Source organism: Arthrobacter sp. Soil761, from assembly GCF_001428325.1.
Classification (GTDB): Bacteria; Actinomycetota; Actinomycetes; order Actinomycetales; family Micrococcaceae; genus Arthrobacter.
In genome coordinates this window covers 56328-111619 of sequence record NZ_LMSF01000004.1, presented here as the reverse complement: position 1 = coordinate 111619, position 55292 = coordinate 56328, and the positions used below count along the sequence as shown (strand labels likewise).

General features: G+C 60.8%; 67 protein-coding genes (1 of these 67 only partly in view). 30 read left to right on the top strand and 37 right to left on the bottom strand.

Annotation, left to right across the window (positions count from 1 at the left end; translation table 11 throughout):
• Both glmM and ASG79_RS05195 read right to left on the bottom strand, forming a co-directional pair.
• Positions 1–516, bottom strand: the 5' portion of a protein-coding gene (gene glmM, locus ASG79_RS05200; RefSeq protein WP_026265751.1) for a phosphoglucosamine mutase. 846 nt of this gene lie to the left of the window's left edge; only the first 516 of its 1362 coding nucleotides appear in the window; it begins with the start codon at positions 514–516; its stop codon lies off the left edge, out of view.
• A gap of 134 nt (positions 517–650) precedes the next feature.
• Positions 651–1808, bottom strand: coding sequence for an acyltransferase family protein (locus ASG79_RS05195; RefSeq protein WP_056389020.1), 1158 nt, complete (start codon positions 1806–1808; stop codon positions 651–653).
• A gap of 294 nt (positions 1809–2102) precedes the next feature.
• Between ASG79_RS05195 and ASG79_RS05190 the strand changes: the two genes are divergently transcribed.
• The 3 genes from ASG79_RS05190 to ASG79_RS05180 are packed head-to-tail and all read left to right on the top strand — an operon-like array spanning position 2103 to position 7100.
• Positions 2103–3341 carry a bifunctional glycosyltransferase family 2/GtrA family protein gene (locus ASG79_RS05190; RefSeq protein ID WP_056389017.1) on the top strand — a complete coding sequence of 413 codons (1239 nt, stop codon included), beginning with the start codon at positions 2103–2105 and terminating at the stop codon, positions 3339–3341.
• Positions 3338–5227 carry an ArnT family glycosyltransferase gene (locus ASG79_RS05185; RefSeq protein ID WP_056389013.1) on the top strand — a complete coding sequence of 630 codons (1890 nt, stop codon included), beginning with the start codon at positions 3338–3340 and terminating at the stop codon, positions 5225–5227. The genes ASG79_RS05190 and ASG79_RS05185 overlap by 4 nt, the downstream gene beginning before the upstream one ends.
• Entirely contained in the window at positions 5193–7100 is a 1908-nt protein-coding gene (locus tag ASG79_RS05180; protein ID WP_082581684.1) for a glycosyltransferase family 39 protein, read from the top strand. Before ASG79_RS05185 ends, ASG79_RS05180 begins: the two co-directional genes overlap by 35 nt.
• 54 nt (positions 7101–7154) lie before the next feature.
• Here ASG79_RS05180 and rpsI read toward each other — a convergent pair whose 3' ends face one another.
• Together rpsI and rplM are read right to left on the bottom strand one after the other, a co-directional pair.
• The gene (rpsI, locus tag ASG79_RS05175) at positions 7155–7658 is read right to left on the bottom strand and encodes a 30S ribosomal protein S9 (protein WP_018769171.1); all 504 of its coding nucleotides are present in this window, start codon (positions 7656–7658) and stop codon (positions 7155–7157) included.
• Positions 7659–7696: 38 nt separating this feature from the next.
• Positions 7697–8140, bottom strand: a complete 444-nt coding sequence (gene rplM, locus ASG79_RS05170) for a 50S ribosomal protein L13 (RefSeq protein ID WP_015937805.1) — start codon at positions 8138–8140, stop codon at positions 7697–7699.
• Positions 8141–8474: 334 nt separating this feature from the next.
• Here rplM and ASG79_RS05165 point away from each other — a divergent pair, with 334 nt between their 5' ends.
• The 11 genes from ASG79_RS05165 to ASG79_RS05125 all read left to right on the top strand — a co-directional run bounded on the left by ASG79_RS05165 (position 8475) and on the right by ASG79_RS05125 (position 16767).
• The gene (locus ASG79_RS05165; RefSeq protein WP_056389008.1) at positions 8475–9101 is read left to right on the top strand and encodes a prepilin peptidase; all 627 of its coding nucleotides are present in this window, start codon (positions 8475–8477) and stop codon (positions 9099–9101) included.
• A 278-nt stretch (positions 9102–9379) separates the two neighbouring features.
• Positions 9380–9580, top strand: a complete 201-nt coding sequence (locus ASG79_RS05160) for a Flp family type IVb pilin (RefSeq protein WP_056389004.1) — start codon at positions 9380–9382, stop codon at positions 9578–9580.
• 31 nt (positions 9581–9611) lie between these two features.
• The gene (locus ASG79_RS23015) at positions 9612–9812 is read left to right on the top strand and encodes a Flp family type IVb pilin (RefSeq protein ID WP_082581683.1); all 201 of its coding nucleotides are present in this window, start codon (positions 9612–9614) and stop codon (positions 9810–9812) included.
• Positions 9813–9890: 78 nt separating this feature from the next.
• A complete protein-coding gene (locus tag ASG79_RS23010) occupies positions 9891–10289 on the top strand; it encodes a TadE family protein (RefSeq protein ID WP_082581682.1) in 399 nt (132 codons plus the stop codon).
• A complete protein-coding gene (locus ASG79_RS05155; RefSeq protein ID WP_056389001.1) occupies positions 10277–11281 on the top strand; it encodes a TadE/TadG family type IV pilus assembly protein in 1005 nt (334 codons plus the stop codon). The genes ASG79_RS23010 and ASG79_RS05155 overlap by 13 nt, the downstream gene beginning before the upstream one ends.
• A 20-nt stretch (positions 11282–11301) precedes the next feature.
• Positions 11302–12072, top strand: coding sequence for a Flp pilus assembly protein CpaB (locus tag ASG79_RS05150; RefSeq protein ID WP_056388998.1), 771 nt, complete (start codon positions 11302–11304; stop codon positions 12070–12072).
• Positions 12069–13268, top strand: a complete 1200-nt coding sequence (locus tag ASG79_RS05145) for an AAA family ATPase (RefSeq protein ID WP_056388994.1) — start codon at positions 12069–12071, stop codon at positions 13266–13268. Before ASG79_RS05150 ends, ASG79_RS05145 begins: the two co-directional genes overlap by 4 nt.
• Positions 13265–14710: a CpaF family protein gene (locus tag ASG79_RS05140; protein ID WP_056388991.1), complete on the top strand. Its 1446-nt coding sequence runs from the start codon at positions 13265–13267 to the stop codon at positions 14708–14710. The genes ASG79_RS05145 and ASG79_RS05140 overlap by 4 nt, the downstream gene beginning before the upstream one ends.
• On the top strand, positions 14711–15664 hold the full coding sequence (locus ASG79_RS05135) for a type II secretion system F family protein (protein WP_056388988.1): 954 nt from the start codon (positions 14711–14713) through the stop codon (positions 15662–15664).
• A gap of 9 nt (positions 15665–15673) precedes the next feature.
• A complete protein-coding gene (locus tag ASG79_RS05130) occupies positions 15674–16546 on the top strand; it encodes a type II secretion system F family protein (protein ID WP_056388985.1) in 873 nt (290 codons plus the stop codon).
• 8 nt (positions 16547–16554) lie between these two features.
• Complete coding sequence (locus tag ASG79_RS05125; RefSeq protein WP_056388982.1) at positions 16555–16767, top strand: Flp family type IVb pilin; 213 nt, start codon at positions 16555–16557, stop codon at positions 16765–16767.
• 185 nt (positions 16768–16952) lie between these two features.
• On the opposite strand, the gene ASG79_RS05120 is transcribed toward ASG79_RS05125, so the two are convergent.
• Positions 16953–18896 carry a DUF6541 family protein gene (locus tag ASG79_RS05120; protein ID WP_156400171.1) on the bottom strand — a complete coding sequence of 648 codons (1944 nt, stop codon included), beginning with the start codon at positions 18894–18896 and terminating at the stop codon, positions 16953–16955.
• 85 nt (positions 18897–18981) lie between these two features.
• Between ASG79_RS05120 and ASG79_RS05115 the strand changes: the two genes are divergently transcribed.
• From ASG79_RS05115 to ASG79_RS05060, 12 genes are all read left to right on the top strand, one after another.
• Positions 18982–20220 (top strand): bifunctional glycosyltransferase family 2/GtrA family protein, encoded by a 1239-nt coding sequence (locus ASG79_RS05115; protein WP_056388976.1) that lies wholly within the window; start codon positions 18982–18984, stop codon positions 20218–20220.
• A gap of 116 nt (positions 20221–20336) precedes the next feature.
• Complete coding sequence (locus ASG79_RS05110; RefSeq protein WP_056388973.1) at positions 20337–22142, top strand: glycosyltransferase family 39 protein; 1806 nt, start codon at positions 20337–20339, stop codon at positions 22140–22142.
• Positions 22143–22643: 501 nt separating this feature from the next.
• On the top strand, positions 22644–22835 hold the full coding sequence (locus ASG79_RS05105) for a Flp family type IVb pilin (protein ID WP_056388971.1): 192 nt from the start codon (positions 22644–22646) through the stop codon (positions 22833–22835).
• A gap of 205 nt (positions 22836–23040) precedes the next feature.
• On the top strand, positions 23041–23232 hold the full coding sequence (locus ASG79_RS05100; RefSeq protein ID WP_056388968.1) for a Flp family type IVb pilin: 192 nt from the start codon (positions 23041–23043) through the stop codon (positions 23230–23232).
• A 134-nt stretch (positions 23233–23366) separates the two neighbouring features.
• Entirely contained in the window at positions 23367–23756 is a 390-nt protein-coding gene (locus ASG79_RS05095; RefSeq protein WP_056388966.1) for a TadE/TadG family type IV pilus assembly protein, read from the top strand.
• The gene (locus tag ASG79_RS05090) at positions 23744–24715 is read left to right on the top strand and encodes a pilus assembly protein TadG-related protein (protein WP_082581681.1); all 972 of its coding nucleotides are present in this window, start codon (positions 23744–23746) and stop codon (positions 24713–24715) included. Before ASG79_RS05095 ends, ASG79_RS05090 begins: the two co-directional genes overlap by 13 nt.
• 22 nt (positions 24716–24737) lie before the next feature.
• Positions 24738–25487 (top strand): Flp pilus assembly protein CpaB, encoded by a 750-nt coding sequence (locus ASG79_RS05085; RefSeq protein WP_235509740.1) that lies wholly within the window; start codon positions 24738–24740, stop codon positions 25485–25487.
• Positions 25484–26677 (top strand): AAA family ATPase, encoded by a 1194-nt coding sequence (locus ASG79_RS05080; protein ID WP_056388961.1) that lies wholly within the window; start codon positions 25484–25486, stop codon positions 26675–26677. The genes ASG79_RS05085 and ASG79_RS05080 overlap by 4 nt, the downstream gene beginning before the upstream one ends.
• Positions 26677–28182, top strand: coding sequence for a CpaF family protein (locus ASG79_RS05075; RefSeq protein ID WP_056388956.1), 1506 nt, complete (start codon positions 26677–26679; stop codon positions 28180–28182). The genes ASG79_RS05080 and ASG79_RS05075 overlap by 1 nt, the downstream gene beginning before the upstream one ends.
• 10 nt (positions 28183–28192) lie before the next feature.
• Positions 28193–29125: a type II secretion system F family protein gene (locus ASG79_RS05070; protein WP_056388953.1), complete on the top strand. Its 933-nt coding sequence runs from the start codon at positions 28193–28195 to the stop codon at positions 29123–29125.
• A gap of 6 nt (positions 29126–29131) precedes the next feature.
• Positions 29132–30016, top strand: a complete 885-nt coding sequence (locus ASG79_RS05065; RefSeq protein WP_056388950.1) for a type II secretion system F family protein — start codon at positions 29132–29134, stop codon at positions 30014–30016.
• A gap of 93 nt (positions 30017–30109) precedes the next feature.
• Positions 30110–30589, top strand: a complete 480-nt coding sequence (locus ASG79_RS05060) for a hypothetical protein (RefSeq protein ID WP_056388947.1) — start codon at positions 30110–30112, stop codon at positions 30587–30589.
• Between the two features lie 3 nt (positions 30590–30592).
• Here the strand turns inward: ASG79_RS05060 and ASG79_RS05055 are convergent, their stop codons facing one another.
• Positions 30593–31378, bottom strand: coding sequence for a response regulator transcription factor (locus tag ASG79_RS05055; protein WP_056388945.1), 786 nt, complete (start codon positions 31376–31378; stop codon positions 30593–30595).
• 253 nt (positions 31379–31631) lie between these two features.
• Here ASG79_RS05055 and ASG79_RS05050 point away from each other — a divergent pair, with 253 nt between their 5' ends.
• Complete coding sequence (locus ASG79_RS05050; RefSeq protein ID WP_056388943.1) at positions 31632–33299, top strand: sensor histidine kinase; 1668 nt, start codon at positions 31632–31634, stop codon at positions 33297–33299.
• On the opposite strand, the gene ASG79_RS05045 is transcribed toward ASG79_RS05050, so the two are convergent.
• The 8 genes from ASG79_RS05045 to ASG79_RS05010 form a co-directional block, all read right to left on the bottom strand.
• Positions 33300–34193 carry a tRNA pseudouridine synthase A gene (locus ASG79_RS05045; protein WP_056388940.1) on the bottom strand — a complete coding sequence of 298 codons (894 nt, stop codon included), beginning with the start codon at positions 34191–34193 and terminating at the stop codon, positions 33300–33302.
• Between the two features lie 32 nt (positions 34194–34225).
• The gene (gene rplQ, locus ASG79_RS05040) at positions 34226–34807 is read right to left on the bottom strand and encodes a 50S ribosomal protein L17 (protein WP_056388937.1); all 582 of its coding nucleotides are present in this window, start codon (positions 34805–34807) and stop codon (positions 34226–34228) included.
• Between the two features lie 68 nt (positions 34808–34875).
• Positions 34876–35886: a DNA-directed RNA polymerase subunit alpha gene (locus ASG79_RS05035; protein ID WP_013601812.1), complete on the bottom strand. Its 1011-nt coding sequence runs from the start codon at positions 35884–35886 to the stop codon at positions 34876–34878.
• 130 nt (positions 35887–36016) lie between these two features.
• The gene (gene rpsK, locus ASG79_RS05030; RefSeq protein ID WP_018769149.1) at positions 36017–36418 is read right to left on the bottom strand and encodes a 30S ribosomal protein S11; all 402 of its coding nucleotides are present in this window, start codon (positions 36416–36418) and stop codon (positions 36017–36019) included.
• A gap of 54 nt (positions 36419–36472) precedes the next feature.
• Positions 36473–36847: a 30S ribosomal protein S13 gene (gene rpsM / locus ASG79_RS05025; protein ID WP_003803743.1), complete on the bottom strand. Its 375-nt coding sequence runs from the start codon at positions 36845–36847 to the stop codon at positions 36473–36475.
• A 184-nt stretch (positions 36848–37031) separates the two neighbouring features.
• Positions 37032–37145 carry a 50S ribosomal protein L36 gene (gene rpmJ, locus ASG79_RS05020; protein WP_009358722.1) on the bottom strand — a complete coding sequence of 38 codons (114 nt, stop codon included), beginning with the start codon at positions 37143–37145 and terminating at the stop codon, positions 37032–37034.
• A gap of 71 nt (positions 37146–37216) precedes the next feature.
• The gene (infA, locus tag ASG79_RS05015; protein WP_009358723.1) at positions 37217–37438 is read right to left on the bottom strand and encodes a translation initiation factor IF-1; all 222 of its coding nucleotides are present in this window, start codon (positions 37436–37438) and stop codon (positions 37217–37219) included.
• A 171-nt stretch (positions 37439–37609) separates the two neighbouring features.
• Positions 37610–38548, bottom strand: coding sequence for a P1 family peptidase (locus ASG79_RS05010; protein ID WP_056388935.1), 939 nt, complete (start codon positions 38546–38548; stop codon positions 37610–37612).
• 215 nt (positions 38549–38763) lie between these two features.
• Between ASG79_RS05010 and ASG79_RS05005 the strand changes: the two genes are divergently transcribed.
• From ASG79_RS05005 to ASG79_RS04995, 3 genes are read left to right on the top strand one after another with little or no spacing between them, the layout of a single operon-like run.
• The gene (locus ASG79_RS05005; RefSeq protein ID WP_026265743.1) at positions 38764–39723 is read left to right on the top strand and encodes a carbohydrate ABC transporter permease; all 960 of its coding nucleotides are present in this window, start codon (positions 38764–38766) and stop codon (positions 39721–39723) included.
• A complete protein-coding gene (locus ASG79_RS05000) occupies positions 39720–40640 on the top strand; it encodes a carbohydrate ABC transporter permease (protein ID WP_018769146.1) in 921 nt (306 codons plus the stop codon). Before ASG79_RS05005 ends, ASG79_RS05000 begins: the two co-directional genes overlap by 4 nt.
• A gap of 60 nt (positions 40641–40700) precedes the next feature.
• Positions 40701–42050 carry an ABC transporter substrate-binding protein gene (locus ASG79_RS04995; protein WP_018769145.1) on the top strand — a complete coding sequence of 450 codons (1350 nt, stop codon included), beginning with the start codon at positions 40701–40703 and terminating at the stop codon, positions 42048–42050.
• Between the two features lie 108 nt (positions 42051–42158).
• On the opposite strand, the gene map is transcribed toward ASG79_RS04995, so the two are convergent.
• From map to rpsJ, 23 genes are all read right to left on the bottom strand, one after another.
• Positions 42159–42986: a type I methionyl aminopeptidase gene (gene map / locus ASG79_RS04990; protein WP_056388933.1), complete on the bottom strand. Its 828-nt coding sequence runs from the start codon at positions 42984–42986 to the stop codon at positions 42159–42161.
• Between the two features lie 72 nt (positions 42987–43058).
• A complete protein-coding gene (locus tag ASG79_RS04985) occupies positions 43059–43628 on the bottom strand; it encodes an adenylate kinase (RefSeq protein WP_018760442.1) in 570 nt (189 codons plus the stop codon).
• Between the two features lie 5 nt (positions 43629–43633).
• Entirely contained in the window at positions 43634–44944 is a 1311-nt protein-coding gene (gene secY, locus ASG79_RS04980) for a preprotein translocase subunit SecY (RefSeq protein WP_026265742.1), read from the bottom strand.
• 210 nt (positions 44945–45154) lie between these two features.
• Positions 45155–45640, bottom strand: a complete 486-nt coding sequence (gene rplO / locus ASG79_RS04975) for a 50S ribosomal protein L15 (RefSeq protein WP_013601817.1) — start codon at positions 45638–45640, stop codon at positions 45155–45157.
• On the bottom strand, positions 45641–45847 hold the full coding sequence (gene rpmD, locus ASG79_RS04970; protein WP_009358731.1) for a 50S ribosomal protein L30: 207 nt from the start codon (positions 45845–45847) through the stop codon (positions 45641–45643).
• A 2-nt stretch (positions 45848–45849) separates the two neighbouring features.
• Entirely contained in the window at positions 45850–46566 is a 717-nt protein-coding gene (rpsE, locus tag ASG79_RS04965) for a 30S ribosomal protein S5 (RefSeq protein WP_018769142.1), read from the bottom strand.
• On the bottom strand, positions 46563–46946 hold the full coding sequence (rplR, locus tag ASG79_RS04960) for a 50S ribosomal protein L18 (protein WP_018769141.1): 384 nt from the start codon (positions 46944–46946) through the stop codon (positions 46563–46565). Before rplR ends, rpsE begins: the two co-directional genes overlap by 4 nt.
• A 2-nt stretch (positions 46947–46948) precedes the next feature.
• Positions 46949–47485, bottom strand: a complete 537-nt coding sequence (rplF, locus tag ASG79_RS04955; RefSeq protein ID WP_018769140.1) for a 50S ribosomal protein L6 — start codon at positions 47483–47485, stop codon at positions 46949–46951.
• Positions 47486–47503: 18 nt separating this feature from the next.
• On the bottom strand, positions 47504–47902 hold the full coding sequence (rpsH, locus tag ASG79_RS04950) for a 30S ribosomal protein S8 (RefSeq protein ID WP_018769139.1): 399 nt from the start codon (positions 47900–47902) through the stop codon (positions 47504–47506).
• Between the two features lie 82 nt (positions 47903–47984).
• Entirely contained in the window at positions 47985–48566 is a 582-nt protein-coding gene (rplE, locus tag ASG79_RS04945; RefSeq protein ID WP_018769138.1) for a 50S ribosomal protein L5, read from the bottom strand.
• Entirely contained in the window at positions 48566–48928 is a 363-nt protein-coding gene (rplX, locus tag ASG79_RS04940) for a 50S ribosomal protein L24 (protein WP_015937845.1), read from the bottom strand. Before rplX ends, rplE begins: the two co-directional genes overlap by 1 nt.
• Before the next feature lie 3 nt (positions 48929–48931).
• A complete protein-coding gene (gene rplN / locus ASG79_RS04935) occupies positions 48932–49300 on the bottom strand; it encodes a 50S ribosomal protein L14 (protein WP_003803789.1) in 369 nt (122 codons plus the stop codon).
• Positions 49301–49898: 598 nt separating this feature from the next.
• Entirely contained in the window at positions 49899–50204 is a 306-nt protein-coding gene (gene rpsQ, locus ASG79_RS04930; protein ID WP_018769137.1) for a 30S ribosomal protein S17, read from the bottom strand.
• Positions 50201–50530, bottom strand: coding sequence for a 50S ribosomal protein L29 (gene rpmC, locus ASG79_RS24380; protein WP_018769136.1), 330 nt, complete (start codon positions 50528–50530; stop codon positions 50201–50203). The genes rpsQ and rpmC overlap by 4 nt, the downstream gene beginning before the upstream one ends.
• 2 nt (positions 50531–50532) lie before the next feature.
• A complete protein-coding gene (gene rplP / locus ASG79_RS04920) occupies positions 50533–50949 on the bottom strand; it encodes a 50S ribosomal protein L16 (protein WP_015937848.1) in 417 nt (138 codons plus the stop codon).
• Positions 50950–51780, bottom strand: a complete 831-nt coding sequence (gene rpsC / locus ASG79_RS04915; protein ID WP_018769135.1) for a 30S ribosomal protein S3 — start codon at positions 51778–51780, stop codon at positions 50950–50952.
• Entirely contained in the window at positions 51781–52146 is a 366-nt protein-coding gene (gene rplV / locus ASG79_RS04910; protein WP_009358304.1) for a 50S ribosomal protein L22, read from the bottom strand.
• A 38-nt stretch (positions 52147–52184) separates the two neighbouring features.
• Positions 52185–52466, bottom strand: coding sequence for a 30S ribosomal protein S19 (rpsS, locus tag ASG79_RS04905; protein ID WP_003803803.1), 282 nt, complete (start codon positions 52464–52466; stop codon positions 52185–52187).
• A 12-nt stretch (positions 52467–52478) separates the two neighbouring features.
• A complete protein-coding gene (gene rplB, locus ASG79_RS04900; protein WP_026264302.1) occupies positions 52479–53318 on the bottom strand; it encodes a 50S ribosomal protein L2 in 840 nt (279 codons plus the stop codon).
• 29 nt (positions 53319–53347) lie between these two features.
• The gene (rplW, locus tag ASG79_RS04895) at positions 53348–53653 is read right to left on the bottom strand and encodes a 50S ribosomal protein L23 (protein ID WP_011692807.1); all 306 of its coding nucleotides are present in this window, start codon (positions 53651–53653) and stop codon (positions 53348–53350) included.
• Positions 53650–54270, bottom strand: coding sequence for a 50S ribosomal protein L4 (rplD, locus tag ASG79_RS04890; RefSeq protein WP_018769134.1), 621 nt, complete (start codon positions 54268–54270; stop codon positions 53650–53652). The genes rplW and rplD overlap by 4 nt, the downstream gene beginning before the upstream one ends.
• Before the next feature lie 4 nt (positions 54271–54274).
• The gene (gene rplC / locus ASG79_RS04885) at positions 54275–54925 is read right to left on the bottom strand and encodes a 50S ribosomal protein L3 (RefSeq protein WP_018769133.1); all 651 of its coding nucleotides are present in this window, start codon (positions 54923–54925) and stop codon (positions 54275–54277) included.
• A gap of 17 nt (positions 54926–54942) precedes the next feature.
• Positions 54943–55251, bottom strand: a complete 309-nt coding sequence (gene rpsJ / locus ASG79_RS04880; RefSeq protein ID WP_003803825.1) for a 30S ribosomal protein S10 — start codon at positions 55249–55251, stop codon at positions 54943–54945.
• Positions 55252–55292 lie beyond the last annotated feature (41 nt).

The window sequence follows — 55292 nt, the reverse complement described above, 5'->3', positions numbered from 1 at the left end:
GAGGCGGTGCGGGAGGGTGCGGAGCAGGTGGACGATGTAGCGGTCCTCTGCGTCGGAGAAGCGCTGTATGCGGCCTACGTCGGCGCCGGTGGGCCGGACGGCTTCCTTGCCCATCTGGGCTTCGATGGCGTCCTCCACCTCGTCGGGCAGCTTCTGGCCGCCGCGGGCGAAGAACTTGATGCCGTTATCCGGTGCCGGGTTGTGGGAGGCGGAGATCATGACGCCGAAATCCGCGTCCAGGTCCGCCACCAGGTAAGCGGCCGCGGGGGTGGGCAGGACCCCTGCGTCATAGACGTCGATGCCTGAGCTGGAGAGCCCGGCTTCCACGGCTGCGGCGATGAATTCGCCGCTGGCGCGCGGGTCGCGGGCCAGCACGGCGCGGGGCCGGGAGCCGTTGGAGTTGCGGTCGTGGCCGAGCACGACGGCGGCCGCCTGGGCCAGCTGCAGGGCCAGTTCTGCTGTCAGCAGGCCGTTGGCCAGCCCCCGGACACCATCAGTTCCAAATAATCTAGACACCGGTCAAGTGTAGAGGATGGGTGTGGGGGGAAATGGAAACCGCTGCTTCCCAGGCACGCATTGCCGATCTTCAACCTGAATCAGAAGGCGTCCCAGCGCAATCGCAGGCATCGGGCCGACGATCTCCCGACCGCTTAATTCCTGGATGGCTCCTTGTTTTGGATGCGGCTTTCCCGGCCCTGACTCCATAGACGTGGACGCCAGCTTGTCTTGTCGACCAGATCACCCACGGTTGACGCCAATCGAAGACTGGGTCGCTCCACCAAGGCGCTGAAAGCCACGGCCAAGGCGATAGAAAGCGGTACGGCGATGAGCCCGACTACAACGGGCTCATCAGAATGTGTCACAAGGGCGACGGACACAACCACGGGTTCGTGAGTCAAGTAAAGGCTAAAGGACAGTTTGCCCAGCCATTGGAGAGCCGGAGCACTCCCAATCATGCTGGTCCCCTTCGACCCGACGAACATGAACAGAAGAAGTACTCCGCCGACTGCAGACAGTGCATTGGCTGCAGGAATGCCAGGCAGAATCCAGCGCGACAACAAGAAGATGAGTGTGACGGTGAGAAGCCCACACCACGTGCTGGAACGGAACTTTGCCGCCCACGCGCTGAGAACCTCCACATGCGATGCCATGAGAACGCCGAGTCCAAACATGGGGAGGAATACCAGTACGTCCTCTTCCAGGATGTCTCCTAGGCCGATTGTCATGAGAAGGCCCGCCATGCGCAGCATCCAGGCTTGCCTGAATCGACAGACACCTATGCAAAACATCGGGAGCAACAATGAAAACAGAACTTCCCACCTCAGAGACCAGAGAGGTGAGTTCAAGCTACTTGCGCCGAAAAGCAAGGCTCCATCAATGAAGGCATTTGTGGGTTCTTGATGCTTATTGACCCAAGAACTTAGGTCAGGGTCTGCGATCCTGGGAGCAATCCAGACGGTAATGACAGCGAGACCGAGCGACGCCCACACGGGCGGAAAGATTCGAGCTATTCGCTTACAGTAATAAGCCGGCCAACTCTGAGGACGGCCTCGCAGCCGTGGCAGCGTGAGGACGAACCCGGACAGGATAAAAAACACAAAGACCGCCTCTTGGCCTGCCCAGAAAAGGTGAAGGGGCGAAAAGACGGTCCACCATGTCCACGGTTCGAAGGTGCCGCGTCCGTTGCTGTCCACCGCTTCCGCCAGCTCCGGGGAGACCAGGCAACAGTGATGAATCAGGACCACGCATGCGGCGATGCCCCTCAACCCATCGAGGGCTTGGTACCGCGCCACGCCTATCCCTTGCATGCGTCAAAGGTATGTAGCCGGCCCGGTCCTGCGCCTCAGTAGCAACTACCTGATTTCGCCGTCGCACCTCCCACACGGCCCGGAACCTAGTGGCTATCCGGGCTTTTCAGGCGGAACGGTGATTGGAGCTCCCTTTTGCAGCAAGAAGGCTTCCAACCGGCTACTTGGTCTTCCATCGCGATTACCTGCCTCAGCGAGAGTGCGGGACTTCCTGGCTACTTAGATCACGGTCCGGGTACCTGTCTTTACCTCAAACCCTCGCCGTGCCTACTTCGTGAACCCTACGATCCATGCATGACACCTAGCTATGGGGGCTTGGCGCTCGAAATTGTAGTACCGGTCTACAACGAAGAAGCGGTACTCGAAAACAGCATCACAAGGCTCGCCGATTATCTGACGCATGAAATGCCGTCGACGTGGAAAATTACCATCGCCGATAATGCAAGCACCGACGGGACACCGGTGATTGCCGCTCGACTCAGTGAGCAACATGAAAACATCGAATACCGACGCCTTGAAGCCAAAGGACGCGGCTTGGCACTGAGAGATGCCTGGACCGCTTCCGAAGCAAAAGTCCTCGCCTACTTGGACGTGGATCTATCCACCGATCTTGCGGCGCTTCCGCCCCTTGTCGCCCCCTTGCTGTCTGGTCATTCGGATATTTCGATAGGCACACGGTTGGGTCAGACCTCACGGGTGAGCCGTGGTCCGAAGCGCGAATTCATTTCCCGGTCCTACAACTTCCTGTTGCGTCGCACAATGCACGTGAGGTTTTCCGACGCACAGTGCGGGTTCAAGGCACTTCGGGCCGACGTAGCGAAACGCCTGCTCCCCCATATCGAGGACAACGGCTGGTTTTTCGACACAGAGTTGCTGATCATTGCTGAACGCTCCGGGCTCCGCATTCACGAAATTCCAGTCGATTGGGTGGATGATCCCGACAGCCGGGTCGATATCAAGCAGACTGCTCTGGATGACCTCAGGGGGATGGTGCGGGTAGCCACCTCCTTATTAAAGGGCGTGATTCCTGTTCAGGCAATCTACGCTGAACTCGGACGCCGGCCGATCGCGCCTCTGAACCGGCCAAGCTTCTTTGGGCAGGTACTCCGCTTTGGACTCGTGGGGGCGGCCTCGACTCTGGCGTTCGCTCTGCTGTACCTAATGATGCAGGGACCCCTTGGCTCTCAGGAAGCCAACTTCGTTGCACTACTGCTTACGGCGGTAGGAAATACCGCAGCAAACCGCAGATACACATTCGGTATAAGCGGGCCAGAGAAATTGTTCACCCAACAATTCCAAGGTTTCTTGGTCTTCTTGTTGGCCTGGGCTATCACGTCATCGTGTTTGCTGGTGCTCCACTCGGTGCATCCCGACGCTGCACCCAGAGTGGAACTTCTAGTTCTGACTGCTGCGAACGTCGTTGCGACATTGCTGCGATTCGTGCTCCTCCGCCTCTGGGTCTTCAGAGGCGGCCGTACTTCGGGCAGTGCGACAAGCATGCAAGTTGCGCATGCCGGAAAGTCTGGCCTGTGAAAGTCGCGGAAGAGCAGCGGGGCACTGCGGTCCTGAACGACCAGGTCCCTGTTCACCGGCACAGGGAAAAATGGGCTCTTGGTGCCCTAATGCTCGCGGCGGGGCTCGTGTACGTCTGGGCAGTTGACAGAAATGGCTGGGCAAATGCCTATTACTCTGCTGCGATACAGGCCGGACAGTACAACCTTGAAGCATTTCTTTTCGCTTCGGCTGATTGGGGCAACTTCATCACGGTCGACAAGCCCCCGCTAAGCCTTTGGATTATGGGAATCTCTGTTCGGATTTTTGGCCTCAACTCTTGGTCCATAATGGTTCCACAGGCAGTCATGACATTGGCCAGCACTTACATGGCGTTTCGGCTTTTGAGGCGGTGTTTTCCTTTCTCAACCGCCCTCCTCGCAGGAATCGCCTATGCTTTCGCCCCCATCACAGTCCTGATGGCTCGCTACAACAACCCAGACCCTCTTATGGTTCTTTTGATGGTCGCCGCCCTCTACGCAGGTGTTCGCGCATCCGAGAGCGGTCACTTCAGGTATATGCTCCTGGCGACCGTCTTCCTTATCCTGGGGTTTCTAACTAAGCAACTGCAGGCCTTCCTTGTACTTCCGGCAGTTGCTGCATCGTATTTACTCTACGCACCACTTGGGTGGCGCAGGCGATTCGTTTCCTTGGGTGCCGCGGGCCTCGTGCTAGGGATTGGTTCACTCGCGTGGCCACTTTTCGTGGACTCGCGATTCAATTCAAGTCGCCCTTACATCGGGGGCTCGACCACTAACAGCATGATTGAGCTCACATTGGGGTACAACGGACTGGATCGCGTCCTGCAGCACGACGACTCCCCATCTGCCGCCCTAATACCCGTCCAATTCCGCACGGTGGAATCAGATGCTGGATTGCTTCGACTGTTCAATGCAAACTACGGCCAAGAACTAGGTTGGCTTCTGCTGCCAGCCTTACTTTCCTGCATAGGGTTGATCATTCTCCTAGCGAAAAATAGCTATTCTCGCCGACAGTCAATTCTTATTTGTGGGTCGGTGGCATGGACAGCTACCACCTATATGGTGCTCAGCTTTATGGGAACTAACTTTCATTCCTACTACACTGCATCTCTGGCACTTCCCATGGCTCTATGCCTCGGCCTAGGGACTGACTTGATGAGAAAATCAGTGAACACACGTTCGGGGCGCATTACCCTGGCATTCTCCCTGGTGGTGGCCACGGTGTTCGCGCACGGGATGTGGCAATTGAGCAGCGCCTATCCAGACTGGTTGGGGACTAGCCTCCTACTCCTCGGCGTTTGCGCAGCTGCAGTTCTGGCAGTCCGGGCACCCCGGCAGTGGATACCTCGCACTGCTGGCTCTCTTGCGGTCGGTGTACTCCTTGTAGGCCCCCTTTCCTGCTCCGCATTCACGCTGCAGTCGCCGCAGGAGGGATCAAATCCCATGTCAGGTGCGCTGACAAACAACCCGAATACACTGAGTCGGTTTCTACAAGGGGTAAAGCAGCAAGAGCCAGCGTGGGCCACAGGCATAGCGATTGGTATTAAACCAAGCCCCGCCATGGTCAACCTTGTTCGGCAGGCCCCAGACAGCTGCACATGGGCCGCTGCAACATATCCCGGCCAAACCGCCGCCCAATATCAACTTGCAACAGGACGCGCGGTTATGTCGATTGGGGGATTCGCGGCGGTGGACCCCACACCGACCCTCGAACAATTTCAAACGGCAGTATCCTCCGGTCAGGTCTGCTATGTGATCGAGCAGCAAGAGCAACTGAGGGTGCCGGGCAACAGCAAGGATCTCATTGCCCTACAGGATTGGGTCAAAGCAAACTTTGAAGCGGAGAAGATAGATGGCACTAACGTCTACAACGTCGGCGCTCGATGAACGAAGCGCAGGTAAACCGAAAGCGCCTTGGCCTGACAGATGGACGAGACATTGGCCCGAAGCAGCGCTCTATTCCATAGCCGGACTGGTCTACTTGTGGAACCTAACGATAAATGGATGGGGAAATCCCTATTACGCCTCTGCGGCGCAAGTAGGCGCCGCAGATTTGCAAGGCCTGTTCTACGGTTCTGCCGATGCAGGAAACGGTCTAACAGTAGATAAGCCGCCGGCGCATTTGTGGATAATGGCATTGTCCATAAGGCTATTCGGCCTAAATTCATTGAGCGTCCTCGTCCCTCAAGCATTGATGGGGATTGCAACAGTAGGCATGGTCTACCGCACCACGCTTTGCTGGTCTAGTCGGCGTCAAGCTCTTATTACCGGGCTGTTTGTGGTACTCATTCCTGTGACATCCATTATTTTTAGGTTCAATAATCCGGACGCCTTGCTACTGTTTCTGTGGTCTTTGGCCGTATTTTTCGCCGTGAAGTCAGCAGAAAAGCACCAACCGAGGTATATCTACGCAGCCTCGTTTATCCTGGGCATTGCCTTCCTATGTAAGCAGTTCCAGAGTTGGATTCTGGTACCAGCTCTCGGACTTGCGTTCTTGATCTTCGGCGACGGCCGAATGCGTGCGAGGCTTGGCCATCTTTTTACCGCCGCAGTGGTCACACTTATTCCGGCTTCATTGTGGATTGCGATCGTTGAACTGACGCCGCCCTCGAAAAGACCCTGGATAGGTGGAACAACGACAAACAGCTTTGTCGACCTTACTTTTGGATACAACGGGCTCGGCCGGTTGACCGGCAAGACGGACCTAGGCGCCGTTAATCCAAAAGACTTTTCAGGGGTAGTTGGATATGACGCAAGTCCAATCCGTCTCTTCACCATCAATTACGCTCCCGAGGTGGCATGGCTGCTACCTGTTGCCTTCGTGGGCACAGCTCTGATGGTGATCAGAATCTGCCGCCGCAGCCCGTCCCGTTTGGGGTCCTACGCTATGGCACTATTGGTCATGTGGTTTTTGACCACCTTTGCAGTGCTTAGCTTCATGACCGGTGATATCCACCCGTACTACACCTCGATGCTGGCACTACCAATGGCATCGATGGCTGGCGCCGCGTTCGAAGCCTTCTGGGTGAACAGAAATAGGATGATCTATGTGCGGGGGGCAGCGGTTGTCACGCTCCTCTGCGCTGTACTCACGTCCGGTATCCTCACGTGGTTTCAGGACTGGCAGCCTTGGGCAGTATTCGGAATGAAAGTCGGAGCGCTTGCGTCTGCAGTCGCCCTACTACTTCCCCTTACGGCCAAACGACATCAAGTCGCTTCGATAGCGCTCTTACTAGCAGGGACGACAATAGTCATAATCCCTGCGTTGTTCGTCATCGAGTCCATATCGACTTCCCAGCAAGGATCGTTTCCGATTTCCGGACCTGTTCCGACTGCCGAGAGTTGGCACAAACGCGACGCCGAACAATTGAGGCTGGATGAGAAGAGCAAGTACGCACTCTCTCGAGGAGAGCCTGTGGTCGCAGAAATTGCAGCATACATTGAGGGGACATCTTCTGGCGCGCGTTGGGCGGCTGCGACGACGGGAAGCGAAAATGCGGCCCTTTACCAACTGGCTACGAAGCGTCCGGTGATGTCCGTTGGCGGTTTCTCTGCTCTGGATTCTTACCCGTCACTGAACTCCTTTAAGGACTATCTACACGCAGGAGAAGTGCACTACTACATCCACCAGCCGGGTATCCTAAGTTGGTCTGCCAGCCCGAACACACTGTCGGTTGTCGCTTGGATCCAAGACCACTACCCATACCGGGAATTCGCCGGTGTTCGTCTGTATGATCTGACGCAGCAACTACCAGACTGAAGCGACAGAAGCCCGCCCCGCTGGATAGCGGGGCGGGCTTCTGTGCAAGCGGATTTAGCGCTTGGAGTACTGCTGAGCCTTACGGGCCTTCTTGAGACCAGCCTTCTTACGCTCGATGACACGGGCGTCGCGGGACAGGTAACCGGCCTTCTTCAGGGTCGCGCGGTTGTTCTCGACGTCGATCTCGTTCAGGGAACGGGCGATGCCAAGACGCAGGGCGCCTGCCTGGCCGGAGATGCCGCCGCCGTGGATGCGGGCGATGACGTCGTAGGCACCTTCGAGATCGAGGATCTTGAAGGGCTCGTTGACGTCCTGCTGGTGCAGCTTGTTGGGGAAGTAGTTCGCCAGCTCGCGGCCGTTGATGGTCCACTTGCCGGAGCCGGGCACAACGCGGACGCGTGCAACGGCTTCCTTGCGGCGGCCAACAGCTGCGCCGGCAACGGTCAGGGCCGGGCGCTCCTTCTTGGGAGCAGCTTCAGCAGCTGAGCTCTCAGAGGTGTAGCTGGTCAGGTTTTCCTCGGCCTCGACGACCTCGGTGGTCTCTTCGTTCTGAGCCACGATTCTCCTTGTATAGATAAGTTGTTTGGTGGCCAGGACTACTGGGCGACCTGGGTGATTTCGAAAGTCTTGGGCTGCTGGGCGGCGTGCGGGTGCTCGGCACCGCGGTACACCTTCAGCTTGCCGAGCTGCTGGGCAGCCAGGGAGTTCTTGGGGAGCATGCCCTTGATGGCCTTCTCAACGGCGCGGACCGGGTTCGATTCCAGCAGTTCCGCGTAGTTGACGGAGGTCAGGCCGCCCGGGTAGCCGGAGTGGCGGTATGCGCGCTTCTGCTCCAGCTTGGCACCGGTCAGGGCTACCTTCTCGGCGTTGATGATGATGACAAAGTCGCCCATGTCCATGTGGGATGCGAAAGTGGCCTTGTGCTTGCCGCGCAGCAGGATTGCGGTCTGGCTTGCAAGACGACCAAGGACAACGTCGGTGGCGTCAATGACGTGCCACTGGCGGTTGATATCGCCGGGCTTCGGGGTGTACGTACGCACGGTGTTTGCCTCGTTCTTGTTCTGGCGTTCTTGTTTAGGTGTCGCTAGCTCGCGCACCTACTGTCTGCGCGCTACCGGAACAGAGGTGAGGGCTCCATGTAACCAGTCATCCTGAAGTTCCGAATGTGCACGTTGAGTAGTTATCCTGCAACCGGATTCTCAAGCGGGCACGCACCATCGGAATAGGACACGCACAACGACTACCAAGATTAGCGCGTCAAGGGGTTCAGGGTCAAAATGGGGTAGCCGGCGGTGGGTACATCCCGCGCCGGCCCAAGCTACTTAGGGGGCCGCAGTGGTATCAGCAGGGGGCAACGGTCCGACCGCTGGTCTCATGGTCGTTGCCATCGGCCTCCTGGGGCTCTTCCTCTCCCCCGTGGCCGAGCTCTTGATTTCGCGACTGCTCCCGCGGCTGGGTGGCCTTCCTACTTTGCGGGTTCGGATTACGACGGCGGCAATCACCGGCGCCGCCTGTGTCGCCCTCGTTGTGCGTTTCGGAAATACTGCGGCACTGCCCGCATTGATACTCCTGGCCGTGCTTGGTGTGCAGCTTGCCAGGGTGGATATTGCGCTGCATTTATTGCCCAACCAGCTGGTCATAATTTTGCTAGTAGCCGGCGTTCTCTTGTTGGCAGCACCCCTGATATTTGGTCAGCAGGCTGATGACTTTCTGCGCGCACTTCTCAGCGCCGCGATTTTGTTCGCCATCTACGTTCTTTTGGCTTTGATTTCGCCTGGTGCCATCGGTATGGGTGATGTAAAGCTGGCGGCACCTATCGGCCTTTATCTGGGGTACCTAGGTTGGAGCCAACTGCTGTATGGCGGCCTTCTGGGCTTCATTGTGAACGGGATCAGCACAGCCATAATCGTCGGTGGAAAACGCCGGAATAGGGCCAAGGAAGTGGCACATGGCCCCGCTATGCTGGGCGCCCTGGCCATCACAGCACTGCTCATCCCGTAGCCGGAACACTCCCTTCCGGACGCCTCCCGCTCGTGGTGAAGCGCACCCATCCAAGTAGTAAAGAGAACACGCGGATCTCACCCTAGGTACCTTTCCGAGTATTCGAGTACGTCAGTTCAGCATGCCACGAAAAATTCGAGTACTACTACGCATTGTTGCCCGTTGGCTTGAATGACAATCTCTTCTTAGCGAAGTCCAGCCGCTAAGGATTTATGGGGGCAGCTGGAAATTCGTTGAAATACAAATCACTTCAATTTCACCGAATTAAGGAAAATACAATGACTTCTCTCATGGTCTCGATGATGGCTTTCGTCACCGGTGTCAAGGAGCGTTTCTCCTCGGAAAAGGGAGCGACGGCCACCGAGTACTCCCTGCTGGTAGGCCTCATCGCACTGGTGATCGTCGCGGGCGTAACGCTCTTCGGCGGCAACCTCAACACCTTCTTCAACGGACTCGCTGGCAAGGTTGGCGCCTGGTAGAAGCCAACGTCAACGAGGGAGTGTCGACAAAATGTCAAACATTAATGCCTTTGTTCGAGAACTGGCGGTTGCCATCCGGACAATCTTCACCAGCGAAAAGGGCGCAACGGCCACTGAATACTCACTGCTCGTTGGACTTATTGCCTTGGTTATCGTCGCAGGGGTAACTCTCTTCGGCACTAACCTGAATGCCTTCTTCAATGGTCTAGCCGGCACTGTCGGCGCTTGGTAGTTATCCGGGATCGGTGTGCCGTGCTCCCGAGCACGGCACACCGACCCTTTTCAAGCTGCAACCGTCCAGGGGGACCCTTTGAAACGCAGCAACAGAACTTCTGATAACGGTGAACGGGGTGCCGTTGCAGTCGAATTCGCGTTAGTCGCCCCGATTCTGGTCGCTTTGATCATAGCCATCGTCGAGTTCTCAAATGCATACAACATTCAAGTCTCTGTCACACAGGCATCACGCGAAGCTGCCCGGACGATGGCCATCACCAAGGACGCGACGAAAGCAACGGCAGCTGGCAAGGCCGGCGCACCTTCAATTAACTCCTCTCTGCTCACCTTCGACTTCTCGTCAGCGACCTGCCCGGCAGCGACGCCAGCATCGACTGCAGTAGTAACGGTCAAATACAGCGGCTCTTCTCTAACAGGGTTTTTCGGCCCGAGCCTCACAGTCACAGGTAAAGGGGCTATGCAATGTGGCGGTTAGTCAAAAAGGCAAGGGGTGCAAACGAAGGTGAACGCGGAGCAGCCGGTGTGACAGTCGCTGTCATGATGCTCGTCCTCATAGGCGCGGGTGCAATGGCGGTCGATGTCGGGCAGATCTATGCCGAGCGCGCGCAACTGCAAAATGGCGCCGACGCAAGCGCCCTAGCCGTTGCTCTAAGTTGCCAGGCCGGCACCTGTACTCCTGCCCTTGCGAATGACTTGGCAAATTCAAACTCCAACGATGGCGCCAGCACGGCTTCCGTTGATCTTTCGACACCCGGTCAAGTGACAGTCACTACGTCCACGAAAAATGGTTCGTCCAGTTTTCTGACGAACCTATTCGCAAATGCAATTAACGCTGGCCCGGTAACGGTTGGTGCCCAAGCTGTAGCAGCTGCGGGCCCCCCTGGTGGCGGCTCCGGATTCCCGCTGGCTTTGTCTAACAACTGTTACAACCTGGCTTCAGGGAGCCAGACGGCGGAAGTTCAGAAGATGTCATACAAACCGGGAGGGACATGCACGGGCCCCTCCGGAACACAGATTCCAGGCGGTTGGGGCTGGCTTGACCAGGACTCCCCCTGTGTCGCTGACACACAAGTGGGAACAAATGATATGGGATCGGACCCCGGCAATAACCCTCCAAGTGGCTGCGCAACAATTCTCGGTACCTGGAAAACCACGATCGAAGCAGGAGGAGAAGTCAAAGTCGAATTCCCCGTGTTCGACACGTCCTCTGGCACTGGGCAGGGTGGTTCGTTCCACATTATTGGTTACGCAACATTCAAAATCTGGGGCTGGAAGTTCGGCAACAACGGAGTTTACGAGTTCCGCAACACCGCCAGTGACCCCGGAATGACAAGCTCCCTAGCTTGCTCAGGCGGAAACGACCGCTGTGTCATCGGCCAGTTCGTCAAATACTCGGTTATCGGCTCCGGTGGCTACATTCCTGGAGGCCAAAATCTGGGCACGTCGGAAATCCGGCTCATCAAATAGTTCCAACTAAGGGGAAAGTAATGAAAACACGCCTACTGGGAGGCATAGCCGCACTGGTGGTAGCAGTTCTTGGCACAGTCCTTCTCTTCAATTACGTCCAAGGAGCGGATCGACGCGCCTTGGCAAACACCGAAACAGAGGACGTACTGGTCGTCAAACAGAACGTCCCGGCCGGAACGCCGGCCAGCCAACTCTCGCAGTACGTTACTACTAAAGCAGTGCCACGCACCGCCGTGGCAGTCGATGGAGTCCACGATCTGGCCTCGTTGGGATCGACAGTCACCGCAGTCGCGCTGGTGCCTGGCGAGCAGCTCCTCAGCAGCCGCCTCGTAGACGCAAATGCCTACCTCGGCCCGTCACGGGTTGCGGTGCCACCCGGGCTCCAGGAAATCACTCTTCGCCTGGGGATTGAGCGGGTCGTCGGCGGCAAGATCCAGGCCGGCGACACAGTAGGCGTGTTCATCTCCATGACAGATCCTTCGGGCGTCGGCAACGGAACCCAGCTCACGTTCCACAAGGTTCTAGTCACTGCCGTTCAGTTCAGTTCGGGAGCCGCAGCCCAAACGCAGGCGCAATCAACTCAAGGGAGCTCATCGGGTGCCCTCAACGCGGCTAGCGAGAACAAGCCAGCTACAAGCGATTCGTACCTGATCACGTTCGCCCGGAATGCAGTCGACACCGAAAAGCTCGTTTATGCCGCTGAATTCGGGAAGGTCTACCTCTCGAAAGAACCGGCCGACGCCACTGAAGGCACCAACGGTGTAGTCAACCAAACAAAGGTATTCAAATGAGCCGGTTCATTCTGATATCGCCATCCCTTGACTACGAGCGCAAGGTTCGGGCATCTGTAGCCCCGTTGAGCGGATCATTGCAGTTTTTCCAAGCCGCTTACCTTCCCGAGTCCCCTGAAGATCTCCTTCGGCAGCAAGCAGGCGAACCTCCAGAGGTGCTCATTCTTGGCCCCGGGCTTCCGCAGGAGGAAGCCCTGAAATTCGCCGCGGTCATGGACCTGCAATATCCCGAAATCAGCATCGTGCTGGCGGCAGATGACGACGGCGATCTTGCCTTGAATGCAATGCGTTCCGGTATTCGTGATCTGATCCCGCCCGCAGCAGATCTAGACCAGGTTCGAGCACTGGTGGAACGGGCGAGCCTTGCGGCCGCCGGACGCCGGCGGGGTTTGGCACCAAACACTGCCGAGCGTCCGGCCGCTGAAGGAGGCCGGGTCATCGCCGTCATGTCTCCCAAAGGCGGGGTGGGTAAGACGACGGTGGCCAGCAACCTTGCGATCGGCTTGGGACAGGTTTCACCCATGAGCGTCGTGGTTGTCGACCTGGATCTCCAGTTCGGGGACATAGCAAGCGGCCTGATGCTTGAGCCTGAATTCACGATCACGGAGGCTGTGGTGGGTGCCGCGAGCCAGGATGCAATGGTACTCAAGACCTATTTGTCTCTCCACCCAGGCAACATTTACGTCCTGTGCGCGCCCCGCAATCCTATCGATATGGACCGGATATCCGGCGAAAATATAAGCCACTTACTTCGCCAACTGAGGGCAGAGTTCCAATATGTGGTGGTCGATACCGCACCCGGCCTTGGCGAGCACGTGCTGGCCACTCTGGAGCAGGCCACGGACGCTGTTTGGGTATGCGGAATGGATGTCCCGAGTATTCGTGGGTTGCGAACCGGGTTCCAGATCCTTTCGGAACTCGATCTGCTCCCTGATAACCGGCACGTGGTGCTAAACATGGCGGATCGGCGGACGGGCCTGACAGTTCAAGACGTTGAGGCCACCATTGGCGCGCCTGTAGATGTCGTTCTTCCCAAGTCCCGCGCGGTCCCATTCTCGACGAACAAGGGCGTCCCGCTGCTTCAGGATGGCAGCCGGGATGGAGCAGCCAAGGGGCTGCGCAAGTTGGTCGAGCGGTTCAAACCTAATTGGGAAGCGCCACGCAAGAAGGTCCACAGAAGGGCGGTAGTTCAGTGAGTCTCTCCAACCGTTTTGCAAAGTTGCGTGGCGAGTCCGATGCTCCCACTTCCGAAGCTGCCCCATACCTCGCATCTACCTTGGGTTCTATTCAACTGGCTCAAGCAGCTGAGCAGGCCCAAGCCCCGGTGACGATAGAAGTAACCGGTGGAACTGCGAGCGAGGCACTCACAGGCCTCAAGGAACGGGCCAGTCAGGCACTCTACGAGAGGCTGGGCTCCCGGATCACGGACTCATCCCTTGAGGAGGCTGAGCTCCATCAGTTTGTAAAGGATGAGCTGAAGGCAGTTGTTGATGAGGAACAGGTCCCTCTGTCACAGGGTGAGCGACAGCGCCTCACACGGGAGATCATCGACGATGTCCTCGGACATGGACCGCTGCAGCGGTACCTGGACGACCCGTCAGTCACAGAAATTATGGTGAACAGGGCGGACCAGATATACGTCGAGCGAAATGGGCACCTTTTCCTCACCGACACCAAGTTCAGTAATGAGGATGCTCTTCGTAGGGTCATTGAGCGGATCGTCACCCGGATTGGGCGCCGAATCGATGAATCGTCCCCACTTGTGGATGCTCGCTTGGCCGATGGATCCCGTGTAAACGCGATCATCCCTCCGTTGGCGGTGAACGGCGCGTCGCTGACAATCCGTAAGTTCGGGCGCGAGGCGCTGACGGTACAAAAACTGGTCAGCTTCGGAAGCCTGTCCCCCGAAATGGCCGAGTTGCTCCAGGCATGCGTATTGGCAAGGATGAACATCATCGTTTCCGGTGGTACGGGCACCGGCAAGACGACGATGTTGAACGTGCTTTCCTCCTTCATCCCCGCTACGGACCGCATCGTGACCATCGAGGATGCCGTCGAACTGCAGCTTCAGCAGGACCACGTGGTCAGACTCGAAAGCCGGCCAGCGAATATTGAAGGCAAGGGCGAGGTCTCTATTCGTGATCTGGTCCGCAACTCTCTTCGTATGAGGCCTGACCGCATTGTTGTCGGTGAGGTCCGTGGCGGCGAATCACTCGATATGCTCCAGGCGATGAACACCGGCCACGACGGCTCGATCTCGACCGTCCACGCCAACTCGCCTCGTGACGCAGTGGCCCGCCTGGAAACACTTGTCCTCATGGCAGGGATGGACCTACCGCTCAGGGCAATCCGGGAGCAGATTGCGTCCGCGGTAAACCTGATCGTGCATATCTCGCGGCTCAGGGACGGATCACGGCGGGTGACACACATAACTGAAGTGCAGGGCATGGAAGGAGACATCGTCACGCTTCAGGATGCCTTCGTCTTCGACTATTCCGCGGGCATTGACGCGAACGGCCGATTCCTTGGGAAGCCTATTCCTACCGGAGTCCGGCCCCGGTTCACGGACAGGTTCGAGGAACTGGGAATCAAAATCTCCCCTGCTGTTTTTGGTGCGCAAGGGCCAAGGAGTCGATAGATGGAAACTCCAGAAGCTCCGGTCATGATGTTGGTTGCGGGGGTGCTAATGATCTTCACGTCGATCATTGTCACTTTCATTGTCGTACTGAAACCCCGTCATGCGATTCCGCTCTCACGGCGCCGGCCGGATGTGCCCGCAGGTGCTTCCAGGCTGACTGTCCTCACCGATACTGCAGTTGGCGCCATCAACAAACGTATGAAAGGAAGAAAAGACTTTCTGGTTAGCCGCGAAAAGCTGGAACAGGCCGGGTTAAAGACCCAGCCAGCCGACTTCCTGCTCATGATGGGCGCGGGCGCGCTGGCGGGAAGCGTCTTCGGTTTCCTGCTTGGGGGGCTCTTCTTCGCGATCATTCTGCTCGCAGTTGTTCCGGCCGGAATGCTCGCCTATCTTTCGGTACTAACTTCCAGACGGAAGGGCAAGTTCGATGAGCAACTGCCGGACACCCTGCAAATGCTCACCGGAAGCATGCGTGCTGGTCATTCCCTCTTGCGAGCTATCGACGCGTCAGCACGTGAAAGTGACGCACCCATGTCGGAAGAACTCAGCAGGATCGTCAACGAAACGAGGATCGGCCGCGACCTTGGGGATTCAATGAACGAGGTTTCTTCTCGCACCGGCAGCGAGGACTTCAGTTGGATCTCCCAAGCCATTGAGATCCACCGTGAGGTGGGCGGAGATTTGGCGGAAGTGCTCGACCACGTCGGCGAAACCATCCGTGATCGTAACCAGATACGCCGCCAGGTAAAGGCGCTTAGTGCCGAAGGCAAGATGTCGGCTGCCGTGCTCATGGGACTGCCAGTTGTTTTGTTCTTCGCCCTGATCCTGATCAACGGTCAATATGCGAAAACGTTTACGAGCACCGTTCCTGGTTACCTGATGCTGAGCGCTGCGGCTGTAATGCTCACTGCCGGTGGCTTCTGGCTCAGCCGGCTTATCAAGCCAAAGTATTAGGAGAGCAACATGTCACCCATTGCACTCGGAGCAATACTTGCCATCGTTTTGCCTGTCACATACCTCGTGTGGTCGGTAGCAGCCGTAGATAGGCTCGCCCTTCGAAACATCCAAACGAACCTCGGTCAACGGGCCAGGAACGCAGCTCCGCAAAGCTTGACCCTGGAATTCAGCGCAGTGGCCCGCAAAGTGACTCCAGTTCGCTACGTCGCTTGGCTGGACAAACAGCTCGCTGCCCTGGGACGCCCCAAGGAGTGGCCCCTTGAACGACTCCTGGTGACGAAACCGCTACTGGCTCTCGGTGCCGGACTTCTGGCTCTTTTCTACTTCCTCGCCTCGCCTGAGCCGGCACGGTTCGCGTTCCTCATTGCCGCTCTTGCGTTTGGCTATTTCGCACCGGACCTGCTGATTCGCAGTAAGGCTGAGAAGAGGAGAGACAAGATTCGGCTGGAGTTGCCGAACACCCTGGACCAGATGTTGATCTCTGTCCAAGCAGGTCTTGGGTTTGAAGCCGCTATGGCGCGCACAGCGCAAAATGGGGGCGGCCCACTGGCTGACGAAATGATGCGAACGCTGCAGGACATGCAAGTGGGGCGTTCCCGAAAGGAAGCCTATTTGGCTATGTCTGACCGAGTTGACGTCCCCGACCTGCGCTCATTCATCCGCGCGATTGTTCAAGCGGATGCATACGGAATTGCCATCGCCAAGGTGCTGAAAGTCCAGGCCCACGAAATGCGGATGAAGCGCCGACAGCGTGCCGAGGAACACGCCATGAAGATACCAGTGAAGATTCTCTTTCCACTAATTTTCTTCATCTTCCCGACCCTCTTCATCATCCTGCTGGGGCCGGCAGTCATGAACATCATCGCCGCGTTCTCCTAGGAGGAGTCATGAGGAATCCTGCACAGTCCCTATTCCTGATCCGTAATTTCGCACGGCGAATAAGGTGCGAGGAAGACGGCGCCACCGCAACAGAATATGGAATCACCGTTGGTTTCGTTGCTGTCGTCATCGTGGCCGGAGTCGGCTTATTTGGGTTCTCACTTAACGGCTTCTTTGACCATCTCACCTCCGGGATCAAGACTGCGCTCGGCATCCCCTAGCAGCGGCCGTAAGCCCGGCGCCTCTGGCGCCCCATAGACCGGACCCCCTCGGCACCCAGAACCGAGGGGGTCCGTTGTTGCCGTCCAAAGAGGCCAGCCGAGTCGGTGAAACGAGCAGCTGGCTTACCGACAGAAACCATAGGAGGGCGGTTTCCTCTTCGGATCGTTTCCATGGAGATCGCGGACTAGAGGTCGCAGCCCACGAATCTATACAAGATGGCGGAGCCTTGTTGGTCGACTTTGACGAATGCCGACGAATCCGGGGGAACGCTAATGCCCGGAAAATCATTCACCTCGGTGCGCAGCGGATCAATGTAGTGCTCGCCAAAATCAAGGAGGAATCCAACATTCTCCCTCTTTGCAGCCGCACAAGCCTCTGAGCCGGCCGTGGCTTGATTTAGTGTCTTGGCCACCAGCAAACGGTCCGGATTCGAACCTGTGTATGCGTGCGGGAAGAGTACCCGGCGGTTCGCGATGGCGAAGGCTGTGGAACTACCATCCCACGGGTTGTTGGCCATCACCGCACCCTCCGGGACTTCGGCACTAAGACGGCCCAGCAATTCAAGTTCATCGGGGCTCAGCAAGGGTGAGTCTGCTGTAAGAGCGTAGGTTCGTTCCCTCCCCGGCGTGGTTTGAGAATTTGTTGGCCACATCACGGTAGTAGCGGCCGCGGCTGCGATGCCAGCGGCAACAAACCATCTGACACGGTAGCTGGAGGCGATGTCTTCAAAGAGCCACGTCGCTGCCAGACCGACAAACACAGCCCAGAACATCGGCAGAAGGGCAGCGAGCCGGGGTGGGTCCCCGTACCACGCACCAATAATGATTTGCCTCGCGAGCGGCTGTGGTAATGAGGCCGCCACCAGGTAAAGCGTGACGGCGCCTCCGTACGCGGCCAGAAACCACCGTCCGGTTGGGCGTCTGAACATGATGGCGGTTCCCAGCAGTGTGACCACCGCAAGGCTCCAGCTGACGTCCCCGTGTGTAGGAGCCACTACGAGGACACTGCCTATGGCCGCCGCTGGGGTGTCAATCGGATCCCAGGTGGTGGTCCACGGCCGCACCACGGCCCAGACCACCAGGCCAAGGGAAAATACGCTCGTCCAAAGTGCTGTCCATTGGAGGTAGGCAAGAGGATCGGACTTCCTCTGTTTGAGTTGCCGGAACGAACGTACGGCGGCCATGGCAGCGAAACCCGATGTAAGCGCAACAAGGGCTACCAGCGCCGACATGTGTGTGACCACAAGACCGGGCAGTCCGGCAACCAGTGTCGTGAGGCCTAGCGGCCAAGGCATCGGTGTCCGGCCGAACCCAAGTAACGAGGCCGATACCGTCAGCAGGGGAGCCAGGAAAGTGACAGCGAGCATATACGGGAACAGCGGACCGAAGTCGCTCTTTTGGCTCTGCATGACAGTAAAAGGAAAAGCGAAAAATCCTGCGCTCGCAGTACCGGCAGCCAGCAAGGCGATCATCTTAGGACCAACCACGACATGGACCAGGAGAAGTACACCGCTCGGCCATGCCAAGGCTACGACGGCGAAGTTTAGGGCATTCGATGCCTCGACCACGGGCAACCCTGCCGCCTCTGCCACAAGGGCAGCAAGCGCGTGCCATATTTGAGGGTAAAAACCGCCTCCTTCCCCCATCAGCTCCCTCACAGAGAAGGGTGAACCGTCTTGGGAATCAATGATCTGCTGGACGAGGTTAAGGTGAAATGGCGTGTCTATGCCTTGGTTGATGTTGGCCGGGTCCTCGACAATCTGGGCATAGCGCAGGGTCAGAAGGATCCCGCTGGCGAGTAAGGCAAGCCAGTATGCAGCGCCTGCCGAATTCTCTGCGGGATCCCAAATAAAGTACTTCGGCCAAAGCCTGGCCGTTACGCGGACAAGGACAAGCGCAACTCCGGCGCACACCACGACGGATACGGTGAACACGCCCAACTGCCAGTCAATGTGCACCCACCAGCAAACCAAGGTGGAGACTGCAACAAGTGACGCAGTCAGGACCGGCGCAAGTGACATCATCCAAATACGCCGCAACCCCAGCGTCCAGCCGAGAAGCAGCCCTGGCAACAAGAGCACCGCCGCCGCCATTCCAAAGCCCGGCAGAGCAGTAAGCCAAGAGTTCAAGGATTCCCCAAGTAGTTCATCAGTATTCCCCAAGTTTCGACATTCTGCCCGGAAGCCCTCCCTGTGCGCCTATAGCATACCTAACATGAAACTTAGCCACGGGGGCCTGGCGCTTGAAATTGTTGTACCGGTTTTCAATGAGGAAGCCGTACTCGAAAAGAGCATCACTAAACTCGCAAATTATCTGCGTCACGAAATGTCAGTGACGTGGCAGATTACCATCGCCGACAACGCAAGCACTGACGAGACACCAGTCATTGCGGCTGGCCTGGCCGCCAGTATGTCAAATGTCGCTTACCGGCGGCTTGATGTGAAGGGCCGCGGATGGGCGCTCCGTGATGCCTGGACTTCTTCCGCCGCGGAAGTCCTGGCGTATGTAGACGTCGACCTCTCCACGGACCTCGCGGCACTGCCGCCGCTTGTCGCCCCGTTGCTGTCAGGCCACTCCGATATCTCCATTGGCACGAGGCTTGGCCAGAGCTCCCGCGTAAGCCGCGGGCCGCAGCGTGAGTTCATTTCGCGCTCATACAACTTTCTGCTTAAACGCACTATGCAGGTTCGTTTCTCCGATGCCCAGTGCGGTTTCAAGGCCGTCCGGGCTGAAGTCGCCAAGAAACTCCTTCCCCATATTGAGGACAACGGATGGTTTTTTGACACGGAACTGCTGATAATCGCGGAGCGCTCGGGCCTTCGGATCCACGAGATCCCAGTGGACTGGGTCGACGACCCGGACAGTCGGGTTGACATCATGCAGACAGCAGCTGACGACATTCGCGGACTGGTCCGCGTTGCTGGCTCCCTTGTGAAAGGGTCCATTCCCGTCCAAGCGATATATGCCGAGCTGGGGCGGCGCCCCATGGTCGCACAGTCGAGGCCCAGCTTTTTTGGGCAAGTTATCCGGTTCGGCATTGTCGGAGCCATATCCACTGTGGCCTTTGCACTGCTCTATGTGCTGTTCCAGGAGCCTCTTGGCCCCCAACCCGCCAACTTTCTCGCCCTCCTCTTGACGGCGGTGGGTAATACAGCCGCTAATCGCCGTTTTACGTTCGGCATGAACGGCCCGGACAGGCTCTTTACCCAGCAGTTTCAGGGACTTGTTGTTTTTACGCTGGCCTGGTCAATAACATCATCGTCGCTGCTGGTATTGCACACTTCCGCACCGCACGCTTCCCCTACCATGGAGCTCGTGACACTGACAGGGGCTAATATCCTCGCGACCCTCATGCGCTTCGTCATGTTGCGCGTCTGGGTTTTCCGTGTTCCCGGCACTGATCCAGCCCGCCGCGTTGTGGCATCCAGCGCGCAAGCGGTACGCGCCTCTTGACGGCGTTGACACCCGACCCGTCGGACCCCGCTGAGCTTCGAGCGCAGGTGCTTCAATCACGCCAACCCCCCCTTGCGGCACATCGGGCATCCTCGGGGCGCCGGAGGGAGACTTGGATGCTGTGGGCCCTCCTGGCCCTGACAGCGGTGCTCTACCTTTGGGGCCTGGACCGCAACGGATGGGCGAATTCGTACTATTCAGCGGCTGCCATGGCAGGCTCACAGGATTGGACGGCATTCTTCTTTTCATCCTCGGATCCTGGCAACGCCATTAGCGTCGATAAACCTCCTCTCAGCCTCTGGTTAATGTCGGCTTCCGTCTGGGCCTTCGGTCTGAATCCCTGGAGCATCTTGGTGCCGCAGGCATTGATGGGCGTCGCGAGCGTCTTCCTGATGTACCGCATGGTCCGCACTTATGTCGGAAGCACCGCGGGGTTTCTCGCAGCGACATTCTTCGCCATAACCCCGGTTGCAGTGGTGATGTTCCGCTATAACAATCCGGATGCATTGCTCACCTTGCTGATGATCGGCGTGGCCTATGCTGCGTTGGAGTCTATCCGCAGCGACAAGGTTCGGTGGCTGATATTGGCCGGTGGCCTCACCGGTGCTGCTTTGCTGACGAAGCAGCTTCAAATCGCACTGGTCCTGCCTGCGGTTGCTGTTACCTATCTCGCTTTTGCCACCGGTCCACTTGTGAAACGCGTGCTGCACGTCGCGGCTGCCCTGTTAACAGCAGTGGTTACGGGCGGCTGGTGGTTTGTCCTTGTGCAGATGGTCCCGGCGGCCAGCCGCCCCTTCGTCGGAGGATCCCGTCTTAACAGCGCGATGGAATTGAGCTTGGGCTACAACGGCCTGGACCGCCTGACCGGTGAGGACGCCAGCCGGACTATGTCTCCCAGCACCGCGAGCCTGGCGGAAAAACTGGATCCAGGATTTCAGCGTTTCCTGCAACCGCAATTCTCTGGCCAGTTCGGCTGGTTCCTGCCTCTGGCCGTAGCAGGCATGTGCATTGCCATCTGGCACATCAAGCGGCGGAGCGGTAGCCGGCGATATCGGGCGTTCCTCAGTCTGTGCGTTCTCTGGTTTCTCTGCGCCTCAACGGTGTTGGCATTCATGTCAGGTATTGTCCATCCGTATTACTGCCTAACTGTTGTACCACCGTTGTGCTGCCTCGCAGGGACGGGTCTGCTGCACTTGTACCGGCTTCGTGACCAGCGAAACGCACGCTGGGTGCTGGCCGGGACGCTCCTGGCAACGATGGTTCTGGCCTTCCTCTCGGCGAATCGTTCAACCGCTGATTTTCCGCTAGGTCCTCTTGTGGCGCTCCTGGTCTGGTCGTTGGCCATCACCCTTCTGGCGGTCCCGCCCCCGTTTCCAGCCCTCCGGAACGTGCCAGCGAGCCTCTTGGCTGTCGCGCTATTGGCCGGTCCTTCCGTTTGGTCCCTCAATACAGTCCTGAGTCCCCACGAGGGTGCAGGCGTCGTGGCTGGCCCCAGTATCCTCGGCGTGCGCACCGACCACCCCGACCGTCAGCAGATGGGTTCGGACGTGCCACCCAGTTTCATGGCTGTCATGTTCGGAAACCTGCCAGAATCCGGAATCGTTTCGCGCCTCCGTGCCACGCCGGCCACCAGCAAATGGTCGGCGGCCATGGTGGGCTCCGAGACAGCGGCTAACTATCAGCTGGCAAGCTTACGCTCCGTGCTGCCGCTTGGCGGTTTCGATGGTACTGATCCCTTCCCGACCCTGGAACAGTTTCAGCGTATGGTCACCGACCACCAGGTGGCGTCCGTAGTCATACAGGACCTGCCACCATTGACCCTTGAGGGCCGCGGAGAGTCGGCAAGAATCGTGGACTGGGTGAGAGGCCATTACCGGGCCGAACAAATCGGGAGTGCCCAGTTTTACAAGTTGCTGCCGTAACGGCGGACAGTGGCCGCACAGCTTCTGTCCTTTTCGGAACTGGGCCATCCTTCCGATATCGCAGGGTTTGCCGGGTGATTGCGCACCAAACATGCACTTTGAAAAGCCTTTGCGAATACGCCAGCCACCCCGTCGAAATGACTCAAGCGGAGAATCTGTCGCGTTGATCACCTGTACTTGCGCAGGACTTTCACCGTGGAAACAGCTCGGGTTCCACGACGGACACCGTCCAGGCGACGGCTCCTCATGGCGAACGCCGGTGTGACCCAACAACACCGAATACAGCAAACAACACATCCATTCCTGGTGCCAGCTTCGCCTTCGCAGTCTGCAAGCCTTCCAGTTCCGCAAGGTTTTCCACGCAATTGCGCAGGAAAGGTACACCTTGAAAAGCCTTTGCACAGGATCCTGCAAGACCCGGTCAACACCGCATCAAGGCTTGCTAACTTCGTCTTAGTGCTGGTGCAGGGCCAGCCAAACCTACTCGCTCAGGAGTTCATAATGCTTTCTCTCATCGCCACCCTTCAGACCCTCGGCTTCAACATCAAGAACCGCCTCCACGACGAAAAGGGCGCAACAGCTGTCGAATACGGCATCATGGTCGGCCTCATCGCAGTCGTCATCATCGTCGCTGTAACCACCTTGGGCGGCCAGTTGAACACCATGTTCACCAGCGTCACGGCCAAGCTCTAGCTGGGACGAAAAGAGCTCGGGTTCCTGCGACGAACACCGTCCGGGCCACGGCTCCTCATGGCGAACGCCGGCGTGACCGCAAACAACAGCGGGTTCGGCAAAATACAGAATCCTGCAAGACCCGGTCAACCGTTTCAAGCCTTGCTATAACTTCGTCCTAATGCTGGTGCAGGGCCAGCCAAACCCACTCGCTCAGGAGTTCACAATGCGGTCTCTCATCGCCACCCTTCAGACCCTCGGCTTCAACATCAAGAACCGTCTCCACGAAGAAGAGGGCGCAACAGCTGTCGAATACGGCATCATGGTCGGACTCATTGCAGTCGTCATCATCGTCGCAGTAACCACCTTGGGTGGCCAGCTCAACTCGATGTTTACAAATGTGACTGCCAATCTCTAAAACCCGGCCCCTACAGCAAGACCCGAGGCCCAGCGCGCCCGGCTATTGTGCGGTGCAGCTCAACTGCACCGCACAAGCTGTTTCACGTGTACAAATCCACTCATCGCAACACAGACTCGAGAGGAACGCAGCAGATGCTGAGGCCATCAGAACGCGGGGCGGCGGCCGTTGAGTTCGCCATCGTCGTGCCTGTCCTCATCAGTTTGCTCCTTGGCATCATGGAATTCAGCCGGGCCTACAACGCCCAGGCATCGCTTTCGGCCGCGGCCCGCGAGGGGGTCCGGGTAATGGCCATCACCAATGATCCGGCGGCGTCTCGGACGGCAGCCGAAAACACGGCTGTCTCCCTAAATCCCCTTCTCGCTGATTCAAACATCACCTTCAAGAACCTCGACACGGGCACTACAACCTGCTCATCGGGCAACCGCATTGCGGTCACAATCACATATACACTCTCCACGCTGACTGGTATCGCCGGACCATTCACTATGACTGGCCAAGGAGCCATGTTGTGCGGCGGCTGAAGAATATCAGCAGAAATTCCCGCTCCGAACAGGGCGCCGTGAGTGTCATCGTGGCAATAATGATGGTGGCTCTGCTTGGTTTCGCCGCCGTGGCGGTTGATGTCTCGATGATGTACTCAGAACGTACCCAGGTTCGGAACGGCGCTGACGCGGCTGCGCTTGCCATCGCTCAGAAGTGCGCTAAGAGTACCGCTGACCCGGACTGCACGGGCACCTCCCCGCTCGCCGCCAGCCTAGCGAATAGCAACGCCACCGACGGGCTGAGTAACATCAAGTCCGCCACGCCCAATACGGCCAGTCAGACTGTAACCGTTACGGCGGGATCACAGCAGACGGGGAATAGCCCAAACCAGGTCACCCTCTTTTTCGCTCAAATATTCGGAATCTCTTCGGCAGAAGTAACCGCTGCCGCTTCGGCGCAATGGGGTACCCCGTCCAAGGGGCCCGCTATTCTTCCCTTGGCCATTGCTTACTGCAAACTGGACATTCCACCAGCCGGAAGCCAAGGCGCCGTACAGGTTCTCGAGCAGGCGGTGAATGGTTGTGGTGGCTTGCCGGGCGGGTTCGGGTGGATCACCACCTCGGGAACAAAATGCTCCGTCACGATGACGGCCGGCCAGTCCGACAATGCGGGTATCTGGTTTGCGAGCGATCCCGGGGCCAGCGCCCCAACGATCTGTAGCGCTGCCGATTTCAACCAGATGAACGACCAGACAGTTCTACTCCCTCTCTATGACGTGGCCACCGGTACGGGTTCCTCCGGCAAGTACTACGTCAAAGGCTTTGCGGCATTTCATGTAACTGGCTACCACTTTGCCGACATTTCCTGGAGCACGGGCGGAAACGTCCAAAACAAGACGATTCGTGGATACTTCGTAAAATTCGTATCCCTCGCCCAAGCATTTGAACTTGGTAACGTCCCAAACTTTGGGGCCTCAGTTGTGCGCCTCACCCCATAGCTAAAAGCAACAGGAGCAGTCATTGAAGTCACGTATGTTGGCCGGTGTATCAGCAGTGGTGCTGGCCATCATTGGGGCGCTTCTCATCGTCGCCTACGCCCAGGGTGCCGACCAGCGCGCCATGAAGGACTTGGATCCCATCGGGGTACTCGTGGTGACCAAGGCCGTACCGGCAGGCGCTTCCCTCGACATCGTAAAGGCGTCCGTTACTGAACAGCAGGTGCCAGCAACCGCTGTTTCAAAGACCGCTCTGAAAACCCTTGAGGCCTCCGCCGGCAAAGTCGCCGCAGTGGACCTCGTCCCCGGCGAGCAACTTCTCGCCGAACGGTTGGTTGACCCGGTGGACGCCAAGTCCAGTGGTGCCATCAAAGTGCCTATAGGGATGCAGGAAGTAACCTTCGAGCTCGAACCCAAGCGTGTGGTGGGCGGCAGGATTGACGCCGGCGACCATGTGGGCATCGGGTTCAGCTTCGCTGCGGAAAAAGCAAAAGCAGGCGAGCCAACCACCCAACTCACCCTCCGAAAGGTTTTGGTTACCGCCGTCCAGCGGGCCCCGCAGGCACTACCAAGCGCGAAGCCCACGGACGGCACCAATCCCCAGGACACAACGCTTCCGCAAGGTTCGCTCATGGTCACGGTTGCCGTGAACGACATCGACGCAACCAAGATCATCTACTCCTCAAACAACGGCGATCTCTGGCTCACCAAAGAACCCCTCGACGCCAAGGACAACGGCGGCTTCATCGCCAAGAAGGACACGGTGTATAAGTGAGCCGCTTCGTCCTCCTTTCCCCCAACGGCGACTTCGACCTGAAGCTGCGTTCCGCCGTCGCCAACGGCCTGCGCGGCAGCGTCCAGACCATCGCCTCGGACATCCTCCCGGCGGGCCCCGCGGAACTCTTCGCCCTCCTCAACCAGGAGCAGCCGGAGGTGCTGATCATCGGCCCGGACGTCCCCTACGAGGAAGCACTCCGGTTCGCCAAGGTCTTCGATGTCCAACTGCCCGGCCTCAGCCTGGTCCTGGTCAGTGACATTGACCCCGGTGGCTTGTTGCACGCTATGCGCGCGGGCATCCGGGACATCCTCAGCCCCCAGGCGGACGCCGCCGAAATCCGGGTGCTGCTGGAACGCGCCTGCCAGTCCTTCGCCACCCGGCACCGCGGCCCCGAGGCACAACAGTCGGGGAACGGCAAGGGCCTGGTCATCGGCGTGTTCTCCCCCAAGGGCGGCGTGGGCAAAACCACACTGGCCACGAACATCGCCATTGGACTCGGGCGGATCGCCCCCATGAGCGTGGTCATCGTGGACCTGGACCTCCAGTTCGGGGACGTCGCCTCCGGCCTCTACCTCAACCCCGAACACACGGTCACGGACGCCGTCACCCCCGCCGCCGCCCAGGACTCCCTGGTCCTCAAGGCCTTCCTTACCGTGCATCCGGCCGGCATCTACGCCCTGTGCGCACCGCCCAACCCGGTGGACGCGGACCACATCACCCCGGACCAGGTCAGCCGGCTGCTGGAGCAACTGGCCCAGGAGTTCCAGTACGTGGTCATCGACACCGCCCCCGGCATGCCGGAAATCGGACTCGCCGCAATGGAGAAATGCACCGATGTGGTCTGGGTGAGCGCCATGGACATCCCCAGCCTGCGCGGACTCCGCTCCGGCCTGGAAGTCCTCCGCCAACTCGAAATCATGCCGGAATCCCGGCACGTGGTCCTGAACATGGCGGACGCCAAGGCAGGCCTGAACGTGCAGGACGTCGAATCCACCATCGGCGCCCCGGTTGACGTCAGCATCCCCAGGTCGCGCGCGGTGGCCCTGTCCACGAACCGTGGCATCCCTGTCCTGCAGGACTCGAAGAAGGACCCCGCCGTCAAAAGCCTCCGCCAGCTTGTGGAGCGCTTCAATCCGGCCTGGCGAGCACAAGCACAGCGGAAGCTTCACCGAAGGGTGGTTATCTGATGAAACTCTCCGAGCGCATCAACGCGGTCCAAGGCCGCAACGTATCCTCCACCAGCCCGGGATCCGTACCCGGCACCGCGCTGCTCGAGCAGCCGCGTCCTGCGACCGCGCCTTCCCCGTCCCCCGCCGAACGTGCGGAAGCTCGCTCTCCCGGCATCACCGCCGTCGCGCATCCAACGCACGAGGCCGGCACTTCCTTTGTGCCTAAGGCACCGGGCGTGGATGTCTTCGCAGCAATGAAGCTCAGGGCCGCAACCGCACTTTTCGAGCGGATGGGCACCCGGTTCAATGATGGTGCAGTCACTGAGCAGGAACTCCGGAGCACAGCCAAAGAGGAGCTTACCCGGATCATTGACGCGGAACAGGTACCGCTGACGCCGGAGGAGCGGACCAGGCTGGTCCAGGACGTCGCAGACGACGTGCTGGGCTACGGCCCCCTCCAGCGGCTGCTGGACGATCCCGCAGTCACCGAAATCATGGTTAACCGCATGGACCAGATTTACGTGGAACGCAAAGGGAAGCTGGTTCTCACTGAGTCCCGGTTCAGTTCCGAAGAGCACCTGCGCAAGGTCATCGAACGCATCGTGTCCAAGGTAGGCCGCCGCATCGACGAGTCCTCGCCGCTTGTGGACGCCCGGTTGGAGGATGGCTCGCGTGTCAACGCCGTCATTCCGCCCCTTGCCGTGGGGGGCTCCTCGTTGACCATCCGTAAGTTCAGCAAAACTCCGCTGACCGTTCAAAACCTCATAAACTTTGGCACCCTGACGCCGGAGATGGCGGAGCTGCTAAACGCCTGTGTCAAGGCCAAGCTCAACATTATAGTTTCCGGCGGTACCGGAACCGGCAAGACGACGTTGCTGAACGTGCTGTCATCCTTCCTGCCGGCTGACGAACGCATCGTGACTATCGAGGACGCCGTGGAACTACAGATCCAACAGGAGCACGTCGTTCGGCTCGAAAGCCGTCCGCCCAACACCGAAGGCAAAGGCGCGGTGACCATCCGTGAGCTCCTCCGCAACTCGCTTCGTATGCGTCCTGACCGAATTGTGGTTGGTGAGGTCCGTGGCGGCGAATCACTGGACATGCTCCAGGCCATGAATACCGGCCACGACGGCTCCCTGTCCACGGTTCACTCCAACTCCCCCCGCGACGCCGTGGCCCGCCTTGAAACCCTGGTGCTGATGGCTGGCATGGACCTCCCGCTGCGGGCCATCCGCGAACAGATCGCCTCCGCGGTGAATCTGATCGTGCAGATCTCCAGGCTCCGTGACGGGTCCCGCCGGATCACCCACGTCACCGAGGTCCAGGGGATGGAAGGCGACATTGTCACCCTCCAGGACGCGTTCGTCTTCGATTACTCGGCCGGCGTGGACGCCCAGGGGCGGTTCCTCGGGAGGCCCGTGGCCACCGGCATCCGGCCCCGGTTCATTGACCGTTTCGAGGACTTGGGAATCCACGTATCGCCGGGCGTCTTTGCCGGTCCGCTGTCCCCGGGCGCCAAGTAGGGACGCGGCCATGATCATCGCCATTGGAAGCGTCTTTCTCCTGGCTGCTATCTGCCTCCTCGGCGTGGCCATCCTTCTGCCAAGCGCCCCTACAGTGCCGCTGGACCGCCGTCGTCCGTTTGAACCGGAACCGCCATCCTCCCTGTCCCGGCTGGCACTGTCAGGCGTCAGGTCCTTCGAACGGCTGCTCGGTGGCCGCAACGTCAGGCTATTCTCCCGCGCGGAGCTGGAGAATGCGGGCCTGCGCCAAAGCCAGGCCGAATTCTTCCTGCTGGTGGGCATCGGCGCGTGCGTCGGGATGCTGGTGGGAGCCGTGATTGTGGGCCCACTGCTCGGATTGCTGCTCGCGCTGCTCGCTCCGTTCGTGGGGAAGCTTGTCCTCGGCTTCCTGAGCGGCAGGCGTCGTGCAGCGTTCGACGGCCAACTCGGCGACACCTTGCAACTGCTCTCCGGCGGCCTCCGTGCCGGCCACAGCATCCTGCGCGCCATCGATGCCGCCGCCGTGGAATCGCAGAAGCCAACGTCGGAAGAGATGCGCCGTGTAATCACCGAAACCAGCCTGGGCCGCGACCTGCTGGCCGCCCTCAACGACACCGCCGAGCGGATGAAGAACGAGGACTTCGTGTGGATCTCGCAGGCCATCCAAATCAACCGGGAGGTCGGCGGCAACCTGGCCGAGGTGCTGGACCAGGTGAACGAGACCATCCGCGAGCGTGGGGAGATCAAAGGCCACATTAAGGCACTCGCCGCCGAGGGCAAGTTCTCGGCTTACATCCTAATAGCCATGCCGTTCGGTATCGTTGCCATGCTGCTTTCCGTCAGCCCCAACTACATGAATTCGATGTTCACCCATCCCCTGGGCTGGGTGATGATCGGAGCCTCGTTCGTCCTGATGACCATCGGCGCGCTCTGGATGCGCAAGATCATCGACCTGAAGTTCTGAGGACACATGAACCTGACCATCCTGCTCTCAGTCCTTCTGGTCTGCCTGCCCCTTGCGGGGCTTGCCTGGTCTGTCCTGACCGTGGACAAGCAGGGCCGGACCTCCGCCGCCGAGCTACTCTCGCGCGGCGCACCGGCAGTCACCGCTGCACCAGTGGGAGCACCGGGGCTACTCGAAACCTTGGGCAGGCGCGTGACTCCCCCGGCCTATGTCGCATTCCTGGACCGGCTGCTGTCCCTCGCCGGCAGGCCCGTTACGATGCCGCTGGGCAAGGTGCTTGGGTCCAAGCTGGGCCTCGGCCTGGTCGGGGTGGCCCTGGGCGGCTACTTGGCGGCGGTGGGAAGCAGCCCGATGATGAAACTCGCGGGACTCTTCGTCCTCTTCCTTGGTTACTTCATCCCGGACCTCCTGCTATACAGCAAGGGCAAGGAACGGCAGAAGGCCATGCAGCTGGAACTCGCCAACACCCTGGACCAGATGCTCATTTCGGTTGAGGCTGGGCTGGGCTTTGAAGGCGCCATGGCCCGGGCAGGCGAGAACGGCAAGGGCCCCCTTGCAGAGGAGCTGGTCCGCACCCTGCAGGACATGCAGGTGGGACGCAGCCGCCGCGAGTCCTACATCGCCCTGGCCGAGAGGACCAGCATCCCGGAGCTGCGCAGCTTTGTGCAGGCCGTGGTGCAGGCGGACACGTACGGAATCGCCATCAGCCGGGTCCTGCGCGTCCAGGCGAAGGTCATGCGGGTCAAACGGCGCCAGCGGGCCGAGGAAAAGGCCATGAAGCTGCCCGTCATGATCCTTTTCCCGCTGCTGTTCTTTATTTTTCCGGTCCTCTTCATTGCCATTCTGGGGCCGGCCGTAATCAATACAGTGGTGACCTTCAGCGGCCAGTAAAGATGCTCAGCGCGGCGGCAAGGTTGTCTCAAGGTTTACACAGAATGATGAAAAACAGGACCCCGAAGCATTTCCAGGAAGTAGCCTTGAACAATGAACAGTCCCGATCCCGGTTCCAGCGGAAAGAGCCCCGCTGCGGACTTCCCGCTGTCCGGGGTCGGTTTTCCTCCCGCTCCCGCTCCCGCCGGCGTGGACCCCTCACTGGAAGCGGCCGCTCTCTTGCCGTTGGTTGATGCCGCAGTGCTGGCGGAACTCGAAGATGAGCTGGCCGGGTCCGGACTGGCGCAGCGCTTCGCCAGGGACTACGCGGCCATGTGGGACGTGCGGCTGGCCCGGCTGGGGACAGCGGTGCTGAGCCGGGACGGGGACTCTGCCCTGGACGCGGTCATCAGCCTCAAAATCAGTTCCGCCATGGTGGGTGGGGTACGGCTGGCAAAGCTCGCCGAACTCCTGGAGGGCCTGATCCGGCAGGGTGACTTTGTCCAAGGGCAGGCGATGATGGCAGGCGTGGCCCAGGACGGGGCACGCACCGTATCCGAACTGCAGTCAACCTACATCATGGAAAACGGCTAGCAGTCAGGCATCGTCCGGCCGCTTCGGCGCCAGCCGGTAACCCACCCCACGGACTGTCTGCAGCCAACGAGGGGACAACTGGTCCTCTTTCAGCTTGCGCCGCAGGTTTCCCACGTGGACCTCCACCGCCCGTTCGTCCGCTTCGCTGATGTACGTATCCCGATCATAGAAATCGCCCCGCACCGCCCGCACCAGGTCCGCCCTGGTGCACACGGCACCACCGCCCTTCAGAAGCACGTGGAGCAGGTCGAACTCGCTGCGGGTCAAGCCCAGCGGCTCACCCTTGACCTCCACGGTGCGCGTCCGGTGGTTCAACAGGAGTCCGTTGTGCCGCAGGACCCCAGGCTCGGACTGCGTGGCGGCAGGAACCGGTGCCTGGCCCCCGTGTGACGCGGATTCATGCTGCTCGTTCACCTCGTGGCGCGGCCTGCGCATCATGGCTGCCACCCTTGCCCGGAGTTCCCTGGGCCTGAACGGCTTGGCGATATAGTCATCCGCGCCCGCATTCAGTGCTGACAGCAGGTCCGGTTCGTCGGTCCGGCCAGTCAGCATGACCACGTACGCGTTGCTGAAATTCCGGATTCGCCGCAAAACCTCGAACCCGTCGATATCCGGCAGGCCGATATCCAGCGTCACAACGTTGGCCTGCTTGGTGCGGACCACCTCAACCCCGGCCCGTCCGTCAGCCGCCGTATGAACTTCGAAGCCCGCCTGGGTCAAGACACCTTCAAGGAGGTTGCGTACGTCGGCGTCGTCCTCGATAACCACCGCTACACCAAGATCGTCCATTAATACCCCTGCGCCAGGCGGAGATGGCCCCCCATTGGCCCAGCGCCAATGCCATTCCCGCTCCAACAATTTATACGCTACTAGTAAGCCCGGCTGTGCACATCCGAATCGACACTGAAAATTGAAAAGTCAATTACTATGACAAGACATGTGCATTATCCAAGGGAAAGGGTGCTGGCCAAGGTAACTGGGGGGAATTGCTACATCTTGGCGGCGCCTGCTTTCCGGACCTAAAGGGGTACGAGTCAGAAACATGGCCGAGCCGTTGTTCCAGCGTGGACCCGGACGCATCTTCCGGCGGCTGGGAACCCGCGCCCAGGTGGCGCTGTGCCAGCTCCCCCTTACCTTCCTTGTGCTTGTCATTGCCGTGGCCACCCCCTTCGCCTGGCCCTCACTCATGCACTCCCCCTTGTACGTGGCCGGCCTTGCCCTGAACGCGGTTTTGTTCCTGGGCTGCTTCCTGGTTCCCTGGGAACGCCTGGCGCACCGCCCATACCTGCTGATCCCCGTGCTGGACTTCGCGCTGATCGGGTTCCTGCGCAACGGCGCCGCTCCGCTCCTGCCGGGCCTCGCGGTACTGGTGGTCTTCCCAGTCATCTGGCTTTCCGCCTCCGGCATGCTGGCGCGCAGCAGCCTGGTGCTCAGTTTTGCGGGGCCCTTCCTGATCATGGTTCCATCTGCCGTGGGCCATTTCCCCACCGTCACGGCCTCGGACCTCACCACCGTCCTGCTCTTTCCCGTGATGATGCTCGCTGTATCCCTGGCCATCCGCTTCGCGAGCGTAAGCCTCCGGCAGCAGCAGCGTGAACTGGCGGACAAGGACCGTGAACTCCGCGAACTGCTGGCCGCAAGCCGGGAACGGGAGAAGCTGCTCGAAACTGTATTGGAGGCCACCGACGTCGGAATTGCCGCCGTCGACCGCTCCGGCCACTTCCTGGTGTCCAACAGCCGCCAGCGCAACTTCCGCCGTGTCACGGGCGCTGACGACGCCCTCCCCGGCCAGGGGCACCAGCTCATCTTTGGACAGGACCGGCGCACACTGCTCCCCCGGGACCGGCGGCCCATCAACAGGGCCATGGCGGGTGAGTCCTTCGCCGACTACCTGGTGTGGGCCGGCGAAGGCCCGGAGCAGCGCGCCATATCCACCGCCGCCCGCCCGCTGGTCGGCGAGGACGGCCGGCTGACCGGGGCAGTGGTGGTCTACACGGACGTCACCGGCTGGGTGGAGTCTCTGGCCGCGAACCAGGAGCTGGTGTCCAACGTCTCGCACGAGTTCAAGAACCCACTGAACTCGATTCTGGGCAACGTGGACCTGGTCCTGGACGACGCCGACAGCCTGCCCCGGCAGGTGGCCCAGCGCCTGCTCGTGGTGCAGCGCAACGCGGAACGGCTGCTGGACCTGGTGGCCGACCTGACGGCCTCCGCCTCCACCACCTTGAACGTCCACCCCAAGCGGACCGATCTGGCCAGCCTGGTGGAGACCAGCCTTGGTTCCGCCCAGGCCCTGGCGCAACGCTCCCACGTGGAGATCGCCGCCGACGTCCCCTCGCCGCTGTGGGCCTACGCGGATCCGCTCAGGATCGGACAGGTGCTGGACAACCTCGTGTCCAACGCCATCAAGTACTCGCCCGACGGCGGCAAGGTCAGCATCAGCGCGGACGCGGACCGGCAGTGGGTCCGGCTGAGCGTCACGGACACCGGGATGGGCATGTCCAGCGAGGACGCGGCGAGGGCTTTCAACCGGTTCTTCCGCGCCGAGACCGCCCGGAAGGCCGCCATCCCGGGCGCAGGTCTGGGTCTGTCAATCACCCGAATGATTGTGGAGCGGCACGGCGGGACGATCGCCTGCGAGAGCGGCGAGGGCCAGGGCAGCACGTTTACGGTGACGCTGCCGGCCGAGGGTCCACCCCCGGCATTCTAGTCAGGGCTCGCGGAGCGCCCGGGTCTGTTCGGCGCGGGCCAGGAGTTCGCTGTCCGAGGGGTAGGCCACTTCCTCAAGCACCAACGGATGCGGGGCGGCCAGGACCGACTTGGCGTCCCGCTTCTGCAGCAGCAGCCGTTCGTGCAGCCAGCCCGGCTCCACAACGCCTTCACCCACGTACAGCGCGGAGCCGATGAGGGCGCGCACCATGTTGTGGCAGAACGCATCCGCCTGGACGGTGGCCACAATGACGCCGCCCTCGCCGCGCCTGAACTCAAACCGCTGGAGTTCCCGGATGGTGGTGGCGCCTTCGCGCGGCTTGCAGAAAGACAGGAAGTTCTGCAGGCCCAGCAGCTGTGAGGCGCCCTCGTTCAGCAGTCCCACGTCCAGCGGATTCCTGTGCCACAACGTGAAATACCGCTCCAACGGATCCCACAGGGCGGGCCCGTCTGCGATCCGGTAGCTGTAGCGGCGCCAGAGAGCCGAGAAGCGGGCGTCAAAGCCCACAGGTGCCAACGAGATGTCATGCACTTCCACGGCCCCGTGAAGATCGCCCAGGGCCCGGTTCAATGCCCCGCGGAGCCTGCGCAGCATGGCGACGGCGGGATCCAGTTCGTGCCCGCGCGGCAGGTTCTGCCACTCGTCTTCGGTGAGGTCCAGGTGGACCACCTGGCCGCGGGCGTGCACGCCGGCGTCGGTCCGTCCCGCCACGGTGACACGCACCGGACGGCGTACCAACAGGGCGATCGCCTCTTCCAGGACGCCCTGGATGGTACGCCGTCCCGGTTGCAGCGCCCAACCGCTGAACGGGCCGCCGTCGTACGAAAGGTCAAGCCGGATACGCAAAAACCCGCCGCCCCCTGGAACGGGGGCCGCGGGTTTTTGGTGGTTCACAGACCTAAGTCTATGCGAAGAGAATCAGCGAATTACTTCGCGTCCTTCTCTTCGGCGGCGGGAGCCTCGGGAGCTTCCTCAGCGGCGGGAGCCTCTTCGGTTGCAGCCTCTTCAGCCGGAGCCTCAGCAGCTTCGGGCTCCACGGCCTCAGCCTCGGGAGCTTCTTCTGCAACGGGTGCAGCAGCAGCTTCCTTCTTGTCGGCATCGCGCTTGGCAGCGGAGGTAGCCTCGGCTACGACGGCCTGCTTGGCGGAAACCGGCTCGAGGACCAGTTCGATGACAGCCATGGGAGCGTTGTCGCCCTTACGGTTGCCGATCTTGGTGATGCGGGTGTAGCCGCCATCGCGGTTCTCCACAGCCTGGGCGATGTCGGTGAACAGCTCGTGGACGATGCCCTTGTTGCTGATCAGGCCGAGAACGCGGCGGCGGGAAGCGAGGTCGCCACGCTTGGCGAAGGTCACCAGGCGCTCTGCGTACGGCTTCAGGCGCTTGGCCTTGGTCACCGTGGTGGTGATCCGCTTGTGCTCGAACAGGGATGCTGCCAGGTTCGCGAGCATGAGGCGCTCGTGAGCCGGGCCGCCTCCGAGGCGCGGACCCTTAGTGGGGGTAGGCATAATTGTTTCTCCTCATGTGGAAGCCGTGGGCGGCACACCGTGGTGCTGCCCTCCGGCCAAGGTCTGGTTTAGAGTTCGTCGTCGCCGAAGGCGGCGTCGTCCTCTTCGATTGCTGCGGCGCGTGCTGCGAGGTCAAAACCGGGAGGCGAGTCCTTGAGGGACAGGCCCAGTTCAACCAGCTTTGCCTTGACCTCGTCAATGGACTTTGCACCGAAGTTGCGGATGTCCATCAGGTCAGCCTCGGAGCGGGCAACGAGTTCACCCACGGTGTGGATGCCCTCACGCTTGAGGCAGTTGTAGGAACGGACGGTGAGGTCCAGATCCTCGATCGGCAGTGCCATGTCGGCTGCCAGGGCAGCGTCGGTGGGCGACGGGCCGATCTCGATACCTTCAGCTGCGGTGTTCAGCTCACGGGCCAGACCGAACAGTTCCACCAGGGTGGTGCCTGCGGAAGCGACGGCATCGCGCGGGGCGATGGCCTGCTTGGTCTCGACGTCGACAATCAGCTTGTCGAAGTCGGTGCGCTGCTCAACACGGGTTGCTTCCACGCGGAAAGTAACCTTCAGCACCGGCGAGTAGATGGAGTCGACCGGGATACGGCCGATCTCTGCATCGCCGGACTTGTTCTGAGCTGCCGAAACGTAGCCGCGGCCGCGCTCGATGGTCAGTTCGAGTTCGAACTTGCCCTTCGAGTTCAGCGTGGCGATGTGCAGATCCGGGTTGTGGAATTCGACGCCGGCCGGCGGAGCGATGTCCGCGGCGGTGACGACTCCGGGGCCCTGCTTGCGCAGGTAAGCCACGACGGGCTCGTCGTGCTCGGAGGAAACCGACAGGCTCTTGATGTTAAGGATGATCTCGGTGACATCTTCCTTGACACCCGGAACCGTGGTGAACTCGTGCAGCACACCATCGATCCGGATGCTGGTTACGGCAGCACCGGGGATGGAGGAGAGCAGGGTACGGCGGAGGGAGTTTCCGAGGGTGTAGCCGAAGCCCGGTTCCAGCGGTTCGATGATGAAACGCGAACGGTTTTCGGAGACTACCTCTTCGGAGAGGGTGGGGCGCTGTGCAATGAGCACTTAGGTTTCCTTTCGGCGAGCATCCGCTATATGACGCAACACAGGTGGTGGAAATTCGGTCTGAAGACTTAACGCGCTGGGCTTGCCCGGACCATCGCTGGTCCGGGCAAGCTCCTGCTGCGGAAAAGAATTAGACGCGGCGGCGCTTCGGCGGGCGGCAGCCGTTGTGGGCTGCGGGGGTGACGTCCTGGATGGAGCCAACCTCGAGGCCTGCGGCCTGCAGCGAACGGATTGCCGTCTCGCGACCGGAACCCGGTCCCTTGACGAAAACGTCTACCTTGCGCATGCCGTGCTCCTGCGCACGCTTGGCAGCGGCTTCGGCAGCCATCTGTGCAGCGAACGGGGTGGACTTGCGCGAGCCCTTGAAGCCAACCTCACCGGAGGAAGCCCAGGAAATAACAGCGCCGTTCGGATCCGTGATGGAAACGATGGTGTTGTTAAAGGTGCTCTTGATGTGCGCCTGGCCAAGCGCGATATTCTTCTTGTCCTTCTTACGCGGCTTGCGAACCGCGCCACGAGTCTTCGGGGGCATTTTTTCTCCTACAGAAAGTTATTGGGGAAAGTCCGTAAATCCCGAGCGGGGATTTTAACGGGCCTTCTTCTTGCCGGCGACGGTACGCTTCGGGCCCTTGCGGGTACGTGCGTTGGTCTTCGTACGCTGACCGCGTACGGGCAGGCCCTTGCGGTGGCGCAGGCCTTCGTAGCTGCCGATTTCAACCTTGCGGCGGATATCTGCTGCTACTTCGCGGCGAAGGTCACCCTCAACCTTGTAGTTGCCTTCAATGTAGTCACGCAGCTCAACCAACTGGGCGTCAGTCAGGTCCTTGACGCGAACGTCAGCGCTGATGCCCGTGGCAGCCAGGGTTTCGTGTGCACGGGTCTTGCCCACGCCGTAGATGTAAGTAAGCGCAATTTCCAGCCGCTTTTCGCGGGGAATGTCTACGCCAGCGAGACGAGCCATAGTGGCAGTACTCCTTGATAAACCGGAGGTCGTAGGCAGTACACCCGCATGTTCCATGCGGCCCCAGCCTCCGACCGGGGGTTAGCTGTCCGGACTCTTTCGAGCTCAATGTTCCAGATCAGCTTGTGCTGCCTTTATTTACTTGCGTGGGTTAGCAACCCAGGATTTCCTTCAGGGAAGGAAATTAGCCCTGGCGCTGCTTGTGGCGCGGGTTCTCGCAGATCACCATGACCCGGCCATTACGGCGGATCACTTTGCACTTTTCGCAGATCTGCTTGACGCTCGGCTTGACCTTCATGGCGTTCCTTTGCGTGTAGCAGTGTGGTCAACTGGAGCAGCGGTCAGCTTGTGCTGAAGCCGCCCAGCAATTTACTTGTAGCGGTAGACGATACGACCACGGGTGAGGTCGTACGGGCTCAGCTCCACCACTACGCGGTCCTCGGGGAGGATTCGGATGTAGTGCTGACGCATCTTTCCAGAGATGTGTGCCAGAACGATGTGCTTGTTGGTGAGCTCAACGCGAAACATCGCGTTAGGCAGCGCCTCGGTCACAACGCCTTCGATCTCAATGACCCCGTCCTTCTTGGCCATACCCTCCGCTAACTGTTGTTGCCGCAGTCCCGCCGGAATGCACCGGGCATGACCACGAACGTTTTTGTTGGATCGATTGCCGCCTCCAGGCCCAAAAGGGCGTGGCAGTCCAGACAACCAACAAACAACACTACCCCGTTGGCCGGTAAAAGTTAAATCGGCCATAGTAGCCTACGCCGGGCGGTACGCACCATATTCGCCTGCTGGAGTGCTGACGCCTGCAGCGCTGGCCACGCCGTCCAGGATGGCCAGGCGGACGACGTCGGCTGCCGCACTCTGCAGCGTAATAAGGCTGACCTGCCGGGCAGCTTCGTCCGAGCGGTCCAGTGCCACGGCACCGGTCGCCAGGCAAAAAACGGTGTCCCCGTCGGCGAGGGTGTGGCTGGGATTCAAGGCACGGGCAATCCCCGCGTGCGAGGCAGCCGCCGTGCGCTTGCACTCGGCCGCATCAAGGACGGCATTCGTGGCCACCACGGCAAGGGTGGTGTTCGTCGTGGTCGCTGCTTTGATTGGCGCTGGAAAGCCAGGCTTGGTCTGGTCGAACGGGAGCCCGAGTGCGTTGACTATGGCCAGCGCGCCGACCACTACCCCGTTCTCCAGCGTGACCGACGCCGTGCCAACTCCCCCTTTGTATTGCCCCCTGCCAATAAGTGCCCCGGTTCCGGCACCCACGTTGCCGCGTTCGACGTCGTGCCCTTCCCTTTGTGCTGCCGCGGCGGCCGTTGCCGCGTAGCCCATGTCCGGCGTCGGCCGTGCCATGAAGTCGCCGCCCCTGCCAAGGTCGAAGATCGCGGCAGCGGGGACGATAGGCACGACGCCCCCGGGAACGGCGAACCCCCGCCCGTTCTCCTCGCACCAGCGCTGGGCACCGGCCGCGGACGCCAGCCCGTAGGCGCTGCCGCCGGTCAGCACCACGGCGTCCACCGCCCTGACCAGGGTGGTGGGGTCAAGGGCGTCCGTTTCATGTGTGGCAGGGCCGCCGCCCTGGACCTCCACCGAACCCACGCAGCCCGGCGGCGGCAGGACCACGGTGACGCCGGTCAGCCAGCCCCCGCTGTCCTTGTGGACCTGGCCTACCCGGATGCCCGGCACGTCGGTGATGGTTCCCATTCCCCTATTCTCCCCTCTGTGAGCGCGCCCCTGCCGCATCGCGGGACTTTGTGCGAGACTGCATTCAACACAGCGTTAACGGGCGACGAAGCCTTGGATAACAGTCCCCTGACAAGGGCATATGCGGGTTTCAGCCCCCTGACGGTCTGGTGTAGTAGTCCCTAGATCAAGCCAGGGCCGGCCACGAGCAGGCTCCCAACCCGGGAGAGACACGCATGACCCGTCAACTCGCCCCCCACCCCGCCGCCAAACCCAAGAGGCCTCCGGGGCGGTCCGCGAAAATCCCTAAGCGCCGGTGGACTGCACGGACCCGCAGGGACTTCTTTGTCTTCCTGGCCATGGCGCTGCCCAACCTGGTGCTGATCGCCGTCTTCACCTACCGGCCGCTGTTCAGCAATATCTATTACTCCACCCTCGACTGGACCCTTGGCTCCCCCACGGCCACCGTGGTTGGCCTCAGCAACTACGTCACCTTCTTCACCAGCAATGATGCGCCGAAAGTCCTGGGGACCACGGCTGTGTTCACCGTGGTCACGGTGGGCGGCTCCATGGTGCTGGGCCTGCTGGTGGCGCTGGCACTGAACGCGAAGGTCCGCGGCACCACCTTCGCCCGTTCGGCCGTCTTTGCCCCGTACGTACTCTCCGGCGTCGGCGTGGGCCTGGTGTGGCTGTTCATCTTCGACCCCGGCTACGGCGTCCTGGCCTGGCTGCTGCGCGGCATCGGGCAGCAGAGCCCGCAGTGGATCAACGACCCCCAACTCTCGCTGGTCATGGTGATCCTGGTCTACGTCTGGAAAAACCTGGGCTACTGCGCCGTGGTGTACCTTGCGGGGCTCCAGTCCCTCCCGGCGGATGTCATGGAAGCCGCGTCCCTGGACGGCGCCAACGGATTCCGCCGCTTTGTCAGCATCTCGCTGCCGCTGCTGTCCCCCACCACGTTTTTCCTCCTGATCACCACCATGCTCAGCTCGCTGCAGGCCTTCGACCTCATCCGGATCATGACGCCGCTGGGCACCGGCACCAGCACCCTGATCTACGAGGCCTACCTGCAGGCCTTCGGGGCGTACAACAGGGCCGGCTACTCGGCAGCCATTTCCGTGGTCCTGTTCGCAATCCTCCTGGTGATCACCGTGCTGCAGCTGCGGTTCGTGGAACGAAAGGTGCATTACTCGTGACTTCCCTTTCCCCGGTCAGCCCCGACCCCGCAGCTCCCGCCATTGCCGGACCGGAGCCAAGCCTCCACCGTGACCGGCCGTTCTCCCGCCGCAACCTCATCCGGACCGTGGTGGCCGGCTACCTGCCGCTGCTCGTGGCCACCCTGGTGGTGTTCCTGCCCCTCCTGTGGATGGTCCTGAGCTCCTTCAAGACGTCCGGCGAGATCGTCACCACGGACCTGAAGATCCTCCCTGAAAGCCTGGACCTGCAGAACTACCGGACCGCCATGACCACGGTGCCGTTTGGGCAGTTCTTCCTGAACAGCACCATCGTTACCCTGGCCGGGGCCACCATCAAGGTGCTGCTGGCGATCCTGACGGCCTATGCCCTGGTGTTTGTCCGCTTCCCGTTCCGGAACTTCATCTTCCTGCTGATCCTGGTGGCCCTCATGGTGCCGCCGCAGGTGTCCATCCTGCCCAACTTCATCCTGATCGCCGGCATCGGCGGGAAGAACACGCTGTGGGGCATCATCCTCCCCGGCCTTGGCACCGCGTTCGGAACGTTCCTGCTCCGCCAGCACTTCCGCACGCTTCCCGCCTCCATCCTGGAATCGGCCGAGGTGGACGGTGCCGGCCACTGGCGCCGGCTCTGGCAGATCGTGGTTCCCGTCTCGGTCCCGTCCATCGCCACCGTGGCGCTGGTGACGATCGTGACCGAATGGAATGACTACATCTGGCCCCTCATCATCACGGACCGCCCCGAAACCATGACCCTGCCCGTGGGTCTCACCCTGCTGCAGAACAACGAAAGCAACGCCGCCGGCTGGGGCGTCCTCATGGCCGGGGCGGTCCTGGTCATCGTTCCCATCCTGATCATCTTCGCGGCCCTCCAGCGCTACATCGTTGCGGGCCTCACCCAGGGCAGCGTAACCGGCTAAGCTGCCGGCCGCCGTCGTACCTTCCAACCTTTACCAAGGCAACAACCGAAAGGAACCGTCATGACACTGCACCTGGACCGGAGGCATTTCCTGGGCCTGGCAGGGGTATCCGCCTCTGCAGCTGCCCTGGCCGCATGCGGCGGACCATCAACAACCGGCGGCGGCCAGGCTACCTCCCAGGCAGCCGAGATCGACTTCAACGGCGTGAAGCCCGCCGCCAAGATCGACTTCTGGTCCAGCCACCCTGGCCAGTCCCAGGAGGTGGAGAAGAGCCTGATCGACAAATTCCACGCCAAGAACCCGGACATCACCGTCAACCTGGTCACCGCCGGTGCCAACTACGAGGAAATTGCCCAGAAGTTCCAGACCGCCCAGGCCGCTAAGTCGGGCCTGCCGGGCGTGGTGGTCCTGTCCGATGTCTGGTGGTTCCGCTACTACACCAACGGCAGCATCATTCCGGTTGACGGCCTTATCAAGCAGCTGGACATGAAGATGGACGACTTCCAGCAGTCGCTGGTCAATGACTACAAATACGACGGAAAGCAGTGGGCATTGCCCTACGGCCGGTCAACGCCGCTGTTCTACTACAACAAGGACCACTTTGCGGCGGCTGGAATTCCCGACCGTGCCCCGAAGACCTGGGACGAGTTCAGTCAGTGGGCACCCAAGCTGAAAGCAAGCTCGGGCGCGCAGTACGCCTATATCTACCCCGCACTCGCCGGGTACGCGGGCTGGACGCTGCAGAACATGCTGTGGGGCTGGGGCGGCGGCTGGTCCAAGGAATGGAACATCACGTGCGACTCCACCGATTCCGTGGCGGCCCTGCAGTGGGCGCAGGACTCCATCTACAAGGACAAGTGGGCCGGTGTTTCGTCCAAGGAAGCGGCGGATGACTTCTCGGCCGGGCTGACCTCCACCACCATTTCGTCCACCGGTTCGCTGCTGGGGATCCTGAAGTCGGCCAAGTTCAACGTTGGTGTTGGCTTCCTGCCGGGCGGTCCCAAATCCCAGTCGAACGTGTGCCCCACGGGCGGCGCCGGCCTGGGCATCCCCAGCGGGATCACCAAGGAGGAACAGCTGGCCGCCGGCAAGTTCCTGGACTTCGTCACCCAGCCGGAGAGCACGGCGGAGTTCTCGGCAGCCACCGGCTACATGCCCACCCGCAAGTCCGCGGACATGGCGGCCGTCCTGGCCAAGACGCCACAGATCAAGACCGCCATGGACCAGCTGGCGGTGACCAAAGTCCAGGACAACGCCCGGGTGTTCCTGCCGGGCGCCGACCAGGAAATGGCCAAGGCCGCCGCCAAGATCCTCACCCAGCAGGGCGACGTCAAGTCCACCATGACGGACCTGAAGAACACGCTGCAGAGCATCTACGACCGCGACGTGAAGCCGAAACTGAAGTCGTAGCACCTGGCCGACGCGCAAAAGCCCTGGCGACACCCATTTACAGGTGTCGCCAGGGCTTTTGCGTGTCGTGCCTGAAGGTGCGCGTCGCTTACGGAATCGGCGCGTCGCCTACGGGATCGGCACGGGGGTGACGCCGAGGGGCAACAGGTGCTCCGCGCCGCCGTCGGGAGCTGAAAGCACCCAGATGCCTTTTTCGTGCACGGCCACGGAGTGCTCCCACTGGCAGGAACGCTTGGCGTCGGTGGTGACCACCGTCCAGTCGTCATCCAGGACTGCCGTGTCAATGCTGCCGCGGACCAGCATGGGCTCGATGGCCAGGCACAGGCCCGGTTTGATCTTGGGCCCGCGGTGGTTGGTGCGGTAGTTCAGGACGTCCGGTGCCATGTGCATCTCGGAGCCGATGCCGTGGCCCACGTAGTCCTCCAGGATGCCAAGCGGTTTGCCCGGCACAGATGAAACGTAGTCGTCGATGGCGGCTCCGATGTCTCCCACATGCGTGCCGGTTGCCAGTGCCGCGATCCCCCGCCACATCGCTGCATGGGTGACGTCGGACAGCCGCTGGTCCTCGGGGTCCGCGTTTCCCACGATCACAGTGCGGGCGGAGTCCGAATGCCAGCCGTTGACGATCGCGCCGCCGTCGATGGAGATGATGTCGCCGTCCTGCAGGACGCGGCTGCCGGGGATGCCGTGCACCACTTCCTCATTGACGGACGTGCAGATGGTAGCGGGGAAGCCGTGGTAGCCCAGGAAGTTGGACTTGGCACCTGCCTCGTTGAGGACTGCGGCGAAGACGTCATCCAGGTGCTTGCTGGTGACCCCCGGCACCGCGGCGGCAACGGCGGCATCCAGTGCACGGCTGAGGACCAGGCCGGCCTCATGCATGGTGCGCATCTGGGCGTTGTTCTTGAATTCGATGCGGGGCTGGCCGAAGGCCATGGTGTGTCCTTTCAAATGGCTGAGGCTCCTCCCGGATGCCTGGAGGAGCCTCGATAAACCGGGCGCCTGGGGTCAGGCTGCCTGTGCGGCCTTGATGGCCTGCATGACGCGGTTGGTGACTTCGTCGATGGGACCGATCCCGTCAACCTGGGTGAGGATGCCGCGCTCGGCGTACTTTGCCACCACGGCTTCGGTCTGCTCGTGGTACAGGTCAAGGCGGTGGCGGATGACGGCTTCGTTGTCGTCGCTCCGGCCCGTTTCCTTGGCCCGGCCCAGGAGGCGGTGGACCAGTTCCTCGTCATCGGCGGTCAGCTGCAGGACCACGTCGAGCTTCTCGTCGCCGTCGGCGAGGATCTCGTCCAGGTAGTCCACCTGCGCGGTGGTGCGCGGGTAGCCGTCAAGCAGGAAGCCGTTCTCGACGTCGGACTCGCCCAGGCGGTCGCGGACCATCTTGTTGGTCACGCTGTCCGGAACAAAGTCACCGTTGTCCATGTACTTCTTGGCCTCGATGCCCAGAGGGGTCTCACCCTTCACATTGGCCCGGAAGATGTCACCGGTGGAGATGGCCACAACGCCGAGGCGTTCTGAGATCCGCTCCGCCTGCGTTCCTTTTCCGGAACCGGGAGGTCCAATAATCAGCATTCTCGTCATCGCAAAAGCCCTTCGTAGTGACGTTGTTGTAGCTGCGCATCAATTTGCTTTACGGTCTCCAACCCAACGCCCACCATGATCAGGATCGAGGTGCCACCGAACGGGAAGTTCTGGTTTGCGTTGATCAGTACCAGTGCAACCAACGGGATCAGCGCCACGAAGCCCAGGTAGAGGGCGCCGGGCAGGGTGATCCGAGAGAGCACGTACTGCAGGTAATCAGCGGTCGGCCTGCCGGCGCGGATACCTGGGATGAAGCCGCCGTACTTCTTCATGTTGTCTGAGACTTCTTCAGGGTTGAAGGTAATCGCGACGTAGAAGTAGGTGAAGAACACGATCAGGACGAAGTAAACCGCCATATAGATCGGGTGGTCACCGCGGGTGAGGTTGTTGTTGATCCATTCAACCCACGGTTGCATTGACTCGCCGTTCCGGGGCTGGTTGAACTGTGCGATCAGCCCGGGAATGTAGAGCATGGAGGAAGCGAAGATCACCGGAATGACACCGGCCATGTTCACCTTGATGGGAATGTAGGTGCTGGTGCCGCCCACGGTGCGCCGGCCGATCATACGTTTGGCGTACTGGACCGGAACGCGCCGCTGGGACTGTTCCACGAAGACCACCAGCGCGACGGTGAGCAGGCCAACGGCCAGGACAATGAAGAAGGTACCGGGGCCCTGCGAGGTCCAGATGGCACCCAGCGAGGTGGGGAACTGCGCAGCGATGGACGTGAAGATGAGCAGCGACATGCCGTTGCCCACGCCCTTCTCGGTGACGAGCTCACCCATCCACATGATCAGGCCGGTGCCGGCCGTCAGTGTGATGATGATCAGGATGGTGGTGATGATGCTGTTGTCCGGGATCACCGGCAGCTGGCAGCCGGGAAGCAGCTGCCCGGAGCGGGCCAGGGACACCAGCGTGGTGGCGTTGAGCAGGCCCAGCGCGATGGTGAGGTAGCGGGTGTACTGGGTCAGCTTGGACTGTCCCGACGCGCCCTCGTCGTAAAGCTGCTGGAACCGGGGAATGACCACCCGGAGCAGCTGGACGATGATGCTGGCCGTGATGTAGGGCATGATGCCCAGGGCGAAGATGGACACCTGGAGCAGCGCACCGCCGCTGAAGAGGTTAACGAGCTGGTACAGCCCGCCGGCGGTCTGACCGTTTTGCAAGCATTGCTGGACATTCTGGTAGTTCACACCTGGCGAGGGAATGAAAGCACCCAAGCGGAATATGGTGATGATTCCCAGCGTGAACAACAACTTGCGTCGCAGATCAGGCGTGCGAAAGGCCCGGCCAAATGCGCTAAGCAAGCGTCCTCCTGTGGTGTCAATAAGAGTGGGGGTGCGGAACTTGATAAATCCCGACAACCGAGTCTAACGGTTGAATGTGCCGTGCGAACAATCCGCGCCAGCGCGCATGCGCCGGATGGCAGGAAAATATCGCCCGGCGGATGTGAAAAACTCCCGGTATCCGGGGCCGAAGCCCGCGGATACCGGGAGTTCAACAGCTGGCGCCGTCCCTTAGAGGGCGGTGGTGCTTCCGCCTGCTGCAGCTATCTTTTCAGCGGCACTGGCCGAGAATGCGTGGGCGGTGACGTCAACCTTGACGGTGATGTCGCCGGTGCCCAGCACCTTGACGGGCTGGTTCTTGCGAACTGCGCCCTTTTCGACCAGGTTCTCCACGGTGACTGCGCCACCTTCCGGGAACAGCTCGTTGAGCTTGTCCAGGTTTACAACCTGGAACTCAACCCGGAACGGGTTCTTGAAGCCACGCAGCTTCGGCAGGCGCATGTGCAGCGGCAACTGGCCGCCGGCAAAGCCAGCCTTCACCTGGTAGCGGGCAGCCGTACCCTTGGTACCACGGCCGGCAGTCTTACCCTTGGATGCCTCACCACGACCAACACGGGTCTTGGCGGTCTTGGCACCCGGCGCGGGACGCAGGTGGTGAACCTTCAGGGCGTTCTGCTTCTCAGCAGCCTGTGCCTTATCAGCAGTGTTCTCTGCCATTTACTTCGCCTCCTCTACCTTTACCAGGTGCGGAACCGTGTTGAGCATTCCAACGGTCACGGCATCGGCGGTGCGGACAACGGTGTGTCCGATCCGCTTCAGGCCGAGGGACCGAAGGGTGTCGCGCTGGTTCTGCTTGCCGCCAATGGCGGACTTGATCTGAGTGATCTCCAACTGAGCGTCGGAGGGGACCAGGTTCTTAGCCATGACTAAACACCTGCCTTAGGGGCGAGGAGGGCCTTCACCAGTGCCGCCGGAGCGATCTCGTCGAGGGGCAGGCCGCGGCGTGCTGCCACTGCTGCCGGCTCTTCGAGGCGCTTCAGGGCATCAACAGTCGCGTGAACGATGTTGATGGCGTTGGAGGAACCGAGCGACTTGGAGAGGATGTCGTGGATACCCACGCACTCCAGTACTGCACGGACCGGACCACCGGCGATAACACCGGTACCGGCGGAGGCCGGACGCAGCATTACAACGCCTGCAGCGGCTTCACCCTGAACGCGGTGCGGGATGGTGCTGCCAACGCGGGGAACGCGGAAGAAGGACTTCTTGGCCTCTTCAACGCCCTTGGCGATAGCAGCGGGAACTTCCTTGGCCTTGCCGTAGCCCACGCCGACCATGCCGTTACCGTCACCAACGACGACGAGTGCGGTGAAGCTGAAGCGACGACCACCCTTGACGACCTTGGAAACGCGGTTGATGGTGACAACGCGCTCTACGAACTGGTTCTTCTCGGCTTCACGGCCACCGTCGCGGCCGCCACGGCCACCGCGGTCGCCGCGGCCCTGGCCGCGGTCGCCACGCTCGCCGCGACGGGCGCCACCACGGCGGTCCTCGGCAGCGGGGGCAGTGGTCTCAGCAGCTGCGGCTTCGGGCGCCTTCTGATCTGCAGACACAGTGTCCTTTTCCTTGTTTGCTTCGGTCACAGTGACAGCCCACCTTCGCGTGCACCGTCAGCGACGGCGGCAATGCGGCCGTGGTACTTGTTACCACCACGGTCGAACACGACAGCCTCGACGCCGGCAGCCTTGGCACGTTCGGCAACGAGCTCGCCGACGCGCTTGGCCTTGGCAGTCTTGTCACCGTCGAATGCACGGAGGTCAGCTTCCAGGGTGGACGCGCTTGCTACGGTCTGGCCAATGCTGTCATCGACAACCTGGACAAATACGTGGCGTGCGGAGCGGTTGACCACCAGGCGGGGGCGGGCAGCCGTACCGGCAATGCGCTTGCGGATACGAAGCTGGCGGCGGCTGCGGGCAGCAGCCTTGCTCTTGTTCGTACGCTTCTTGTTAATGGAGATGGCCATGGTTACTTACCAGCCTTTCCGACCTTGCGGCGGATGACTTCGCCGGCGTAACGGATGCCCTTGCCCTTGTAGGGGTCCGGCTTCCGCAGCTTACGAATGTTGGCAGCAACTTCGCCGACCTGCTGCTTATTGATACCTGAGACAGAGAGCTTGGTCGGTCCCTCTACTGCAAAGGTGATGCCGGCCGGAGCAGAAACGCTGACCGGGTGGCTGTAGCCGAGAGCGAACTCAAGGTCAGATCCCTTGGCCTGAACGCGGTAACCGGTACCGACGATTTCAAGCTTCTTCTCGTAGCCTGCGGTGACGCCCTGGATCATGTTGGCGATCAGGGTGCGGGTCAGGCCGTGGAGCGAACGGGAGGCGCGCTCGTCGTTCGGGCGACTGACGGTCAGGGTGTTCTCGTCCAGGGCAACCTCGATGGGGCTGGCCACTGTGTGGGTCAGCTCCCCCTTGGAACCCTTGACGCTGACGACAGAGCCGTCAACCTTGACCTCAACGCCGGCAGGAACGGTGATGGGGAGACGTCCAATACGTGACATTATTCTCTTCCTTTCCCGTTACCAGACGTACGCGAGGACTTCGCCGCCCACGCCCTTCTTGCCGGCCTGCTTGTCAGTCAGGAGGCCGGAAGAGGTGGACAGGATTGCGATACCCAGGCCACCGAGCACGTGAGGCAGGTTGGTGGACTTCGCGTAAACGCGGAGACCCGGCTTGGAGATGCGGCGTACACCGGCGATGGAACGCTCGCGGTTCGGACCGAACTTGAGTTCGAGGGTCAGCTTCTTGCCAACCTCAGCGTCCTCTTCCTTCCAGCCGGCGATGAAACCTTCGGCCTTGAGGATGTCGGCAACGCGTGCCTTGAGCTTGCTGTAAGGCATAGACACGGAGTCGTGGTATGCCGAGTTTGCGTTACGCAGGCGCGTAAGCATATCTGCGACAGGATCTGTCATTGTCATGTGGGCTCATGCCCTTCCTCGTAACGGTTTCCGCCGTTCCCTCCTTGATGGAGAGGAGCGGCCGGACCTTTTACGTAGTTAATTAAGCTTCGGTTTTGAACGGGAAACCAAGCGCCTTGAGCAGCGCGCGGCCTTCGTCATCGGTCTTGGCGGTGGTCACAACCGTGATGTCCATACCGCGGACGCGGTCGATCTTGTCCTGGTCGATTTCGTGGAACATAACCTGCTCGGTCAGACCGAAGGTGTAGTTGCCGTTGCCATCGAACTGCTTGCCGCTGAGGCCGCGGAAGTCGCGGATACGGGGCAGGGCCAGGGTGACCAGGCGGTCCACGAATTCCCACATGCGGTCGCCACGCAGGGTTGCGTGTGCACCGATGGGCATGCCTTCGCGCAGCTTGAACTGTGCGATCGACTTGCGGGCCTTGGTAACCTGCGGCTTCTGGCCGGTGATCTGGGTGAGGTCGCGGACAGCGCCGTCGATCAGCTTGGAGTCCTTGGCGGCATCTCCAACACCCATGTTCACAACAACCTTCACCAGGCGGGGTACCTGGTTCACGTTCTCGTACTTGAATTCATCCTGGAGCGTTGCCTTGATGGATTCGGCGTACTTGGTCTTCAGACGAGGAACGATCTTCGTTGCCGGAGTCTCGAGAGTCTCAGTCATTAGATGTCCTTCCCGGAGCTCTTGGACACGCGGATGCGGACGGTCTTCTTGACACCGTTCTTCTCCACCGTGTCGAGGCGGAAGCCCACGCGGGTCGGCTTCTTGGTCGACGGGTCAACCAGGGCCACGTTGGAAATGTGGATCGGGGCCTCTACGACCTCGATGCCACCGGTCTTGGTGCCGCGCTGCGACTGTCCAACCCGGGTGTGCTTGGTGACGCGGTTGATACCCTCAACCAGCACACGGTTGGTGTCGGTGAATACGCGCAGAACCTTGCCCTGCTTGCCGCGGTCGCCGCCGCGCTCAGCCTTGGCGCCAGTGATGACCTGAACCAGGTCACCCTTCTTGATCTTTGCAGCCATGGACTAGAGCACCTCCGGAGCCAGAGAAACGATCTTCATGAACTTCTTGTCACGCAGTTCACGACCAACCGGTCCGAAGATACGGGTACCGCGGGGGTCACCGTCGTTCTTCAGGATCACAGCTGCGTTCTCGTCAAACTTGATGTAGGAACCATCCGCACGGCGGCGTTCCTTCTTGGTACGGACGATGACGGCCTTGACCACATCGCCCTTCTTTACGTTGCCGCCCGGGATTGCATCCTTGACGGTGGCGACAATGACGTCACCGATGCCTGCGTAGCGACGGCCGGATCCACCGAGAACGCGAATGGTAAGGATTTCCTTAGCACCCGTGTTGTCGGCGACCTTGAGTCGCGACTCCTGCTGAATCACTATTTACTCCTTGCGTCGCGCCGGTTCTCAGGCCGTGATCTTGCTACGGAATGAGCCTTGCGGAACGGTTGATCGGGGTGTCTCTTGACCTGCCTGGATTTTGCCAGACCAGGCCTAAACGCCCGTGCCAGAAGCAGTTGCTCCCATCCGGTCCGGGACGGATCCCGGGCGCACAGGGGCACTATGCTGTGGCACGCTTGTTTACGAGGTTGATGACGGCGCGCGAAAGGCGCCATACAAACTCAATATCCTAGCACGTTTTCCGCCGGTCCCCATATCACCACCGCCCACCACCCCGCAAGACGGACGACGGCGTCACGCACGGCAGCCTTTTGGCGCACCAAAGGTGCCACTCCCCCGCCAGTCCAGGCGCCGCCGTCGTCCGACAGTCCAGTACGCCCCATCACTTCCTGCGGGAAATCCTCCAACGCGCCATCACCTCCCGCTGGTACGTTTCGGCAAGTGATGTGGCGTTTCCGAAAAGCGTGCAGGAACTGATGGGGCGTCTGTGTGGGACGGACGGCCACGCCCGCTGCCCGTTAAACGAGGAAGCCCCCGCTCCCGGGAGGGAGCAGGGGCAACAGCTAAGCAGCAGGTGCTACTTGGCCTTCTCGAGGATTTCCACGAGCCGCCAGTTCTTGGTGGCGGACAGCGGACGGGTCTCGGCGATGACTACGAGGTCGCCGATGCCGGCGGTGTTCTCTTCGTCGTGTGCCTTGACCTTGGAAGTGCGGCGGATGACCTTGCCGTACAGTGCGTGCTTCACGCGGTCTTCAACCTCGACGACGATGGTCTTTTCCATCTTGTCAGAGACCACGTAGCCGCGACGGGTCTTGCGGTAACCGCGCTGCCCAGCCTTGGCTGCGGTAGCAGTTTCGGTCACGTTCTGGTCCTTTTCACTCACTTGGCATCCTCCTCGGTCTCAGCCTTTTCAGCCTTGTCGGCCTTCTTGGTTGAAGCCTTCTTGGACTTCTTCTCTTCCTTGGCTTCCACAACCGGTGCGGCAACCTCGGCACGAATGCCCAGCTCGCGTTCGCGGAGAACGGTGTAGATGCGGGCGATGTCCTTCTTTACCGCGCGCAGGCGACCGTGGTTCTCCAGCTGTCCGGTGGCGGACTGGAAACGCAGGTTGAACAGCTCTTCCTTGGCCTTGCGGAGTTCTTCAACGAGACGCTCGTTGTCGAAACCGTCAAGCTGTGCGGGAGCCAGATCCTTGGATCCTACTGCCATTTCTACTCACCACCTTCGCGACGCACAATGCGTGCCTTCAACGGCAGCTTGTGGATTGCCAGGCGCAGGGCCTCGCGAGCTACCTCTTCATTGACACCGGAGAGTTCGAAAAGAACCCGGCCCGGCTTGACGTTGGCGACCCACCATTCCGGTGAACCCTTACCGGAACCCATGCGGGTTTCGGCCGGCTTCTTGGTCAGGGGACGGTCCGGGTAGATGTTGATCCAGACCTTACCGCCACGCTTGATGTGGCGGGTCATCGCAATACGGGCAGATTCGATCTGGCGGTTGGTGACGTATGCCGGGCTCAGGGCCTGGATACCCCACTCACCGAACGAGACCTCGGTGCCGCCCGTGGCAGCGCCGGAACGACCCGGGTGGTGCTGCTTACGGTGCTTGACTCGACGTGGGATAAGCATTTAAGCCTGTCCTCCTTCTACAGCAGCAGGTGCTGCTTCAACTGCCGGTGCTTCGGCAGCAGGAGCTGCGTCAGCGGCCGGGCGGTCGGTGCGACGGCGGCGGTCACCACGGTCAGCGCCACCCGGGCGGCCGGGACGGTCGCCACGGTTACCGCGGGACGGAGCTGCAGCAGCCTGTGCTGCCAGTTCCTTGGCGGTGACGTCACCCTTGTAGATCCAGACCTTCACGCCGATACGGCCGAAGGTGGTCTTGGCTTCGTAGAAGCCGTAGTCGATGTTCGCGCGGAGGGTGTGCAGGGGCACACGGCCTTCGCGGTAGAACTCCGAGCGGGACATTTCAGCGCCACCCAGGCGGCCCGAGCAGGCGATACGGATGCCCTTGGCACCTGCACGCTGAGCGGACTGCATGGCCTTCTTCATCGCACGGCGGAATGCCACGCGGGAAGTCAGCTGCTCTGCAACGCCCTGGGCAACAAGCTGGGCTTCCATCTCGGGGTTCTTGACCTCGAGGATGTTCAGCTGGACCTGCTTGCCGGTGAGCTTTTCGAGCTCGCCGCGGATGCGGTCTGCTTCTGCTCCACGGCGGCCGATGACGATGCCGGGACGTGCCGTGTGGATGTCCACGCGGACACGGTCACGGGTGCGCTCGATCTCGACCTTGGCGATGCCGGCGCGCTCCATGCCCGTGGACATGAGCTGGCGGATGCGGATGTCTTCGCGGACGAAGTCCTTGTACCGCTGGCCTGCCTTGGTGCTGTCAGCGAACCAGTGCGATACGTGATCGGTGGTGATGCCGAGTCGGAACCCGTGCGGGTTTACTTTCTGTCCCACTTAGCGAGCCTCCTCTTTCTCCGGGGTAGCGACTACCACGGTGATGTGGCTGGTGCGCTTCTTGATCTGAAATGCACGACCCTGGGCACGCGGCTGGAACCGCTTCATGGTCGGGCCTTCATCAACAAACGCTTCGCTGATGATGAGGTCGCCTTCGTCAAACGCCACGCCGTCGCGGTCCGCGAGGACCCGGGCGTTGGAGATTGCCGACTGAACTACCTTGAATACCGGCTCCGAAGCTGCCTGGGGGGCAAACTTCAGAATTGCCAGAGCCTCATTCGCTTGCAATCCACGAACAAGGTTGACGACGCGCCGGGCCTTCATAGGCGTTACGCGGATGTGGCGCGCAATTGCCTTGGCTTCCATTGCTTTCCTTCTCTCGTCTTTGACGTAAACGCAGGCGCCTAGCGGCGCTTGCCCTTACGGTCGTCCTTGACATGGCCGCGGAATGTCCGCGTGGGAGCGAATTCGCCGAGCTTGTGCCCGACCATCGACTCAGTGACAAACACCGGGATGTGCTTGCGTCCGTCGTGTACGGCGATCGTGTGTCCGAGCATGTCGGGGATGATCATCGAACGGCGGGACCAGGTCTTGATGACGTTCTTGGTGCCCTTTTCGTTTTCCCTGGCTACCTTCACAAAGAGGTGCTGGTCGACGAAAGGACCTTTTTTCAGGCTGCGTGGCATGTGTCCAGGCTCCTATCGCTTGTTCTTGCCAGTACGACGGCGACGCACAATAAGCTTGTCGCTCTCTTTGTTGGGGCGGCGGGTGCGGCCTTCACGCTTACCGTTCGGGTTGACGGGGTTACGTCCACCGGACGTCTTACCCTCGCCACCACCGTGCGGGTGGTCAACCGGGTTCATGGCAACACCACGGACGGTCGGGCGGACGCCCTTCCACCGCATACGGCCGGCCTTGCCCCAGTTGATGTTCGACTGCTCGGCGTTGCCCACCTCGCCGACGGTTGCGCGGCAGCGCACGTCAACGTTGCGGATTTCACCGGAAGGCAGGCGCAGCTGGGCGAAGCGGCCTTCCTTGGCAACAAGCTGGATGGATGCGCCGGCGGAGCGGCCCATCTTGGCGCCGCCACCCGGACGCAGTTCCACTGCGTGGATAACGGTACCCACCGGGATGTTGAGCAGGGGCAGGTTGTTACCGGGCTTGATGTCAGCACCGGCACCTGCCTCGACAACGTCACCCTGGGAGAGCTTGTTGGGAGCGATGATGTAACGCTTGGTGCCATCAACGTAGTGCAGGAGGGCGATGCGAGCCGTGCGGTTCGGATCGTACTCGATTTCGGCAACGCGGGCGTTGACGCCGTCCTTGTCGTGGCGACGGAAGTCGATCAGACGGTACTGGCGCTTGTGCCCACCACCCTTGTGACGGGTGGTGATCTTACCGGTGTTGTTACGGCCGCCCTTCTTGGGCAGCGGACGTACCAACGACTTTTCCGGCGTCGACCGCGTAATTTCGATGAAGTCCGCTACGCTCGAGCCACGACGGCCCGGGGTAGTCGGCTTGTACTTACGGATTCCCATAATTTATTTCCTCGTTAAAGTGGTCTCCGCTACGCGAGCGGACCGCCGAAGATGTCGATGGTGCCTTCTTTGAGGGTGACAATCGCACGCTTGGTGTTCTTGCGGGTACCCCATCCGAATTTGGTGCGCTTGCGCTTACCGGCACGGTTGATGGTGTTGATCGATTCGACCTTGACGGAGAAGATCTTCTCCACGGCCAGCTTGATCTCGGTCTTGTTCGAACGGGGGTCCACCAGGAAGGTGTACTTGCCCTCGTCGATCAGGCCGTAGCTCTTTTCCGACACGACGGGTGCAAGCACGACGTCGCGGGGATCCTTGATGGTGGCTGCACTCACTTGGCATCCTCCTCGTTCTTAGCTGCCTTAGCGGCAACGAATGCGTCGTAGGCAGCCTTGGTGAAGACAACGTCATCAGAGACGAGAACGTCGTAGGTGTTCAGCTGGTCTACGTACAGAACGTGAACGCCGGCGAGGTTGCGCACGGACAGTGCGGCAACGTCGTTATCGCGCTCGATGACGACCAGCAGGTTCTTGCGGTCGGACACACCGCGGAGCGTTGCCAGTGCGGTCTTGGCGGAGGGCTTGGTGCCTTCAACCAGTTCTGCGACAACGTGGATGCGACCGTTGCGTGCCCGGTCAGACAGTGCGCCGCGCAGTGCAGCAGCAATCATCTTCTTGGGGGTGCGCTGGCTGTAGTCACGCGGGGTGGGACCGTGGACGATGCCACCGCCGGTCATGTGGGGAGCACGGATGGAACCCTGACGGGCGCGGCCGGTGCCCTTCTGCTTGAACGGCTTGCGTCCTGCACCGGAAACTTCAGCGCGGGTCTTGGTCTTGTGGGTTCCCTGGCGGGCAGCAGCGAGCTGGGCAACGACAACCTGGTGCAGCAGCGGCACGTTGGTCTGAACGTCGAAGATCTCTGCAGGCAGGTCAACCTGGACAGTGTTAGCCATTGAACTAGGCTCCCTTCACGGCGGTGCGTACGAGTACGACCTGGCCGCGGGCGCCGGGAACGGCACCCTTGATCAGGAGCAGCGACTTCTCGACGTCAACCGCGTGGACCGTGAGGTTCAGCGTGGTGTGACGAACGGCGCCCATGCGGCCGGCCATTTTCATGCCCTTGAAGACGCGGCTCGGGGTGGATGCGCCACCGATTGAACCGGGCTTACGGTGGTTCTTGTGGGCACCGTGGGAAGCTCCAACACCGTGGAAGCCGTGACGCTTCATAACACCGGCGAAGCCCTTACCCTTGGTGGTGCCGATGACGTCGATCTTCTGGCCGGCTTCGAAGACCTCTACGGAGAGCTCCTGGCCCAGCTCGTACTCGGCAGCATCTGCGGTACGGAGTTCGACGACGTGGCGGCGAGGCGTGACGCCTGCCTTTTCAAAGTGACCAGCCAGCGGCTTGGTGACTTTGCGGGGATCGATCTGGCCGTAGCCGATCTGAACGGCGACGTAGCCATCGGTCTCAGCGTTGCGCAGCTGGGTGATGACGTTCGAGTCTGCCTGGACCACAGTGACGGGGATGAGCTTGTTGTTCTCGTCCCAGACCTGGGTCATGCCGAGCTTCGTGCCCAACAGGCCCTTTACGTTACGGGTTGCGGTCATAGTTTCTCAGCACCTCCCTACAGCTTGATTTCGATGTTCACGTCAGCCGGCAGGTCGAGACGCATGAGCGAGTCAACAGCCTTCGGCGTGGGATCGATGATGTCGATAAGACGCTTGTGCGTGCGCATTTCAAAGTGCTCGCGGCTGTCCTTGTACTTGTGCGGAGAGCGGATCACGCAGTACACGTTCTTCTCCGTCGGCAGCGGCACGGGGCCGACTACCGTTGCGCCTGCGCGCGTGACCGTCTCAACGATCTTCCGTGCTGAAACGTCAATGACCTCGTGGTCGTATGACTTCAGCCGGATGCGGATTTTTTGTCCCGCCATGTCGCCTGACTCTCTTTCAGTCTGTGCTTCCCCGGTTTAGG

Bases quoted from the DNA above. Each gene is read 5' to 3' on its own strand.
- ASG79_RS05195 (WP_056389020.1), bottom strand. From the start codon at position 1,808: ATGCAAGGGATAGGCGTGGCGCGGTACCAAGCCCTCGATGGGTTGAGG.
- ASG79_RS05190 (WP_056389017.1), top strand. From the start codon at position 2,103: ATGACACCTAGCTATGGGGGCTTGGCGCTCGAAATTGTAGTACCGGTC.
- ASG79_RS05180 (WP_082581684.1), top strand. From the start codon at position 5,193: ATGGCACTAACGTCTACAACGTCGGCGCTCGATGAACGAAGCGCAGGT.
- ASG79_RS05165 (WP_056389008.1), top strand. From the start codon at position 8,475: ATGGTCGTTGCCATCGGCCTCCTGGGGCTCTTCCTCTCCCCCGTGGCC.
- ASG79_RS05160 (WP_056389004.1), top strand. From the start codon at position 9,380: ATGACTTCTCTCATGGTCTCGATGATGGCTTTCGTCACCGGTGTCAAG.
- ASG79_RS23015 (WP_082581683.1), top strand. From the start codon at position 9,612: ATGTCAAACATTAATGCCTTTGTTCGAGAACTGGCGGTTGCCATCCGG.
- ASG79_RS05155 (WP_056389001.1), top strand. From the start codon at position 10,277: ATGTGGCGGTTAGTCAAAAAGGCAAGGGGTGCAAACGAAGGTGAACGC.
- ASG79_RS05150 (WP_056388998.1), top strand. From the start codon at position 11,302: ATGAAAACACGCCTACTGGGAGGCATAGCCGCACTGGTGGTAGCAGTT.
- ASG79_RS05145 (WP_056388994.1), top strand. From the start codon at position 12,069: ATGAGCCGGTTCATTCTGATATCGCCATCCCTTGACTACGAGCGCAAG.
- ASG79_RS05135 (WP_056388988.1), top strand. From the start codon at position 14,711: ATGGAAACTCCAGAAGCTCCGGTCATGATGTTGGTTGCGGGGGTGCTA.
- ASG79_RS05130 (WP_056388985.1), top strand. From the start codon at position 15,674: ATGTCACCCATTGCACTCGGAGCAATACTTGCCATCGTTTTGCCTGTC.
- ASG79_RS05125 (WP_056388982.1), top strand. From the start codon at position 16,555: ATGAGGAATCCTGCACAGTCCCTATTCCTGATCCGTAATTTCGCACGG.
- ASG79_RS05115 (WP_056388976.1), top strand. From the start codon at position 18,982: ATGAAACTTAGCCACGGGGGCCTGGCGCTTGAAATTGTTGTACCGGTT.
- ASG79_RS05110 (WP_056388973.1), top strand. From the start codon at position 20,337: ATGCTGTGGGCCCTCCTGGCCCTGACAGCGGTGCTCTACCTTTGGGGC.
- ASG79_RS05105 (WP_056388971.1), top strand. From the start codon at position 22,644: ATGCTTTCTCTCATCGCCACCCTTCAGACCCTCGGCTTCAACATCAAG.
- ASG79_RS05100 (WP_056388968.1), top strand. From the start codon at position 23,041: ATGCGGTCTCTCATCGCCACCCTTCAGACCCTCGGCTTCAACATCAAG.
- ASG79_RS05095 (WP_056388966.1), top strand. From the start codon at position 23,367: ATGCTGAGGCCATCAGAACGCGGGGCGGCGGCCGTTGAGTTCGCCATC.
- ASG79_RS05075 (WP_056388956.1), top strand. From the start codon at position 26,677: ATGAAACTCTCCGAGCGCATCAACGCGGTCCAAGGCCGCAACGTATCC.
- ASG79_RS05070 (WP_056388953.1), top strand. From the start codon at position 28,193: ATGATCATCGCCATTGGAAGCGTCTTTCTCCTGGCTGCTATCTGCCTC.
- ASG79_RS05065 (WP_056388950.1), top strand. From the start codon at position 29,132: ATGAACCTGACCATCCTGCTCTCAGTCCTTCTGGTCTGCCTGCCCCTT.
- ASG79_RS05060 (WP_056388947.1), top strand. From the start codon at position 30,110: ATGAACAGTCCCGATCCCGGTTCCAGCGGAAAGAGCCCCGCTGCGGAC.
- ASG79_RS05055 (WP_056388945.1), bottom strand. From the start codon at position 31,378: ATGGACGATCTTGGTGTAGCGGTGGTTATCGAGGACGACGCCGACGTA.
- ASG79_RS05050 (WP_056388943.1), top strand. From the start codon at position 31,632: ATGGCCGAGCCGTTGTTCCAGCGTGGACCCGGACGCATCTTCCGGCGG.
- rplQ (WP_056388937.1), bottom strand. From the start codon at position 34,807: ATGCCTACCCCCACTAAGGGTCCGCGCCTCGGAGGCGGCCCGGCTCAC.
- rpsK (WP_018769149.1), bottom strand. From the start codon at position 36,418: ATGCCCCCGAAGACTCGTGGCGCGGTTCGCAAGCCGCGTAAGAAGGAC.
- rpsM (WP_003803743.1), bottom strand. From the start codon at position 36,847: ATGGCTCGTCTCGCTGGCGTAGACATTCCCCGCGAAAAGCGGCTGGAA.
- rpmJ (WP_009358722.1), bottom strand. From the start codon at position 37,145: ATGAAGGTCAAGCCGAGCGTCAAGCAGATCTGCGAAAAGTGCAAAGTG.
- infA (WP_009358723.1), bottom strand. From the start codon at position 37,438: ATGGCCAAGAAGGACGGGGTCATTGAGATCGAAGGCGTTGTGACCGAG.
- ASG79_RS05010 (WP_056388935.1), bottom strand. From the start codon at position 38,548: ATGGGAACCATCACCGACGTGCCGGGCATCCGGGTAGGCCAGGTCCAC.
- ASG79_RS05005 (WP_026265743.1), top strand. From the start codon at position 38,764: ATGACCCGTCAACTCGCCCCCCACCCCGCCGCCAAACCCAAGAGGCCT.
- ASG79_RS04995 (WP_018769145.1), top strand. From the start codon at position 40,701: ATGACACTGCACCTGGACCGGAGGCATTTCCTGGGCCTGGCAGGGGTA.
- map (WP_056388933.1), bottom strand. From the start codon at position 42,986: ATGGCCTTCGGCCAGCCCCGCATCGAATTCAAGAACAACGCCCAGATG.
- ASG79_RS04985 (WP_018760442.1), bottom strand. From the start codon at position 43,628: ATGCTGATTATTGGACCTCCCGGTTCCGGAAAAGGAACGCAGGCGGAG.
- rplO (WP_013601817.1), bottom strand. From the start codon at position 45,640: ATGGCAGAGAACACTGCTGATAAGGCACAGGCTGCTGAGAAGCAGAAC.
- rpmD (WP_009358731.1), bottom strand. From the start codon at position 45,847: ATGGCTAAGAACCTGGTCCCCTCCGACGCTCAGTTGGAGATCACTCAG.
- rplR (WP_018769141.1), bottom strand. From the start codon at position 46,946: ATGGCCATCTCCATTAACAAGAAGCGTACGAACAAGAGCAAGGCTGCT.
- rplF (WP_018769140.1), bottom strand. From the start codon at position 47,485: ATGTCACGTATTGGACGTCTCCCCATCACCGTTCCTGCCGGCGTTGAG.
- rpsH (WP_018769139.1), bottom strand. From the start codon at position 47,902: ATGACAATGACAGATCCTGTCGCAGATATGCTTACGCGCCTGCGTAAC.
- rplE (WP_018769138.1), bottom strand. From the start codon at position 48,566: ATGACTGAGACTCTCGAGACTCCGGCAACGAAGATCGTTCCTCGTCTG.
- rplX (WP_015937845.1), bottom strand. From the start codon at position 48,928: ATGGCTGCAAAGATCAAGAAGGGTGACCTGGTTCAGGTCATCACTGGC.
- rpmC (WP_018769136.1), bottom strand. From the start codon at position 50,530: ATGGCAGTAGGATCCAAGGATCTGGCTCCCGCACAGCTTGACGGTTTC.
- rplP (WP_015937848.1), bottom strand. From the start codon at position 50,949: ATGCTTATCCCACGTCGAGTCAAGCACCGTAAGCAGCACCACCCGGGT.
- rplV (WP_009358304.1), bottom strand. From the start codon at position 52,146: ATGGAAGCCAAGGCAATTGCGCGCCACATCCGCGTAACGCCTATGAAG.
- rpsS (WP_003803803.1), bottom strand. From the start codon at position 52,466: ATGCCACGCAGCCTGAAAAAAGGTCCTTTCGTCGACCAGCACCTCTTT.
- rplB (WP_026264302.1), bottom strand. From the start codon at position 53,318: ATGGGAATCCGTAAGTACAAGCCGACTACCCCGGGCCGTCGTGGCTCG.
- rplD (WP_018769134.1), bottom strand. From the start codon at position 54,270: ATGGCTAACACTGTCCAGGTTGACCTGCCTGCAGAGATCTTCGACGTT.
- rplC (WP_018769133.1), bottom strand. From the start codon at position 54,925: ATGACCGCAACCCGTAACGTAAAGGGCCTGTTGGGCACGAAGCTCGGC.
- rpsJ (WP_003803825.1), bottom strand. From the start codon at position 55,251: ATGGCGGGACAAAAAATCCGCATCCGGCTGAAGTCATACGACCACGAG.